Origin of the sequence: Paenibacillus tyrphae, from assembly GCF_027925525.1 — a bacterium.
In the GTDB taxonomy this organism is placed as follows: Bacteria; Bacillota; Bacilli; order Paenibacillales; family NBRC-103111; genus Paenibacillus_G; species Paenibacillus_G tyrfis_B.
This window is the reverse complement of the sequence record NZ_BSDJ01000011.1, coordinates 170,050-227,720: the sequence shown is the minus strand read 5'-3', so window position 1 is coordinate 227,720 and position 57,671 is coordinate 170,050. Positions and strand designations below refer to the sequence as shown.

The 57,671-nt window shown below is 52.6% G+C and carries 54 protein-coding genes (2 of these 54 only partly in view); all 54 read right to left on the bottom strand.

Annotated features, from left to right (window positions below; translation table 11 throughout):
- On the bottom strand, positions 1-225 hold the 5' portion of the coding sequence (locus QMG93_RS15865) for a 2-oxoacid:acceptor oxidoreductase subunit alpha (protein WP_281938070.1). 1,527 nt of this gene lie to the left of the window's left edge; 225 of the gene's 1,752 nt are visible here — the first part of the coding sequence; its start codon is at positions 223-225; the stop codon falls past the left edge of the window.
- Between the two features lie 221 nt (positions 226-446).
- Positions 447-1,391, bottom strand: a complete 945-nt coding sequence (locus QMG93_RS15860) for a dipeptidase (protein ID WP_281938068.1) — start codon at positions 1,389-1,391, stop codon at positions 447-449.
- A 115-nt stretch (positions 1,392-1,506) separates the two neighbouring features.
- Entirely contained in the window at positions 1,507-1,767 is a 261-nt protein-coding gene (locus QMG93_RS15855) for a stage V sporulation protein S (RefSeq protein ID WP_006286829.1), read from the bottom strand.
- 119 nt (positions 1,768-1,886) lie between these two features.
- On the bottom strand, positions 1,887-2,681 hold the full coding sequence (locus tag QMG93_RS15850) for a TIGR00282 family metallophosphoesterase (protein ID WP_281938029.1): 795 nt from the start codon (positions 2,679-2,681) through the stop codon (positions 1,887-1,889).
- A 98-nt stretch (positions 2,682-2,779) separates the two neighbouring features.
- Positions 2,780-4,324: a ribonuclease Y gene (gene rny / locus QMG93_RS15845; RefSeq protein WP_063178580.1), complete on the bottom strand. Its 1,545-nt coding sequence runs from the start codon at positions 4,322-4,324 to the stop codon at positions 2,780-2,782.
- 250 nt (positions 4,325-4,574) lie between these two features.
- The gene (locus QMG93_RS15840) at positions 4,575-5,282 is read right to left on the bottom strand and encodes a RecX family transcriptional regulator (RefSeq protein ID WP_281938026.1); all 708 of its coding nucleotides are present in this window, start codon (positions 5,280-5,282) and stop codon (positions 4,575-4,577) included.
- 66 nt (positions 5,283-5,348) lie between these two features.
- Positions 5,349-6,404, bottom strand: coding sequence for a recombinase RecA (gene recA, locus QMG93_RS15835; RefSeq protein ID WP_281938024.1), 1,056 nt, complete (start codon positions 6,402-6,404; stop codon positions 5,349-5,351).
- A gap of 185 nt (positions 6,405-6,589) precedes the next feature.
- On the bottom strand, positions 6,590-7,837 hold the full coding sequence (locus QMG93_RS15830; protein ID WP_281938023.1) for a competence/damage-inducible protein A: 1,248 nt from the start codon (positions 7,835-7,837) through the stop codon (positions 6,590-6,592).
- A 38-nt stretch (positions 7,838-7,875) separates the two neighbouring features.
- Complete coding sequence (pgsA, locus tag QMG93_RS15825) at positions 7,876-8,463, bottom strand: CDP-diacylglycerol--glycerol-3-phosphate 3-phosphatidyltransferase (RefSeq protein ID WP_010491195.1); 588 nt, start codon at positions 8,461-8,463, stop codon at positions 7,876-7,878.
- Entirely contained in the window at positions 8,460-9,788 is a 1,329-nt protein-coding gene (gene rimO, locus QMG93_RS15820) for a 30S ribosomal protein S12 methylthiotransferase RimO (RefSeq protein WP_063178587.1), read from the bottom strand. Before rimO ends, pgsA begins: the two co-directional genes overlap by 4 nt.
- Positions 9,789-9,930: 142 nt before the next feature.
- Positions 9,931-10,422, bottom strand: coding sequence for a YajQ family cyclic di-GMP-binding protein (locus tag QMG93_RS15815; RefSeq protein WP_108534256.1), 492 nt, complete (start codon positions 10,420-10,422; stop codon positions 9,931-9,933).
- Between the two features lie 167 nt (positions 10,423-10,589).
- Positions 10,590-11,471 (bottom strand): helix-turn-helix domain-containing protein, encoded by an 882-nt coding sequence (locus tag QMG93_RS15810; protein ID WP_281938018.1) that lies wholly within the window; start codon positions 11,469-11,471, stop codon positions 10,590-10,592.
- Between the two features lie 40 nt (positions 11,472-11,511).
- Positions 11,512-12,294 (bottom strand): DUF3388 domain-containing protein, encoded by a 783-nt coding sequence (locus tag QMG93_RS15805; protein WP_281938016.1) that lies wholly within the window; start codon positions 12,292-12,294, stop codon positions 11,512-11,514.
- A gap of 87 nt (positions 12,295-12,381) precedes the next feature.
- On the bottom strand, positions 12,382-13,218 hold the full coding sequence (locus QMG93_RS15800) for a hypothetical protein (protein WP_281938014.1): 837 nt from the start codon (positions 13,216-13,218) through the stop codon (positions 12,382-12,384).
- Positions 13,219-13,358: 140 nt separating this feature from the next.
- Positions 13,359-13,613: a DUF3243 domain-containing protein gene (locus QMG93_RS15795; RefSeq protein WP_216794019.1), complete on the bottom strand. Its 255-nt coding sequence runs from the start codon at positions 13,611-13,613 to the stop codon at positions 13,359-13,361.
- Positions 13,614-13,689: 76 nt separating this feature from the next.
- Positions 13,690-14,451 (bottom strand): elongation factor P 5-aminopentanone reductase, encoded by a 762-nt coding sequence (ymfI, locus tag QMG93_RS15790; RefSeq protein WP_281938012.1) that lies wholly within the window; start codon positions 14,449-14,451, stop codon positions 13,690-13,692.
- Positions 14,441-15,733, bottom strand: a complete 1,293-nt coding sequence (gene yfmH, locus QMG93_RS15785) for an EF-P 5-aminopentanol modification-associated protein YfmH (RefSeq protein ID WP_281938010.1) — start codon at positions 15,731-15,733, stop codon at positions 14,441-14,443. Before yfmH ends, ymfI begins: the two co-directional genes overlap by 11 nt.
- Positions 15,734-17,038, bottom strand: a complete 1,305-nt coding sequence (gene yfmF / locus QMG93_RS15780) for an EF-P 5-aminopentanol modification-associated protein YfmF (protein ID WP_281938116.1) — start codon at positions 17,036-17,038, stop codon at positions 15,734-15,736. It lies immediately after the preceding gene.
- Between the two features lie 97 nt (positions 17,039-17,135).
- Positions 17,136-17,945, bottom strand: a complete 810-nt coding sequence (gene sleB, locus QMG93_RS15775; RefSeq protein ID WP_281938008.1) for a spore cortex-lytic enzyme — start codon at positions 17,943-17,945, stop codon at positions 17,136-17,138.
- A gap of 128 nt (positions 17,946-18,073) precedes the next feature.
- Positions 18,074-20,647, bottom strand: coding sequence for an FtsK/SpoIIIE family DNA translocase (locus tag QMG93_RS15770; RefSeq protein WP_281938006.1), 2,574 nt, complete (start codon positions 20,645-20,647; stop codon positions 18,074-18,076).
- A gap of 115 nt (positions 20,648-20,762) precedes the next feature.
- Positions 20,763-20,999 (bottom strand): YlzJ-like family protein, encoded by a 237-nt coding sequence (locus QMG93_RS15765; protein ID WP_281938004.1) that lies wholly within the window; start codon positions 20,997-20,999, stop codon positions 20,763-20,765.
- The gene (locus QMG93_RS15760; protein ID WP_281938002.1) at positions 20,996-21,745 is read right to left on the bottom strand and encodes a ClpP family protease; all 750 of its coding nucleotides are present in this window, start codon (positions 21,743-21,745) and stop codon (positions 20,996-20,998) included. The genes QMG93_RS15765 and QMG93_RS15760 overlap by 4 nt, the downstream gene beginning before the upstream one ends.
- Before the next feature lie 200 nt (positions 21,746-21,945).
- Complete coding sequence (locus QMG93_RS15755) at positions 21,946-23,622, bottom strand: ribonuclease J (protein WP_281938000.1); 1,677 nt, start codon at positions 23,620-23,622, stop codon at positions 21,946-21,948.
- 209 nt (positions 23,623-23,831) lie between these two features.
- Positions 23,832-24,707: a 4-hydroxy-tetrahydrodipicolinate synthase gene (gene dapA, locus QMG93_RS15750; RefSeq protein WP_281937998.1), complete on the bottom strand. Its 876-nt coding sequence runs from the start codon at positions 24,705-24,707 to the stop codon at positions 23,832-23,834.
- Positions 24,708-24,735: 28 nt separating this feature from the next.
- Positions 24,736-25,953 carry an aspartate kinase gene (dapG, locus tag QMG93_RS15745; protein WP_281937996.1) on the bottom strand — a complete coding sequence of 406 codons (1,218 nt, stop codon included), beginning with the start codon at positions 25,951-25,953 and terminating at the stop codon, positions 24,736-24,738.
- Positions 25,954-26,037: 84 nt separating this feature from the next.
- Positions 26,038-27,078, bottom strand: coding sequence for an aspartate-semialdehyde dehydrogenase (locus tag QMG93_RS15740; RefSeq protein WP_281937994.1), 1,041 nt, complete (start codon positions 27,076-27,078; stop codon positions 26,038-26,040).
- A gap of 43 nt (positions 27,079-27,121) precedes the next feature.
- Complete coding sequence (locus QMG93_RS15735; RefSeq protein ID WP_063187831.1) at positions 27,122-27,715, bottom strand: dipicolinate synthase subunit B; 594 nt, start codon at positions 27,713-27,715, stop codon at positions 27,122-27,124.
- Entirely contained in the window at positions 27,712-28,611 is a 900-nt protein-coding gene (gene dpsA / locus QMG93_RS15730) for a dipicolinate synthase subunit DpsA (RefSeq protein WP_281937993.1), read from the bottom strand. Before dpsA ends, QMG93_RS15735 begins: the two co-directional genes overlap by 4 nt.
- 182 nt (positions 28,612-28,793) lie before the next feature.
- Positions 28,794-29,282, bottom strand: a complete 489-nt coding sequence (dut, locus tag QMG93_RS15725) for a dUTP diphosphatase (RefSeq protein WP_281937992.1) — start codon at positions 29,280-29,282, stop codon at positions 28,794-28,796.
- On the bottom strand, positions 29,242-30,492 hold the full coding sequence (locus QMG93_RS15720; protein WP_216794007.1) for a M16 family metallopeptidase: 1,251 nt from the start codon (positions 30,490-30,492) through the stop codon (positions 29,242-29,244). Before QMG93_RS15720 ends, dut begins: the two co-directional genes overlap by 41 nt.
- Before the next feature lie 69 nt (positions 30,493-30,561).
- Complete coding sequence (locus QMG93_RS15715; protein WP_281937989.1) at positions 30,562-31,602, bottom strand: polysaccharide deacetylase family protein; 1,041 nt, start codon at positions 31,600-31,602, stop codon at positions 30,562-30,564.
- A 170-nt stretch (positions 31,603-31,772) separates the two neighbouring features.
- Entirely contained in the window at positions 31,773-33,875 is a 2,103-nt protein-coding gene (pnp, locus tag QMG93_RS15710; protein ID WP_281937987.1) for a polyribonucleotide nucleotidyltransferase, read from the bottom strand.
- Between the two features lie 385 nt (positions 33,876-34,260).
- Positions 34,261-34,530 carry a 30S ribosomal protein S15 gene (gene rpsO / locus QMG93_RS15705; RefSeq protein ID WP_010491237.1) on the bottom strand — a complete coding sequence of 90 codons (270 nt, stop codon included), beginning with the start codon at positions 34,528-34,530 and terminating at the stop codon, positions 34,261-34,263.
- A 173-nt stretch (positions 34,531-34,703) separates the two neighbouring features.
- Entirely contained in the window at positions 34,704-35,663 is a 960-nt protein-coding gene (locus tag QMG93_RS15700) for a bifunctional riboflavin kinase/FAD synthetase (RefSeq protein WP_281937983.1), read from the bottom strand.
- Positions 35,664-35,709: 46 nt separating this feature from the next.
- Entirely contained in the window at positions 35,710-36,651 is a 942-nt protein-coding gene (truB, locus tag QMG93_RS15695) for a tRNA pseudouridine(55) synthase TruB (protein WP_281937982.1), read from the bottom strand.
- Positions 36,648-37,634 carry a DHH family phosphoesterase gene (locus QMG93_RS15690; protein WP_281937980.1) on the bottom strand — a complete coding sequence of 329 codons (987 nt, stop codon included), beginning with the start codon at positions 37,632-37,634 and terminating at the stop codon, positions 36,648-36,650. Before QMG93_RS15690 ends, truB begins: the two co-directional genes overlap by 4 nt.
- The gene (gene rbfA / locus QMG93_RS15685; RefSeq protein ID WP_036676353.1) at positions 37,631-37,987 is read right to left on the bottom strand and encodes a 30S ribosome-binding factor RbfA; all 357 of its coding nucleotides are present in this window, start codon (positions 37,985-37,987) and stop codon (positions 37,631-37,633) included. The genes QMG93_RS15690 and rbfA overlap by 4 nt, the downstream gene beginning before the upstream one ends.
- A gap of 6 nt (positions 37,988-37,993) precedes the next feature.
- On the bottom strand, positions 37,994-40,693 hold the full coding sequence (gene infB, locus QMG93_RS15680; RefSeq protein WP_281937978.1) for a translation initiation factor IF-2: 2,700 nt from the start codon (positions 40,691-40,693) through the stop codon (positions 37,994-37,996).
- Positions 40,671-41,018, bottom strand: a complete 348-nt coding sequence (locus QMG93_RS15675; RefSeq protein WP_281938115.1) for a YlxQ family RNA-binding protein — start codon at positions 41,016-41,018, stop codon at positions 40,671-40,673. Before QMG93_RS15675 ends, infB begins: the two co-directional genes overlap by 23 nt.
- The gene (rnpM, locus tag QMG93_RS15670) at positions 41,005-41,319 is read right to left on the bottom strand and encodes an RNase P modulator RnpM (protein WP_010491249.1); all 315 of its coding nucleotides are present in this window, start codon (positions 41,317-41,319) and stop codon (positions 41,005-41,007) included. Before rnpM ends, QMG93_RS15675 begins: the two co-directional genes overlap by 14 nt.
- A 45-nt stretch (positions 41,320-41,364) precedes the next feature.
- Positions 41,365-42,462 carry a transcription termination factor NusA gene (gene nusA, locus QMG93_RS15665; protein WP_281937974.1) on the bottom strand — a complete coding sequence of 366 codons (1,098 nt, stop codon included), beginning with the start codon at positions 42,460-42,462 and terminating at the stop codon, positions 41,365-41,367.
- 59 nt (positions 42,463-42,521) lie between these two features.
- Positions 42,522-42,980, bottom strand: a complete 459-nt coding sequence (rimP, locus tag QMG93_RS15660) for a ribosome maturation factor RimP (RefSeq protein ID WP_281937972.1) — start codon at positions 42,978-42,980, stop codon at positions 42,522-42,524.
- A 514-nt stretch (positions 42,981-43,494) separates the two neighbouring features.
- Entirely contained in the window at positions 43,495-47,808 is a 4,314-nt protein-coding gene (locus QMG93_RS15655; protein WP_281937970.1) for a PolC-type DNA polymerase III, read from the bottom strand.
- Positions 47,809-48,128: 320 nt separating this feature from the next.
- Positions 48,129-49,586: a proline--tRNA ligase gene (gene proS, locus QMG93_RS15650; protein WP_281937969.1), complete on the bottom strand. Its 1,458-nt coding sequence runs from the start codon at positions 49,584-49,586 to the stop codon at positions 48,129-48,131.
- A gap of 32 nt (positions 49,587-49,618) precedes the next feature.
- Positions 49,619-50,878 carry an RIP metalloprotease RseP gene (gene rseP, locus QMG93_RS15645; RefSeq protein WP_281937968.1) on the bottom strand — a complete coding sequence of 420 codons (1,260 nt, stop codon included), beginning with the start codon at positions 50,876-50,878 and terminating at the stop codon, positions 49,619-49,621.
- Positions 50,879-51,078: 200 nt separating this feature from the next.
- Positions 51,079-52,221: a 1-deoxy-D-xylulose-5-phosphate reductoisomerase gene (locus tag QMG93_RS15640; protein WP_281937967.1), complete on the bottom strand. Its 1,143-nt coding sequence runs from the start codon at positions 52,219-52,221 to the stop codon at positions 51,079-51,081.
- 23 nt (positions 52,222-52,244) lie between these two features.
- Positions 52,245-53,033 carry a phosphatidate cytidylyltransferase gene (locus QMG93_RS15635; protein WP_281937965.1) on the bottom strand — a complete coding sequence of 263 codons (789 nt, stop codon included), beginning with the start codon at positions 53,031-53,033 and terminating at the stop codon, positions 52,245-52,247.
- A 71-nt stretch (positions 53,034-53,104) separates the two neighbouring features.
- Positions 53,105-53,872 carry an isoprenyl transferase gene (locus QMG93_RS15630; RefSeq protein ID WP_281937963.1) on the bottom strand — a complete coding sequence of 256 codons (768 nt, stop codon included), beginning with the start codon at positions 53,870-53,872 and terminating at the stop codon, positions 53,105-53,107.
- Positions 53,873-53,931: 59 nt separating this feature from the next.
- Positions 53,932-54,486 (bottom strand): ribosome recycling factor, encoded by a 555-nt coding sequence (frr, locus tag QMG93_RS15625; protein WP_281937961.1) that lies wholly within the window; start codon positions 54,484-54,486, stop codon positions 53,932-53,934.
- Between the two features lie 3 nt (positions 54,487-54,489).
- Complete coding sequence (pyrH, locus tag QMG93_RS15620; protein WP_010491262.1) at positions 54,490-55,215, bottom strand: UMP kinase; 726 nt, start codon at positions 55,213-55,215, stop codon at positions 54,490-54,492.
- Positions 55,216-55,312: 97 nt separating this feature from the next.
- Positions 55,313-55,963 (bottom strand): translation elongation factor Ts, encoded by a 651-nt coding sequence (gene tsf / locus QMG93_RS15615; protein WP_054972308.1) that lies wholly within the window; start codon positions 55,961-55,963, stop codon positions 55,313-55,315.
- Positions 55,964-56,057: 94 nt separating this feature from the next.
- The gene (rpsB, locus tag QMG93_RS15610) at positions 56,058-56,756 is read right to left on the bottom strand and encodes a 30S ribosomal protein S2 (RefSeq protein WP_025850723.1); all 699 of its coding nucleotides are present in this window, start codon (positions 56,754-56,756) and stop codon (positions 56,058-56,060) included.
- Between the two features lie 251 nt (positions 56,757-57,007).
- The gene (locus QMG93_RS15605) at positions 57,008-57,517 is read right to left on the bottom strand and encodes a hypothetical protein (protein WP_281937958.1); all 510 of its coding nucleotides are present in this window, start codon (positions 57,515-57,517) and stop codon (positions 57,008-57,010) included.
- Positions 57,510-57,671 carry the 3' end of a hypothetical protein gene (locus tag QMG93_RS15600; protein ID WP_281937956.1) on the bottom strand. 438 nt of this gene lie beyond the right edge of the window, so only the last 162 of its 600 coding nucleotides appear in the window; its start codon lies off the right edge, out of view — the gene reads right to left on this strand; it ends in the stop codon at positions 57,510-57,512. Before QMG93_RS15600 ends, QMG93_RS15605 begins: the two co-directional genes overlap by 8 nt.

Genomic DNA, 57,671 nt, shown 5'->3' with positions numbered 1-57,671 from the left:
GTCAAAGGCCACGAGAATGTCCAAATCGTCGGAAATGGAGCGAATCGGTTTCGTACTGATTCTGATTTTATTGTTTGTGTGGCCGCCTTTGATCCGCGAGGAAAAATGGCGGTACCCGTACAAGTAGTACCCCAGTCTGGTCAATGCCGTGGAAAAGATTTTGTCGGTACTTTCCACGCCTTCCCCCTGTTGTCCTCCGACCTTCCAAGATAATTGGCTAATCAACGTTGTCCACTCCTTTTAAATTCGCTGACATGCAGCTAAACCATGAACTGTAAAGATTATTTTATAAAAAAAATCTTTCAGTTGTCTCATCAAATTCTATGACTAATACACATAAAAAGCAAGGGTTTTCGACAAAATGCATAGATAGCTTTTTTAGATCAAATCCATATCGATTAGAGAATAATTTAGTTGTCTTATATCTAGAAATCAGATGTTAATTTTTAATGAATCGGCAAATGACGCTGCAGGAAGGTAAACCAGTTGCGGTACATGAACCCTCTCACCAGTTCCTCCGGAAACCGTCGAAGCAAAGCTTCCGTCAGACACGGGATTTTCCCCGCATGCTCCAGTCCCGGAATCCATTGATCGATGCCGTCAAAATCCGATCCGAACACAAGCTGGCCGCCGCCCCCGAGCGAGCAAATATGCTCGACATGCTGCAGGACGCCATCAACGGACGCTTGGCGGCCTTGCTGCACGAACCAGGGCACGAACGTAACGCCGATACGTCCGTCCCGCCGGACAATTTCCCGGATTTGCCCGTTGCTCAGGTTTCTCGGATGTCCGCACACGGCTCTTGCATTGGAATGCGTCGCCACGAACGGCTTGGGCGAAGCCGCCGCCAAGTCCCAGAACGCAGCCTCGGACAAATGGGATGCATCCAATAGCATACCCAAATCGTTGCAGTCTTTAATAAACGTTTTGCCGCGCCGCGTAAATCCGCCCTGCCTTGGCTCAAGCACTCCATCCGCCGCCCAATTGGCGTAATTCCATGTCGTTCCGATCATTCGGACACCCAGATGGTATAACGTCTGAAGATACAAGGGGTTTCCCTGCAGCGCATCCGCGCCTTCAAGCGTCAGCATCGCTCCAGTCTGATTGCCTGTCAGGACCGCTTCCAAATCGGCGCGGTTTTTCACCTGCCGCATACGCGGGTCCCGCATCACTTTCTGATAAAAAATATTTATATATTCCAAGTAATGGTCAAATTGCGGCTGAGTTATACGTTCAGGCAAATAAATCGCAAAAAATTGCAGTTTTACGCCCCCTTGCGTCATTTTCGCATAAGATACGTCCAATCCGCTTACATGAGGATCGAAAAAATCAATGACCGGGTTCTCAACCATTTTGAGCAAAGCATCACAGTGCCCGTCGATCACATGCATCGGCTATCCCCTCCCTGGGAGCAAGCTTGGCTGAGCAAAATGAAATAAAACCAAAAAAACCTGTCTACAGAAGTAAACAGGTGCTTTGGTCGTTCGGTTATAAGCAGCAAAGCCATTATCTCGGTTCTACAATCAGCTTAATGGCTGTTCGGTCCTCGCCGTCGATGACAATATCGGTAAATGCTGGTATGCAGATCAAATCAACCCCGCTGGGAGCCACAAATCCTCGCGCGATGGCTACGGCTTTTATCGCTTGGTTGAGGGCCCCTGCCCCGATGGCCTGGAGCTCAGCAGCCCCGCGTTCACGCAATACTCCAGCCAACGCGCCTGCGACGGAATTTGGGTTGGATTTTGCTGACACTTTTAATACTTCCATGAAAAGTACCTCCTCGGGAATGATGATTGCTTCCAGTACTAATCATATTCTAGGAATTTGCAGTTAATTCCTTCTACCCGAAGATGGTATTTTCGAAAATATTTGAATTGTTCGTCAATTCAATCAAACAAGATCGTATCTTCATCCATGCGAATCAATTGAATCTTTTTTCCGAGCCCTGTAGCCGGGTCCAGCTCAATGCTGACAGCATGAAAATGCCATTTGCCTTCGTCCACGACAAAGCGGACGGGAAGCTGAGTTTTAAATTTTTGCAGCACGGCGTTCCGTTCCATCCCGAGAATGCCGTCTCGCGGGCCGACCATGCCTACATCCGTCACATAAACCGTGCCTTGGGGCAGCAGCCGTTCATCGTTTGTCTGCACATGCGTATGCGTCCCGACGACGGCGGATACTTTACCGTCCAAATGCCAGCCCATCGCCAGTTTTTCCGAAGTCGCCTCGGCATGAAAATCCACGAATACGTATTTCGTTTTCTTCTTGGCCTGCTCTACCAGCTCATTCGCCTTCTCAAACGGACAGTCGAGCGGAGGCAAAAAAGTGCGTCCCTGCAAATTGATGAGCGCCAGCTCGATGTCTTTCACTTTGATGAACGTCATCCCTTTTCCGGGCGTTCCCTGCGGGAAATTGGCCGGCCGGACCATCCGGTCTTCCTTGTCGATGAAATCGAAAATTTCTTTCTGGTCCCACGTATGATTGCCCATCGTGATCCCATGCACGCCAAGATCGAAGAAGTCTTTGGCGATAGCGGCCGTAATGCCCCGCCCTGCCGCCGCGTTCTCTCCGTTCGCGATAATCCAATGCGGGTTATACTTATTTTTGAGGGTCGGTAAGCACGTTTTCAACGCTTTGCGGCCCACCGAACCGACAATATCTCCAATGAACAGTATTTTCATCGGGACTCTCCCCCTACCTCTCTTTAATTTCCTGTAACTTTCCGCTGAATTAGAGAGGGAAGTGGCATAATCGCCACTTCCCCCTGTAGTGTATGCAATTATTTGGCGTATTCTACAGCGCGCGTTTCCCGAATGACCGTAACCTTGATGTGGCCCGGATAATCGAGCTCGCCTTCGATTTTCTTCGTAATGTCCCTTGCCAAGCGGAATGCCTCGGTATCGTCCACCTTTTCAGGTTGAACCATTACGCGCACTTCGCGTCCGGCTTGGATCGCATACGATTTCTCGACGCCTTCGAACGATTCAGAGATCTCTTCGAGCTTCTCGAGCCTTTTGATGTAGGTCTCGAGCGTTTCCCGGCGCGCGCCTGGTCTTGCTGCGGACAGCGCATCAGCCGCGCCGACCAGCATAGCGATGACCGAAGTCGCTTCACAGTCGCCGTGATGCGAAGCGATACTGTTAATGACCACCGGATGCTCCTTGTACTTCTTGGCGATCTCAACGCCGATCTCGACGTGAGAGCCTTCCACTTCGTGATCCAATGCTTTCCCGATGTCATGAAGGAGACCGGCACGTTTCGCCAATGTCACGTCTTCTCCGAGTTCTCCTGCCATCAGTCCGGCAAGGTAAGCCACTTCCATGGAATGCTTGAGCACGTTTTGTCCGTAGCTTGTACGGAATTTGAGTCGGCCCAAAATTTTGATCAAGTCAGGGTGAAGACCGTGTACGCCAGTTTCGAACGTTGCTTGCTCCCCGTATTCGCGGATCCGCTCGTCGACTTCCTTGCGGGACTTCTCGACCATTTCTTCAATGCGGGCCGGATGGATTCGTCCGTCCGCTACAAGCTTCTCAAGGGAAGTTCGGGCGATCTCCCGACGAATCGGGTCAAACCCGGACAAAATGACGGCTTCCGGCGTGTCGTCGATGATCAAATCGATACCGGTGAGCGTCTCAAGCGCCCGGATATTGCGGCCTTCCCGGCCGATAATCCGGCCTTTCATCTCTTCATTCGGAAGCGCTACGACCGATACGGTCGTTTCAGCCACATGGTCGGCCGCACAGCGTTGAATAGCAAGAGTGATGATTTCTCTGGCCTTTTTGTCGCCTTCTTCTTTCGCTTGCTGTTCGATTTCCTTGATCAATTGAGCGGTTTCATGGCGAACTTCCTGCTCTACGTTGGTCAAAATGATTTGTTTGGCATCGTCCATCGTCAACGCAGAAATTCGCTCCAGCTCGGCAACTTGATCTTTATAAATCTGATCAATTTGCGTTTGGGTTTCTTCGATTCGTTTCTCCTTGTTGGCGACCTGCTCCTCTTTTTTCTCAAGAGATTCTAATTTTTTATCCAGCGATTCCTCTTTTTGCAACAATCGTCTCTCTTGTCGTTGAGTTTCATTTCGACGGTCACGAATGTCTTTTTCAGCTTCGGTTCTGAGTTTGTGGATCTCGTCTTTCGCCTCCAGAACCGCTTCTTTCTTCAGTGCTTCTGCCTCTTTACGGGCATTTTCCTTGATCTGCTCGGCAGCATGTTCAGCACTGGAAATCTTCGCCTCTGCAAGGGACTTGCGGATAAAATAACCGATCCCGAAGCATAGAGCACCAACAACGAGAACGACTATGATCCAGATGACTGTCGTAGGCATCCAGTTCACCTCCTCGTTGTTTCTCCAAGGGGTAAGCTTGGGATAATCAGGTTGTTTGATCCATTCTACAAGCACTAGTAAAAAGTAAAAATTGGCGATTTTACTTTGTTCGAATCTCCCTCAGGCTGCTCAGGAAGATTCTGTGTATCGCGTTTACATGATTATTTTATCTTTTGATAAAGAAGCTTGTCAAGGTGTTCGGTCCGAATGAATCGATATTCCGTGCGTGCATGATTACGTTTTCCATATTCTAGAATTGCTCGTCCTCCGGGAACATCTCTTCATCCCAATCCCCTTCCGGTCCTTTTCGAGGCAAACGCGCCAGCACTTTGCTAACGACCATCCCCGGATAACCCCGGCGCTGCAGGAAGCCGGCAATTTTCCGCCTTGCCTTCACCGGATCTTTCTCCAGCTCCGAACGATACCGTTTCGACGCAAGACTGTAGGCCATCGCAAATTCCGTTTCTTCGTCCACCTGCTCCATCGCCGCTTGAATATGATCTTTGCGAATCCCTTTTTGCTGCAGCTCCTGCTTGATCCAGTGCCGTCCTTTTTTTTGCGATTCGAGGCGCTGTTTGGCCAACTGCTCGGCAAATTGTTCGTCGTTCAAGTAGCCTTCCTTCGCCAGACGCTCGACCGTCGAAGCCGTGATTTCCGGCGTATACCCTTTTTGCTTCAGCCGGGCCTTCATCTCGTGTTCGGACCGGAGCCGGCTGGACAGCAGACGGATCGCATCCAAGTAAGCTTTATGCGCTTCGTCCTCGGCCAAAATCTGCTCAAGCTGCGCCGCTTCGACGGCTTCACCTTTGAGCAGCCTGTACTTGATCATCAAGTCCTCATGGACCGAAAACGCAAAGGTCTCGTCGATATAAATGTTATAACGGTGCGGCCCCCTGCGCTGTCGTTCCACCTTCGTAATCTGCCCCGATTGAAGCGGCGGCCTTTCCTGTTCGGTCATGAATCCAAGTACCTCCCTTGAAAATGGCAAAGGCACCTTTAATCGGGATTAAAGGTGCCGGAACGTTTATTCTTTCTCTTCAAACAGCGCCAATTCTTCCTCTTCTTCGTGGTCATCCGTATTCGGCCCCACTACCGGAATCAGGTTGCTGTTCTCACGAATTTTCTTCTCGATGGTATCGGCGATATGCGGATTTTCCTTCAGGAACTGCTTCGCATTTTCACGTCCTTGGCCGAGGCGGTCGTTATTGTAAGAATACCATGCGCCGCTCTTCTGGATGACATCCATCTCGGTGGCGATATCGACGATACTGCCTTCCCTGGAGATGCCTTCACCGTACATAATATCGATATCCGCTTGCTTGAACGGAGGCGCTACTTTGTTCTTGACGACTTTGATCCGGGTCCGGTTACCGACCATATCATTGCCCTGCTTAATCGTCTCTACGCGGCGTACGTCAAGCCGAACGGACGAATAAAACTTGAGCGCGCGGCCCCCTGGAGTCGTTTCCGGGTTTCCGAACATGACGCCGACTTTCTCGCGCAATTGGTTGATAAAGATAGCAATCGTTTTCGACTTGTTGATCGCCCCAGATAACTTCCGCAGCGCCTGCGACATAAGGCGGGCTTGCAAGCCGACGTGGGAGTCCCCCATCTCGCCTTCGATTTCGGCCTTCGGTACGAGAGCCGCAACCGAGTCGATGACGATGATGTCAACCGCGCCGCTACGTACCAGCGCTTCCGCAATTTCAAGCGCCTGCTCACCCGTATCGGGCTGGGAGAGCAACAGCTCGTCGATATTAATGCCGAGCTTGCTCGCATACAACGGGTCCAGCGCGTGCTCCGCATCGATGAACGCCGCGGTACCGCCGGCTTTCTGAACCTCGGAGATGGCATGAAGCGCTACCGTCGTTTTACCGGACGATTCCGGTCCGTATACCTCTATAATTCTACCTCGCGGAAATCCGCCGATGCCCAGGGCAATATCCAAGGCCAGCGAACCGCTCGGGATCGTCTCTACCTGCATATGGGTCGATTCGCCCAATTTCATGATCGAACCTTTCCCGAATTGCTTTTCAATTTGACGAAGGGCATTTTCCAAGGCTGCGCGCCGATCTGACAAAAGAATCACGTCCTTTTTGATTTATCTGCTGATACCATATTACCGTGTTTTGAATCGGCTGACAAGCATTTTTCCGAACATACATTCGCTTGCTTGGCAAAAGAAAAACCGTAACACGTTTGGTTCAAAAATGTTACGGTTCTTCCGCTAACATCTATTATACTTTATTCTGGGTATTCTGGCAACTACGATTTTATCGTTATCCACAAATGATAGAGTGCGCTTTTCGCTGCCCGCAGCTTGATCGTTTCGCGGTTGCCGGACAGCTGGAGCTTGACGGCGAAGGCTTGGCCGTTCCGGTGCGCGAGACCTACGTAGACCAAACCTACCGGCTTGCCTTCCGACTCGCCCGGCCCAGCGACGCCGGTAATCGACACGGCAACGTCCGCTTCAAGCAGACGAAGCGTGTTCCGCGCAAGTTCCGCCGCGGTCTCCTCGCTAACGGCACCGGGTGCGCCCAGTCCTTCCAACATCTCCATCGGCACGCCGAGCAGCTTATGCTTTAATGCCGAGGAGTAACAAATGACGCCGCCCAAAAACGATTGCGAGCTCCCCGGAACGGCTGTCAGCAGATCGCTGAGCAAGCCCCCCGTGCAGCTCTCGGCTACGGCAAGCTTTTGCCCGCTCTCCGCAAGCATACGCAGCACCTGCTGCTCGAGGGTGATGTCCTCCGCCGCGTAAATATGCTCGTCCAGCCGGCCCCGGATTTCCGCTTCCAGCGGACGCAGTCTGGTCATCGCTTCGTCAGGCGAAGAAGCGCGCGTCGTAAGCCGGATCGCCACCTCGCCCTCTTTGGCATAAGGAGCGATGGTCGGGTCCGTCTGGGCTTCGATCAAATCGATCAAGGCATGCTCCAGCGCCGACTCTCCGATCCCCGCGAACTTCAGCATGATCGAGTAAAGCGGCTGTACGTGGTCCAGCTTGGATTCAATCCAAGGCTTGGCATACCGGTCGAACATCGGCTTCATTTCTTTGGGCGGGCCGGGAAGCAAAATATAGTGCGTGCCCTCGTGCGTCACCGCCACGCCTACAGCAAGCCCTGTGTCGTTCGGCAGCGGATCGCTTAGCTCCGGCATCAGCGCCTGCCGCGCATTGCTTTCCACCATCGGGATGCTCCGCCGCTGGAACATCTCGGTCATTGTGTTCATCGAAGGCTCATGAATGACAAGCTTTTGTCCGAGCACCTCGCTCAGCACGTCCTTCGTCAAATCGTCCTGCGTCGGTCCGAGTCCGCCCGTGCAAATGATGAGATCCGCACGGCCTTTGGCGATATGCAGCGACTCTTTGATCCGCGAGACGTTGTCGCCGACGACCGTCTGGAAATAAACGCCCACGCCGATATCCGCAAGGCCTTTGGCTAAGTACTGCGCATTCGTATTTACGATTTGTCCCATCAGCAGCTCGGTGCCGACGGCTATGATCTCAGCTCTCACGGTACGCCTCCAAACAGCACAAAAACAATAGGCTGTCCCTACTGTTTTTGATCGCTAAAATTAATCACATGCTTGTTTTTGATAAAATAGTCGAAGCCCGAATAAATCGTGATGATAGCCGCAATCCAACTGGCCACGATATCGAAGCGGAAGTTGATGAACGCAAACGGAAAATTGTTGATGAGCAGTGCGATAATTGCCGTAATCTGCGCCGCCGTCTTCCATTTCCCCCATTTGCTGGCCGCTATGACGGACCCTTCGAGCAAAGCGATTTGCCGCAAGCCGGTGACGGCGAACTCGCGGCTGATGATCACAATGACGATCCAGGCGTCAACCTTGTTCATTTCAACGAGCGAGATCAATACGGCAGACACCAAAAGCTTGTCGGCCAGCGGATCGAGAAGCTTGCCCAGATTGGTGACAAGCTTCCGTTTTCTGGCGATATATCCGTCCAAACTGTCGGTGCTGGCGGCGATGATAAAGATCAGCGCCGCAATGATCTGGTTGTACGTAATGCTGAACTGCTCGATGCGAATGTGCGGAAACTTCACGTTGACGAGCAGAAATAACATGATGATCGGAACCAGAAATATTCTCGCCAGAGTGATCCGGTTGGCCAGATTCATGCCACGACCTCCCCGGACAAATCAAACTCGAAGGAGTGGGTGATGCGGACCTTGGCAATTTCGCCGATTTTAAGCTGCCCGCCGCCGACAAACACTTCCCCGTCGATCTCAGGAGCATCGTACTGCGAACGGCCGACATAAACGTCGTTGCGTCCGTCGTATTTTTCGATCAGAACGTCAAGCACTTGACCGATGCGCTCGCCGTTGCGTTCATTTGCAATCTCGCGCTGCAGCTCCATGAGCACGTTCGAGCGGTATTCTTTGACTTCGTCCGGCACCTGGTCCGGCAGACGGGAAGCCGGCGTATCTTCCTCCTTGGAATAAGTGAACACGCCTAGACGGTCGAACTTCACGTCGCGGATAAACGATTTCAGATTCTCGAAATCTTCTTCCGTTTCTCCCGGGAAACCGACAATAAGCGACGTGCGAAGCGATACGCCCGGAATGCGGTCGCGGATTTTGCGAATCAGCTCCCGTGCGTCCCGCTGACGTCCCGGACGACGCATCCGCTTCAAGATGCTGTCTTCGCTGTGCTGCAAAGGCATATCGATGTATTTGCACACTTTAGGGTTGTTCGCGATGACGTCGATCAGCTCGTCCGTAAAGAAGCCGGGATAGGCATAATGCAGACGCACCCATTCGATGCCCGGCACGGCGCTTACCCGGTTCATCAGCTCCGGCAGCATGAACGTATCGTACAGATCCGTCCCGTAGTTGGTCGAATCCTGCGCGATCAGGCTGATCTCCCGAACACCTTGCGATGCCAGCTGAGCCACTTCATCCAAAATCGATTCGACGGAACGGCTGCGGAACTTGCCCCGCATGATCGGAATACTACAAAACGTACAGGCGTTGTCGCAGCCCTCTGCAATTTTCACATAAGCCGTATAGCGCGGAGTCGCCATTCGTCTCGGCAGCTTCTGCTCGTAGTTGAACACCGGATTGCCGACCATTACAGGCTTGCGGCCAACCAGCGCTTGATCGATAATGTCGTTGATATTATGGAAATCCCCGGTACCGACGATTCCGTCGATCTCCGGCATCTCCTTCATCAATTCTTCCTTATATCGCTGGGTCAAGCAGCCCGATACGATCAGCGCCTTGAGATTGGCCGTCTGCTTCAGCTCCGCCAGATCGAGAATCGTATTGACCGATTCCTCTTTGGCCGCGTCGATAAAGCCGCATGTATTTACAATAATGATGGTCGCTTCTTCTTTTTCGTTAACCAAGGAATACCCGCGCTCATGCACGAGCCCGGACATGATCTCCGAATCGACCAGGTTTTTCTCACATCCTAAGGTAACCACTTTCACTTTCTCTGTCATGTCTAAAATCCTCCACCATGGTTAGTACCTTTTACTACTAAACGGTTTGGTTCAAGTATAATATACCGCGTGAAAAGGTGTCAAAAGCAGCAAAATACCTTACGGACCCGTTTCCGCAAGGCAGCCGACCCGTTCTTTGGCCTTACCTGAAATTGATAAACTGAAGGTCAAGCGAAAGATCCGCTTTTCGGAGCAGCGCCATCACCTGCTGCAGGTCGTCTTTGCTTTTTCCGGTTACGCGAATTTGATCCCCTTGAATCTGGCTTTTTACCTTTAGCTTGGAATCGCGGATCAACACGTTGATTTTTTTGGCGTTGTCCTGATCAACCCCCTGCTTGAGTTTAATGCGCTGACGCACCGTACTGCCTGCAGCAGGCTCGACCTTGCCATATTCCAGATTTTTAAGCGATATGCCGCGCTTCGCCATCTTGGACTGCAAAATGTCCAACACGTTTTGAAGCTTGAAATCGTCGTCGGAGACGACTACCAGTTCTTCTTTCTCTAACGAGATGCTGCTCTTGCTTCCTTTGAAATCAAAGCGTGTCGCGATCTCCTTTTCTGCCTGGTTAATGGCATTGTTCATCTCTTGAAGATCCAGCTTCGATACGATATCAAACGAGTTTTCACTGCTCACAAAATCCGCTCCCCTTTCATTTCTAAATTCCACGCCCTCTATTGTAACAAAAAAGACACCCTCAGCACAAAGCTTTCGCGTGTCTTGAAGCCGTATTGTTCAAATGCGCCGGAAACTTAAGCGTTATCGCTGTCAGCCGACCGGCGAAACATGTCAAGAAGTTCCAACTATGACTTTTGAATATCGACTTGAATTTTTTTCACGTTCGGCTGATCGCCTACGACAACCGGCGAGCCGTTAACACTCAACTCAACCGCATTGGCTTTTCCGAAAATCAAGAAAGCCGTATCGGTCAATTCCCACGTTTTCGTTTCCCCATTATTGAACGTCATGGAGTCGATCACCTTTTTGTTCCCGCCAGGCGGCGAATCGACTTCGATCCAGCAGGAATCACCGGTCACTTTCATTTCGATTTTCAGTTTATCTGTACCCGTAACCGCGTAATAATCGGTTCCCCGCTCGCTTTTGACCAGCTTAACCTCCGTTGTCGGAGGCGGTGTCGGGGGCGGCGTAGGCACCTGCACCGGCTTGTTATCCGCAAGCGCTCCATTCGTTCCGTTAGCTCCATTCGCTCCGGCATTTCCGGGATTGGGCGTCTGGGTCGCGGGTTCGACCTTTTCGGTAATTTTCTTCGGCAAATCTTTGGTCGCATCATCTGTGTTGCCGGTATAGCTTTGGCTCATGTAGTAGTAGATAACCCCAAGAATAAGCACGACGAAGGAAATGACCATCACATTAGATGCCCACTTCCCGAGCCATTCCGTATTGCGGGTAGTCCGCTTGGTGCGGATCGGTTCGATTTGCTCCGGCTCCGGTTGCGGGATGACATTCTGATACATGTTCAACACTTCGTTCGGGTCTAGCCCGACCGCTTCGGCATAGCTCTTTATAAATGCTCGGACGTAAAAGTTCCCGGGCAGCACTTTATAGTTGCCGTCCTCAATCGCTTCCAGATACCGCTTGCGAATCTTGGTTGTTTCCTGCAGGTCTTCGAGAGATATTTTCTTTTCGACTCTGGCTTTTCTTAGCAATTGACCCAGATCGGACACGTGGTCACCCCTTTCCGACGCTCAGAACCTGGACAGGGCATTAATATTCGTCAAATCCGGCCGTGAACGTCTCGTATGTAATTTCTTCGTCCGGTGTATTTCTAAGCTCCACGATGCAGTCAAAATGATCGTAGGTATACTGCGATTCCCGGATGAAAATATCCGGATGCTCGATCACCTTGGTGGAAGGCATCGCCATAATTTCCTGCAGCAGCATATGATGCTTTTCGTTGGAACGGAGCGTCGAGACGATCCCGTCGATAATAAATACGTTATTCGGATTCATTTCATCCTCGGACAGCTGGCTGCGCACGGTCTGGCGGAGCAGGGTCGAGGAGACGAACGTCCACCGCTTGTTGGAGCAGACGCTCCCGGCGATAATCGATTCGGTTTTGCCGACGCGCGGCATCCCGCGCAGCCCGACGACATGGTTGCCGTCACGTTTGAACAGCTCCCCCAGAAAATCAACCAAAAGTCCCAGTTCGTCCCTGGTGAAGCGAAACGTTTTCCGGTCGTCGGAGTCCCGTTCGATATAACGGCCATGACGAACGGCAAGAATATCGACCAGCTTGGGCGGACGCAATGCCGTTATAGTTATATTATCCACTTTTTTCAACATTTTACCCATTAATTCAATTTTTTCTTCATCGTTCGTCTGCAAAAGCATGCCGCGGGTACGGTTATCTACCCCATTAATGGTGACGATATTGATGTCGAGCATCCCCATCAGGGAGGCGATGTCCCCGAGAAGCCCCGGACGGTTTTTGTGGATTCGGTATTCCATGTACCACTGCTTGATTTCGTTGTTTGTTTCCGCTATCATCCGTCGTTCTCCGATCCTATGTTTGTGATTGATTACAGAAGAATTCTACAATATTCGATAAAATCCTCCCTGTTTCAGGGCATAAAGTCACAAATTTTTATTGATCTTCGCTTCGGCGTTCGAATACGGCTGAATCCCCGGCGTCCATGCTTTCCTAGCCATCATGTCTTCGATGGATGCAAATATGCCTGCCCATTGCAGCTCAATGCCGGTGGACGCCATATTGATCACTGGGACCTGCATGTTCTTCAGTCTTTGCAATTGTGCCGCTTCCAGCGGGGCGAATACCCCGATCCACGACGGTCCGTGACTGTTTACCTGGAATTGAAATTGCGTGTACCAGCCTTCGGCGTCGGTCAGATTGATATAATCCGCTTCTTCGGAAGGCGCCCATTCGGACGGAATCGGGTAAGCTGATGTCGTTACCCATTCGATCGCCCGGCCATTGTCAAGCTGCTGCGCCACCCAATCGTTCCACTCCTGACGGAATCGGTCCTCCGGGACCAGTTTCACCATGATGTTGCTGCCGCTGACAACAGGAGATTGACGCGCCAGCTGGTCGTCCAGCATCACCCATTTGCGCTCCGGAATGTTCGCTGCGGCAGGAAGCGTGGTTTGTACTAAATTATGTCCGGCAACAAGGATATAGTCATAAGATCTGGTTTTAATTTTGGTCAGTTGTTCTTCGGTCAGCGCGGTTGTGTTGTCCATCCATTCGAAGGCCGTCTGCTTTTTATCGCGCCAATTGACGAGTGTCGTTTGCAGGGCGGCTTTTACATTGTCCGGCATTTCCTGTCCCGTTACGACGAGAATCGACGATTTGGCTTGAAGCAAGACAGGATCAATCTCCGGGATGTTTTTGCCGCAGCCGCTAAGCAAACCCAGAATGCCAATTCCTACAAACAAACGTTTCAGCTTCTTCACTTGCGGTTCAACCTCTTTCTCCCGTTCGTCTATACCAGTATATAAGAAAACCGGCCGCGAAGCCAATTCGGCAAGCAGCCGCTCCGGGAAACAAGAGAAAAGCCTCCCTGGACAGGAGGCTGACGTACAATGCCGGATAATTAATGATGTGCTTTAGCCAATTTGACCATGGCCCGCGCCATGACCTTGCGTTCCTCTTCGTCGCATACGTCCCACAGGTCCTTCAGGACGCGTTCTTCTTTATTTTCCGGATCGACTTTGTCAGACAAAAATTCACCGATTTGAAAAGCGAGCTGCGAGATGGTCTCTTCCGTCATCCCCGCCCGTTCCGCTTGCTCCACACGCTCTCCCAAAAATTCTTTCCAACGATCGAACACTTTAAGCATCGTAGCCATGTATGCATCCTCCTTATCGAAATGAATGTCGTTACTACGTTAATGTTTGCATTTCGATAAGGATTTATACGAGCCGTCAGGTCAGCCAGCCTCCGTTGGGACTGATGATTTGACCTGTAATGTAGCCGGATTCGGGCAGCGCAAGGAAATAAACGAGCGACGCGATCTCATCGGGCTTGCCGAAGCGCCCGATAGGAATATCGTTCTCGATCATCTCTTTCTCCCGCTCGTCAAAGCCTGCCATCATCAAAGTATCGACCGCGCCGGGAGCGACCGCGTTAACAGTGACCCCAGACGGTGCAAGCTCCTTCGCCAACGCCTTCGTAAAAGCATTGATGCCGCCCTTGGCGGTCGAATAGGCGACCTCACAGGAAGCGCCGGAGATGCCCCAAATCGAGGACACATTGATGATTCTGCCGTACTTCTGACGGATCATCGCCGGCATAAATTGACGCGTCATCAGAAACGCGCCCTTCAAGTTAATGTCCATGATTTCGTCCCATTGAGCCTCTTCCAGATCGGAGAATAGGCCGTAATGCGAAATGCCCGCATTGTTGACCAAAATATCCGGAACGAGACTGTGCTGCGCCAGCTTCTCCTGCATCCGTTCGATCTGCTCCCTTGACCGCAGGTCTGCCGTTACCGTTAATACACGACTTCCCAGCTTCATGCAGCTGCGGGCCGTCTCATTCGCCCCTTCGTGTGAATTCAAATAATGGATGACCACATTCATGCCCACCGAAGCGAAACGGCAGGCGATCGCGGCGCCAATCCCGCGGCTCGCCCCCGTAACGAGCACCGTTTGCTCCGGAAACGGCTTGCAAGGACTAGGCTCCATTCGCTTCACTTGTCACAATCGAAGCCGCTAGTCGGCTCCAATCGAAATGCTCGCGCAGCCGCTCGTTGACATCCTCCAAGGTTAGCTCTTCATACACCGGCAGGATATCGAATAAATCAATGCCCTTAAACCGGTACTTCGTAAATTCATTGGCGATCGCTTCAGGCGAGTTAAGCTGACGCAGGAAGGCGCCGATTTTTTTCTTTTTGCTGCGCTCGAAATCGGCGGAGGCAATGCCGTCCGCTTTGATTTGGTCGATTTCTTCCTGTACACGGCCGATCAAGCGTTCGGGATCCTTCGTATCTCCGCCGATCACGGTAAATGCATAATTTTCGGCAATATTGTACTCGGAACCGAAGCTGTCGGAAATCAGCTGTTCGTCGTACAGCTTCTGGTAAATGGCCGAGCTGGGGCTTACCAGTACGTCAAGCAGTACTTTCATGGTCAGCTCCCGCTTCAGCAGCTCCCGTCCCCGCAAAGGCTGACCCGGCTCCTTGCAGCCGAACAGGCACTTAGGCAGCGAGACCGGCAGCACGGTCACTTTGCGCGCAGCCTTCACCTGGTGCGGCTCGTCTTCAAAATAACGGTTGATCGTTCCCTGCGGCTTGAACGTTTTCCCCGCTTGGTTTTGTTTGATGAGTTCCATAATTTCCTGTGGATTGACCCCGCCTACGACAAACAAGCTCATATTGCTCGGATGATAAAACGTATGGTAGCACTCATACAGCATTTCTTTCGTAATTTCAGCGATGGATTCGATCGTTCCGGCGATATCGATATGTACCGGATGCTTATGGTACATCGTTTCGATCAGTCCGAAGTACGCCCGCCAGTCCGGATTGTCCCGGTACATGTTGATTTCCTGGCCTATAATGCCCTTTTCCTTCTCGACGTTCGCATCCGTAAAATACGGATTTTGCACAAAGTTAAGCAGCGTCGACAAGTTCTCCTGGATGTGCTCGGTTGCGGAAAATAAGTAAGCCGTGCGATCAAAGCTTGTGAACGCATTGGCGGAAGCCCCTTGGGCAGCGAACAAGGAGAAGATGTCTCCAGTCGGCTCCTCGAACATTTTGTGCTCCAAAAAGTGCGCGATGCCGTCAGGCACTTTGCGCCGCGTTTCGCCTTCGACCTGAAAATCGTTATCGATGGAACCGTATTTTGTCGTAAAGGTGGCATACGTTTTCTGGAAGCCTTCCTTCGGTAAAACAAAGACACTCAGTCCGTTTGGAAGCTCTTCGGCGTACAGCGTTTCCTTCACATGCGGATAAGGGATCGTGCGCATTTATTGCCCCCCTTTATTGTCGCGTAAAAAATAAATCGTATCCAGCTGCACCTGGCGGGCCATCCGGCGAATCAGTTCTTTATTCGTTTGCTCCACCGCTTCGATCAGCGCCGGAACCGTACGGTCGGCGCCCGACAGACGGTTGTTGAAATCGAAAGCGATCAGCTCGAAGGCCGAGTCCTGCAGCTCGCGCAAATGCCCCGTAATCATCGCTTTCGTCTGCTGTAATTCCGTATCGCTGATTTGTCCCTCTTCCATCGCTTTCAGCTGTTCCTTAATGATCGAGACGGCTTTTTCGTAGTTTGCGATTTCAATACCCGATTGAATTGTTAGAATGCCCTTGTGTCCGTCCAAACGGGAGGAAGCGTAATAGGCCAAGCTTGCCTTTTCGCGGACGTTGGTGAACAACTTGGAATGCGGATATCCGCCTAAAATTCCGTTATAGAGCAGTGCCGACGGGTACGAATCGTCCGAGTACGAGGTACGCACGCGAAGCCCCATATTCAGCTTCCCTTGGTTGACATCCAGACGCTCGACGACTTCCTTCACTTGACCGACGCTGCGGTGCTCGGCTCTGAGCGAGTAGTCCGAAGTACGCTCTCCTCTGGCGGCAAAATAGCGTTCGATCAAGGGCAGCACCTGTTCCAGATTCGTATTGCCCACCACATAAATATCAATCGGCGACTGCCGCAGCAAGGCTTCATACCGCTCGGTCAAACCTTCCGCCTCAATCGAAGGGATACGGTCGATCGCGCCGAGCGGATGGAGCCGGTAAGGCTCGTTGCTGCACATTTCGGCGATGCAACGTTCCGCAGCGTAGCGGATTTTGTCGTTAACGATGGATTCCAACCGCTTCTGCAGCGTCGTTTTCTCGGAATCGATATATTTGCGGACCAAGGTTCCGCCTTCCATCGCAGGCTGCGTAATCGCTTCGCCCAAAAATTGAATGGCTTGATCAAGCAGCGGCTGCGGACTGGAAACGAAATCGTCCTGAATGACATCCATACGGAATTGAAGCATCTGGTAATCCCCGCGCTTGTACACGTCGAACCCGAATCCGGCCCCGTACAAATCGTCCAGCTTCTCGCGAAACTGCTTCGTTTCCGGGTAGGCCTTACTGCCGCGCCGCAGCACAAAAGGAATAAGCGCGTTAGGCGTAACCGTATCCTCTTGAAGCGGACTGCCCACATAGACGGACAATGCATACGTTTTGAACTGCTCCGTCGGCAGCACATGCACACGCACGCCCTGCACTGTTCCCCGTTCGAATTGTATTTGCTTCAAAGACGAAACAACTCCTCTCATCATCATGGCTTCACTTCCGCCTTCCCGGGTATATTCCATTATATTCCTCTATAAACAGAAGAAGCAACCGTGAAGATGGTTACTTCTACTACATGCGCTATTTGCAGAAAATATGTTTGCCGATTTGTTTGACTTGCGGACGGGACCAAATCCACTTGGACGTGGCCGTTACCGGATTGAAATAATATGTGCATCCGCCGGATGGGTCCGACCCGTTCAGCGCGTCTTGCACCGCCTTGCGGGACGTTTCGTTCGGCGTCAGCCATATTTGTCCGTCCGCTACGGCCGTAAACGCTCCAGGCTGGAAAATGACGCCCGAGACCGTATTCGGAAAGCTTGGCGATTTGACCCGATTGAGAATCACCGCGGCAACGGCGATTTGACCGATATACGGTTCCCCGCGCGCTTCGCCGTGGACCGCATTCGCCATCAAGTTCAGGTCCTCTTCGGAAAGACCGAGCCGGTTGGATCGCGGTATACCTGCGTTCGCCGGCGGCGCAGTGCTTTCGGGCGCTGGTGTGCCTGGGGCGGCGGCTTGCCCTTGTCCGGCGCCGGTTACCCAAGGAGGTAGCTCTTCAGCTTTAGCCTTCCATCCTTTCGTTGCTTCCCACAGCTTCAGCTTCGTTTTGTCTCCGGCGATGCCGTCCACACTCAACCCGAATTCGGACTGGAACCATTTAAGCGACTTTAAGGTTTGATAGCCGAAATCGCCGTCCACCTTGCCGTAATAAAACCCGAGATGCTTCAAACGGCCTTGGAGCTCGTATACGTCGGCCGTGCCGGACGCTCCATAGCGGATTTCGTTCTTGCTGAACGTCTGCTGTACCTTCATATACTGCTTGAACTGAAGTCCGGCGAACAGAATAAACACCAGGCAAAGCGTGATGATGATCAATCGTTTATTCATTCTGGTAACCTCACCTTTCCCGCCTTCGTTGTGGCAACCTTTTTAAGGTTATTATGAGAAAGGGAGTCAGCTTCTATTCAGCCTAAACTGGGAATCGCTGGGGCTCGGGTAACGCGCTCGGAAGCCGTTCAGGAGCTCATTCGGTTCATTTGATACTGCTCAAGTGACATCAATACTTCACGCGGCTTGCTGCCCTCGTACGGACCTACGATGCCGCGCGCTTCCATCGTATCGATCAACCGGGCGGCACGCGTATAACCGACACGCATGCGGCGCTGAAGCAGGGATACGGACGCTTGCTTCGCTTCAAGAATAATTTGGACCGCCTGATCGTACAATTCGTCCTCAAACGTTTCTGTTTCCTCTTGCTTATCCTCGACATGCGGAACCATGTCTTCCACGTATTCCGCCTGCCTTTGCGTCCGGACGAAGCCAACGACCGATTCGACCTCCTGATCGGAAAGGAAGGCTCCCTGAACCCGGACAGGCTTCGAAGCGCCCATCGGCAAGTACAGCATATCTCCGCGGCCAAGCAGCTTCTCCGCGCCCGCAGAATCAAGAATGGTCCGCGAGTCTACTTGCGAGGAGACGCCGAAAGCGATCCGCGAAGGAATGTTCGCTTTGATGACGCCGGTAATAACGTCGACCGACGGCCGCTGCGTAGCGATGATGAGGTGGATGCCTGCAGCACGCGCCATCTGGGCGAGGCGACAGATCGCATCCTCCACGTCGTTGGCCGCAACCATCATCAGGTCGGCCAGCTCGTCCACGATGACGACGATGTAAGGCAGCGGCGCTCCCGTTTGCGTCTCCACCAGCATCGAGTTGTAGCCTTCAATATTGCGCGTGCCGCTTTTGGAGAAAAGTTCGTACCGCTTCTCCATTTCGACGACGACTTTTTTGAGTGCAAGCGAAGCCCGTTTCGGATCGGTAACAACCGGAGCCAGCAGGTGCGGAATCCCGTTGTAAACGTTCAGCTCGACCATCTTCGGGTCGATCATAAGAAATTTGACTTCGTCGGGCTTTGCTTTATAAAGAACGCTTGTGATGATCCCGTTAATACAAACGGATTTCCCCGAGCCGGTCGCCCCTGCGACAAGCATGTGCGGCATTCGTGCGAGATTGCCGACGATCGGCTGCCCGGAAATATCGCGTCCCAGCGTGATCGACAATTTGGACGCCGCATCCTGAAAGGCAGGGCTTTCCATCACTTCGCGCATTGTAACGACGGATACCTCGGTATTCGGCACCTCGATCCCGATGGCGGACTTGCCCGGAATCGGCGCTTCCATACGGATATCCTTCGCCGCCAGAGCCAGTGCGATATCATCCGTCAAGCTGACGATGCGGCTCACCTTTACGCCAACGTCAGGCTGGATTTCGTAACGGGTAACCGCAGGGCCGCGGACGACCTCCAGCACTTTGGCGCGCACGCCGAAGCTTTCGAGTGTCGCTTCCAGCTTGCGGGCAACCGCCTTGTAATCCAGCGAGTCGCTTCCTTTGCCCGAAGCGGGCTTGGCCAGCAGTTGCAAAGAAGGCAGTTCGTACGGGACAGCGAGCGGTTTATTTTTGATGTCAAAATCGTCCGCTCCTTCCGCACTTTCCTGCTCATTAGCCGCAGAATCAGGTTTGCGTTCTGCGGCATTTTCAGTCGAAGCGGAACTTTCGGACGTTCGCGTCGCCTCCTGATGAACCTGCTCTTGAAAATCACGGATCACCGGGATTGCCGGTTCGTGTTGTTCTTCGTAAGAGGTATGCTGTTCCGGGAAGCCGGGATCGCTGCCGTACGAATCCTGAGCTGCCGAATAGACCGTGACCGCTTCTTCCTCCTCTTCCGGTTGAACGCGGTCCTTCTTCTTCTTGCCCTCCGCCTTGCTCTTCCCCGTCGTTTCGGACGGATTCAGCAGTTCGAAGAACAGGCTGCGCATTTTTCCTGGTTTCCGTTCCTTGCGCTCCGGCTTCAACGTCTCTTCGTCGAATTCGTCCTCCGGCGGCGGTACATAGACCGCTGCAACCGACGGCTTTTTCTTGCGTTGTTCACTCGCGGCCGCCGCCTTCGCACGGCTTCTCTCCAGCAGCTTGCGCTTTATGTATTGGCCAAGCAGCGTCTCGGCAAACGGCTTGCGCCCGCTGATTTTGTTCATGATATCGCCGACCGACAATCCCGTAATGAGAATGAACCCTACGACGAACAGCGTGTATTGAATCAGTCGGGCGCCCAGGTTGCTGAACAAAAAGTGCAGCACCGCGTAAAGCACCGCCCCGATCATTCCCCCGCCGACGCCGTCGGTCAGGATCGCCAGTCCTTTTTCCGTCGGATCCAGTCCGTCTACCATACTCGCCCAAGTTTGGGAAAGCACTTGGCCTTCCGTGAAATTCCCTTTCGGGTAAAGCTGCGAGAACAGGCTGATATGGCTCATCAGCAGCAGCGACAGGATGATCAGAAGCACCCCGAGCTTGCGGTGTGTCCGCCAAACCGGCCATTCCCTTTTCATCATCGCGTACAATCCGGCGTATATAAACACGAGCGGAATGAGAAAATCCCAAGTTCCGATCACAAACCGAAACAGATAGGTCAACGAACGGGCTACCGAACCTTCACGGGATAAAGCGATGATCGAAAAAATCAAAATAACGATGCCGTACAGTTCAAATTTGAGATTTGATTTGATTCCCTTGCCCTTTTTCCTTTTCCTGGCCAAGGCCGCTCACCCCCGAGCATTCATTATACCATAAACTGGGGTGAAGCTAAACGAAGAATGCGAAAATATATTCCCCTCTGGCAAACCAGGAGCGGGAAAAAGCGTCAGTTCCCCTTTATTCTCCGGATTCCCGGACCATCGGCTGAAACTCGATCATTCGCCCTGGAGCGTATCGGGGGTCCAAAAAATCCTGCGGGTTGCAGCTGATCAGCCGGACGATCTTCGCTTGCTGCGCGTTGACCGGCTCAACCTGCATCCTGACCCCATTCATCACAATATCGACGGTGGACGATTTCATCGCTTCGATTCCTTCGTAGACGGTTTCCAGCGGCAGTATCGAATAATGAATCATTGGATCATTCCTCCCGCATTTCCGGCGCGGCGCTCGTCAATGAGAGCGTTGAGCTTCCGAATGGCTTCCCCAATGCCGCCCAGCGAGTCGATGAGTCCATAGCGTACGGCATCCGTTCCGATGACCGTCGTGCCGATGTCGCGCGTGAGCTCGCCCGTTTTAAACATCAGTTCCTTGAATTTGTTCTCGTCCACCCGGGAATGCCTGGTGACGAACCGGATGACCCTTTCCTGCATTTTGTCCAAATATTCGAAGGTTTGGGGAACCCCGATCACCAGACCGTTCAGACGGATCGGATGAATCGTCATCGTTGCGGTTTCGGCGATAATCGAATGGTTGGCCGAGACGGCAATCGGTACACCGATGCTGTGTCCGCCACCGAGTACAAGCGTTACCGTCGGCTTGGACAATGTCGAGATCATTTCGGCGATCGCCAGCCCGGCTTCCACGTCTCCGCCCACCGTATTCAAAATAATAAGCACGCCTTCGATTTTCGCGTTCTGCTCCGCGGCTACAAGCTGCGGAATCAAATGCTCGTATTTGGTCGTTTTGTTTTGCGGCGGCAGAACGATATGACCCTCCACCTGCCCGATAATGGTCATGCAAAAAATGTTGGATTCGGTCGTAGGCGCGCCTGTCTGCCCCAACTGCTGAATCGTATCGACCGTTGTGCTTTTGCGTCCTTCTTCCGTTGGCGTTTGCGGCGGCTGCACGGGCTGCTGCTCTTGTTTATCGTTGGATTGCATGAAGAACATCCCTCCGTTAGCTGAAATGTCCTTGTTAGTATGGTGCAGTTGGGCAAAACTATGCGGGGTACCGGGTAAAGGATATATGAAAAAAGACCGCGTAACCTTGGGAAATTTCCCCGCCGTTAACGTGGTCTTTATACAAGCTGCTTCTTATACAACTCTATCCTCAAGTGAGTTCGTATGACTGGTGGGAAGTTTTACACTTCCATGATGATTGGCAAAATCATCGGTCTTCTTCGGGTTTGCTCATACAAAAATCGGCCGAGTGCGTCTTTGACATGGGTTTTGAGCGAAGCCCATTCATTGACATTTTCGTTCATTAAGCGATGGAGCGTGCTCGTCACGATCCGGTTCGCTTCTTCCAGCAATCCTTCCGACTCCCGTACGTATACGAAGCCGCGGGAGATGATGTCCGGACCGGACAGAATCGTCCCATCCTGCTTGCTGAGCGTTACGACGACGACCAGAATGCCGTCTTGGGACAACAGCTTGCGGTCGCGCAGTACGATGTTGCCGACATCGCCGACGCCGAGGCCATCGATGAGAACGTTGCCTGCCGGCACTTTGGAGCCTTTGCGGGCAGCGCCGTCCTGAATTTCCACCGTATCGCCGTTATCCACGATAAAAATATCTTCACGCGCGATGCCGACCGATTCGGCAAGCATCCCGTGCTGGCGAAGCATCCGGTACTCCCCGTGAATCGGGATAAAATATTTCGGACGCATGATATTCAGCATCAGCTTCAATTCTTCCTGGCTGCCATGTCCGGATACGTGTACTCCTGTGATCGAGCCAGGCCCGTAAATGACATGCGCGCCAATGCGCATCAGTTCGTCCACCGTACGACCTACATACCGTTCATTCCCGGGAATCGGCGTAGCGGCGATGATGACGGTATCTCCGGGTAAAATGTCCATCTTGCGATGCGTGGAGCGGGCCATCCGGGTCAGCGCCGACATCGGCTCGCCCTGGGACCCTGTAGATAAAATGGCTACACGGTCGGCCGCGAGTTTGTTCACTTCCTCCGGTTCGATCAACATGCCATCCGGAACGCGCAGGTAGCCCAGTTCGCTGGCGATACTCACGACATTCACCATACTGCGCCCGATCACGGTCAGCTTGCGGCGGGTCGATTCACACGCGTCAATGACCTGCTGAATCCGGTGAATATTGGAGGCGAAGGTTGCGATAACGACACGCTGCTTCGCTTTCCGGAATACGTCTTCGATTTCCGCGCCTACGCTGCGCTCCGAACCGGTATAGCCCGGACGTTCTGCATTGGTACTATCCGATAACAGCGCAATAACGCCTCTGCGGCCAATCGCTGCCATCTGGTGAAGATCCGCGTACTGCTCGTTGACCGGCGTCTGATCGAACTTAAAGTCACCGGTATGAACCACGTTGCCTTCCGGTGTCTCCAGGCATACCCCTACCGAGTCGGGAATACTGTGGTTCGTCTTAAAGAACGTTGCGGTCATGCAGCCGAGCTTCAATTCCGATTCGGCCGTAATGACGATCCGTTTCGTTTCACCGAGCAGATTCGCTTCCTTCAGCTTCATCTCGATCAGACCCATGGTCAGCCTTGTTCCATACACCGGAACGTTCAGGTGTTTAAGAACGTAAGGCAAGCCGCCGATATGATCCTCGTGGCCGTGTGTAATGACGATTCCGCGCACCTTATCGCGATTTTCCGTCAAGTAAGAAATATCGGGAATGACGATATCGATCCCGAGCATATCTTCCTCCGGAAATTTCAATCCGCAGTCTACGACTACAATATCGTTCGCATATTGAACGACATACATGTTTTTCCCGATTTCACCCACGCCGCCCAGGGCAAAAATCGTTAATTTGTCTATATTTTTCTTGGACAAGTAACTAAACCTCCTCAATGTAATTGACGACGATTTCCATATGATTATTCAAAACCAAATTTTAACCGCACCAGTCACTTGACATCATTATACATGAAAAAAATGACTCTTTACAAGTGAGCCGGTCTACTCGGCTATCCACCTTGCGTAAAGCGTATTATTCCCAAAACAAAAAAACCGATGCCGAAGGGCACCGGTTGTCGTAAAGCTTAGGCAAAAAGCGAAGCGATAAATTGTTTTTCTTGCTCTGTGACGTCCACGAGCGGCAGTCGAACCCCGCCCACGCGCAATCCTTTCAGGCTAAGCGCATGCTTGACCGGAGCCGGGCTCGGTACGCGATGGGGGCACAAGAACAGCCCGCGGAATACCGGAAGCAACTGACCATGAAGCCTCGCCGCCTCTTTTACTTCGCCCTGCAAGTAGCGATCGATCATCGTTCTCATTTCTTTGCCGATCACATGGCTCGCAACGCTGACGATCCCCCGCGCACCGACCGCCAAAGCGGGGAGCGTGGCGCTGTCGTCGCCGCTGTAGACTAGAAAGCCCGGGGCGGCGCCGGTAATGATCTGCGTCAGCTGGTCCGTATCCGTGCAATCCTTCGTCGCAACGATGTTCGGGATGTGGGACAAACGAATCGTCGTCTCCGGCTCGATATTGACACCGGTCCGCCCGGGCACATTATAAAGGATGATCGGGATGTTAACCGACTCGGCAATGGCTTTGTAATGCTGATAAAGTCCTTCTTGCGAAGGCCGATTGTAGTACGGCGCCACCAGAAGCAGCGCATCGACACCAAGCTTTTCGGCCGCTTGCGACAAATGAATGGAATGAGCGGTATCGTAGCTGCCGGTCCCTGCAATAATTTTGCAGCGGCCGCGCGCATACTTTACGGCCCTTCGAAAACTTTCGAGCTTCTCTTCTTCCGTTAGTGTAGGAGATTCGCCGGTTGTGCCGCAGATAACGAGACTGTCGCTTTGCTGCTCCTCGATCAAGTAGTCCATCACGTTCTCAAATTGCGTCCAGTCGATGTTAAGATTGTCATCGAACGGTGTAACCATGGCGGTTATCATTGTGCCAAAATCCACGTGTTGTCTCCCCCTAAAACATTATGCGTTATCTATGGAGCTCGAATTTGCGATGCAGCGCACGAACGGCTTTGACCATGTCGTCGCCTTGCACCAATACCCAGATGGTCGTATTCGAATCGGCAGACTGCAGAATCTGGATGTCTTCTTCCGTAAGCGCTTCGACAATGTGGGCCATAATGCCGGGGACGCCGTTCATTCCGGCCCCAATGATCGAAACTTTCGCGCAGTTCGGCGTGATGTGCGGCGTATAACCCATTCCCTGAAGCGTTTCGGCCGCCCGCTCCGCCTCATGATCAAAGACCGTGTACACGACGCCGGATGGGTTGACGTTAATAAAATCGACGCTGATTCGCTGCCGCGCCATCGCTTTAAACACGTTAAGCTGAAGATCGTAGCTGCCTTCCTGTGGCGCTACCCGGATTTGCGAGATATTCGGCACGTGAGCGATACCCGTGACAAACCGGTCCTGCACAGCGCCGGATTCGTTCCGAAGCGCGTCGGCATGCGTAACAAGCGTTCCTTTATCCTTGGAAAACGTGGAGCGTACCCTTACCGGAATTCCGGCATTCATAGCGACTTCTACCGCTCTGGGATGAATGACCTTCGCGCCTAAATGCGCCATGTTGCAGATTTCCATATAAGAGACGACCGAAAGCGCTCTTGCTTCTTCCACGATCCGCGGATCTGCTGTCAAAATACCGCTCACATCGGTGAAAATTTCGACGAGCTCCGCATTTAAAGCCGCTCCAAGTGCGGTAGCCGACGTGTCACTTCCGCCCCGGCCGAGCGTCGTGAAATCGCCTGTCGCCGTCTCGCCTTGAAAGCCGGCGACGATGACGACGTTCCCCTGCTCCAGCAGTTCAAGCATCCGCCCCGGTCGAATCGTCACGATTTGAGCATTGCCGTGTTCGTCATTCGTTAAAATTCCCGCTTGCGCGCCGGTTAAAGCAACAGCAGGTATCCCCTCGGCGTTCAGTAGACTACAAAGCGTAGCGGCCGAGATAAATTCGCCGCAGCATAACAGCATATCCCGCTCGCGTGCAGGCAGGTTATTTCCATTTTGCCCAATCCAATCCAGTAGCGTGTCCGTTGCGTAAGGTTCCCCTCTGCGACCCATAGCCGAAACAACAACAACCGTTTTGTATTCTTGGTTCAAAGCATCTTGGATGTGTTCAATAACGTGTGTTCTAGCCTCGGCTGTGGAAAGAGAAGTGCCTCCGAATTTTTGCACCAAGATCCTCATGTGATCTCTCCCCTTGTCCATGTGCCATAGTTAATAGCAAAATTCTGGCTTCCTGAGTGTCTCAGAAAGCCAGTTTAGTTCCATTTATTGCTGCTCGATTGCGATGTATTCGGCAATTTGGACGGCATTCCAAGCCGCTCCCTTGAGCAGGTTGTCGGATACGATCCACAGATTGAGGGCTCTTGGGTTGCTAAGATCGCGGCGAATACGTCCGACGAACGTTTCAAGCTTACCTGTCGCTTCCGTAGCCAGCGGATACAGCTGCTCGGCAGCGTTATCCTGTACCACGATTCCCGGCGAATCAGCCAGCAGGCGTTTCACCTCTTCGATATCAAAATCTTGCTTAAGCTCGACATAAACCGATTCGGAATGGCCGTAAACGACCGGAATCCGCACGCAAGTCGCGGTTACTTCCAGCGATTCGTCGCCCATAATTTTTTTCGTTTCATTGATCATTTTCATTTCTTCGTAAGTAAAGCCATTGTCCACAAATTTGTCGATTTGCGGAATAGCGTTGAATGCGATTTGATGTTTGACCGGCAAAGAACCTACCGGTAAAATTTGCGGCTCTACAGCGTTTCCTTCCAGTACTTCGCGGGACTGGCGAAGCATCTCGTTAATCGCGCTGGCGCCTGCGCCGGATACGGCTTGGTAAGTGGATACGATGATGCGGGAAATGCCGTAGCGGTCGTAAAGCGGCTTCAGCGTTTGCACCATTTGAATCGTAGAGCAGTTCGGGTTGGCAATCACGCCTTTGTGGTCGCTGACTTTGTCGATATTTACCTCAGGCACGACAAGCGGCGTTTCCGGGTCCATCCGGAACGCGCTGGTGTTGTCGATACATACGGTTCCATGCTTGATCGCTTCCGGAACCAGTGTCCGGCTGACGTCGCCTCCTGCGCTGAACAGGGCAATGTCTACGCCTTTGAAGCTGTCCGGCGTTGCTTCTTCAATCGTCACTTCACGGCCTTTGAACTGAAGTTTCTTGCCTGCGGACCGGGCCGAGGACAAGAGCTTCAGCTCTTGGATGGGGAAATTCCGTTCAGCCAGCAAACGGAGGATCTGTTCTCCTACGGCACCTGTCGCGCCTACTACTGCGACGTTAAACAACTTTTGATTCGACATGTATTGTCCTCTCCCCTAAAGATGAATGATAAAAAATGCAGGATCAGTAATTAAACCGTTCAATCAGCATCGGCTGCAGCTGCTTGCCTTGAAGGGCCGCCTCGCAAGCTTCCATGATCAAATCCATGCGCGCCACAAGCGAATTCGGTTTGACCGTCGGCGCATCCTGTCCGAACGGGACGAAATAAATGTTTTTGGTAATCAGAAGCTTACCGATATTCGTGGCGTTCAGTCCCAATCCGTCATTTGTCGAAATCGCCAGTACGAGCGGTCTCCCGTTGCGCATCTGCGCTTTGGCCGCCATCAGTACGGGACTTTCCGTCATGGCGTTAGCAAGCTTGCTGGTCGTATTCCCGGTACAAGGAGCAATCACCATTATGTCTAGGAGTTTCGAAGGACCGAGCGGTTCTGCATCTACAATTGAAGAAATAATATCATTTCCTGTGATCTCTTTCAACTCTTTTTGCCAATTTGCCGATGTGCCGAAACGCGTGTCCGTGGTCATGATCGTATTGGATACGATGGGCACGACTTTAGCACCGGCGTTGACAAAACGACGGATTTGCGGCATCGTTTCTTCGAACGTGCAGTGAGAGCCGGTTAAGGCGAAGCCCACCGTCAATTGATCCCAATTCATTCCCCGTTCCTCCTTCGTCTTGCGTCCTCCATGATGATGCGGGTCAGCGTATCGCCAATGATGCGCCCGGCCGTCTTCGGGGCGACAATTCCGGGCAGCCCCGGCGCAAGCATCGCCTTCACCCCGCGTTTTTCGGCATAGCGGAAATCGGTTCCGCCCGGCTTGGAGGCAAGATCAATAATAATCGCGCGATGCGGAATATTGGCGATGACTTGAGCGGTGACCACCATGGCCGGGATGGTGTTGAACAGCAAATCCACTTGGGATACGTGGGAAATCAGCTCTTGCGTATAAAAGGGATTCATTCCCATCTCGATCGCGCGGGCGTAATATTCGGGCTTGTTGACGCCCACCCTGACCTTCGCGCCCATGCCTTGCAGTGTGCGGGCAAGCGTCGCTCCGGTTCTTCCGAAGCCAAGCACCATAGATTCCGAACCGTGAATGGTGATATCCGTGTTCTGAATTGCCATCATCACCGCGCCTTCGGCTGTCGGAATAGAGTTGTAAATCGCCACATCGTCGCGGTCGAACAATTCGATCAGCGTGATGCCTTCGTTCGAGCACAAGTCGCGTAAGTAAGGTTTGGCCATGCCCGTAAAGACGATGGCATGCTTCGGCAGGGCAGCTATATGTTCATGGTTGAGTCGTAACTCTTTGGATGAAAACAGACTGTCCACATTTCCTTGATCGTCCGTCCCAACAGCAGGCAAAATGACGGCATCCAAAGCCACAAGCGCTTCGGGCGTCAATTCTGCCTTGGTGATCCCGCTTGAACCGTTCTGCAAATTATCAAAGCCGAACAAGACGACGGATGCGTCGAGTTCGGAGCATCTATGAATCACCTCGAGCTGCCTGGCATCGCCGCCGATCAACGCTACTTGAATCCCGGTCAGCATTCATTCTCACCTCTTTCCATGTCGCTCTCGATAAATCATGATATGCGACAGCCCAGAGATGGGTTCCGGCAGAGCAAGCCCCCAAACGCCGACGGCCGGCATCGTTCGTCGGCAAACAAAAAGCGCTCTCCCGTCAGGCCGAATTGCCGGTCTGCGGAAAAGCGCTTGGATCGCCCGTCTTTCTATTTTGTTCCCGTGTGCCCGAAGCCGCCCGATCCGCGTTCCGTCTCGTCCAGCTCGCTTACCTCGGTCAGCGTAATGAGCGGCACCGTTTGAAACACCATTTGCGCGATACGCTCGTTACGGTTGATGGTGAACGTTTCTTTGCCGTGATTGATCAGCAGCACCTTGACTTCGCCGCGGTAATCGGCATCGATCGTGCCCGGTGTGTTCAAGGATGTGATCCCGTGTTTAAAAGCAAGCCCGCTTCGCGGACGGATCTGGGCTTCCAGCCCTGCCGGCATGGCAAGCGAAAATCCGGTCGGAATGAGCGTCCGTTCCCCTGGCCCGAGATCGACCGGCTCGCTTACAGCGGCATACAGATCGAAGCCGCTGGCCAGCTCGGACATCTTTTGCGGCAGCGCGATATCCTCGTTGCCCGGCAGCCGTTTAATTAACACTTCGATTCGTTCAGACAAGCTGATCCCTCCTAAATCCGGCAATGGCCTCATTCGTCTGCCCGACCATAGCCAATGCAAACGGCACGGACAGCATCTCCGCCGTCAGCGCTTGAACTTGCTCCATCTCCACGCTTTCGATACGCTGTATCATTTCATCCAGATTGTAATGTCTGCCCAGCATCAACTCGTTTTTCCCGATCCGGTTCATCCGGCTGCTGGTGCTCTCCAGGCTCAAAATCAAGCTGCCCTTCATCTGTTCCTTGCCCTTCTTCAGCTCGGTCGGCGTCAATCCCTTTTCCTTGATGTCGGCCAACAGCTCCAGCGTCACCTTAAGCACTTCTTCGGTCTGCTTAGGCGCCGTACCGGTATAGACGGTAAACAGACCGCCGTCCTGGTAGGAAGAATGATAGGAATATACCGAGTAAGCCAGACCGCGTTTCTCGCGGATTTCCTGGAATAACCGGGAGCTCATGCCGCCGCCGATCGCATTGTTCAGCAGGATCATCGCATACAGCCGGTCGTCCTTCGCGGCCAGTCCGGGCAGCGATAAACAGATATGATTTTGTTCAGTCTTCTTCTGGTGATACTCGGAATCGCTCCGAAACGCCAAAGGATCAAGCGGGGCCTGTGAACCCGCATTCGCGAAGCTCCCGAAATGTTTCTCGATCAAGCCGACGACATCGTCGTTAATGTTGCCGGCGATGCTGATAACCGTATTGGCAATCGTATACTGCGACTTCATATACTCCTTAAGCGTATCAGAGGTCATCGCCGCCAGATTGCTTTGCGTGCCGATGATGGTACGTCCGAGTGAATGCCCGCCGAAAGCGGCCCGGGCAATCAAATCATGCACCATATCGTCCGGAGTATCTTCGTACATCGCGATTTCTTCGTAGATGACATTTTTTTCTTTTTCCAATTCCGTCTCATCGAAGACCGAACCGAAAAACATATCGGAGAGCACTTCCACCGCGAGCGGCAGATGCTCGTCCAGCACCTTGCAATAATAGCATGTGTACTCCTTCGAAGTGAAGGCATTCACGTTGCCTCCGATGCCGTCGAAAATTTCGGCGATATCTTTGGCGGAATATTTTTCCGTGCCCTTAAAGAGCATATGCTCGATAAAATGCGAAATGCCGTTGTTTGTCTCGTTTTCGCTGCGCGATCCGGTTTTGACCCAGATGCCGAAAGCAACGGAGCGGCACGTCGGAATTTTCTCGATGACGAGCCGCAGTCCGTTGGTAAGTGTGTATTTGTCCAAACGCTTTAAGCCTCCTCGGTACGGCGAAGTCTTGATTCCCTGCAAAGGTATAACATTCTGATATTACCATTATTGTCCGGCGGACTCAACCTTCGGAATCCGCGCGGGCGAGATGACCTCGCTGACGGTGCCCAAAGAAAGCCCTTTGGCCCGGATTGCGCGAATGATGCCCTGCAGCGCGGCGCTGCTCGAAGATGTTGGATGCATCAGGATCAGAGAGCCGGGTTCGATCCGCGTGGCTACTTTTTGCACGATGGAAGAGGGCTCCGGCTTTTTCCAATCTACCGTATCTATCGTCCACAGAATGGTACGCAGGCTCATCTCATGCGCAACGTCTACGGTCATTTGATTGTAATCGCCCGAGGGCGGGGCAAACAGACGGTTCTGCACTCCCAACTCCTGCTTCAGCATCGTCTCGGTCTTGCTGATTTCGGCAGCGGCTTGCGTCCGGCTGAGCTTGCTCATGTCCCGGTGAGAGTAGGCATGATTGGAGACTTCGTGTCCTTCCTCCATAATTTTGCGGGCGGACGGAATATTTTTTTTCAGCCACATCCCATCGAAGAAAAAGGTCGCATGCACCTGCTCCTTACGAAGAATATCCAGCATTCGCGGCAAATACTCGTCGCCCCACGCCACGTTGATCATGAGCGCTGCCATTGGCTTCGCCGGGTTGCCCTTGTAGATCGGATTCGGTCCGAGTTGATCCAGATCGACTTGAGGCGGCACTTCGCGGAACACGAGCTGCGGCGTTTCCGGAAACGACTGTCGCTCCGCCAGCTCCAACGATTTCTCGACATCGACCTCGAGCCCGTTATAGCCCGGTATCGCTTTCCAGACACGATCGATTTTGGCGTCCACCGGCGGTATATTTCGCTTCGCCGCCTCGGCCTTAATTCTTTCAAGCACTCTGGCCCGCCTCTCATTCCCTGCGTCGCTCCATACCCTAAGCGACAGCAGAGAAGACAGCGTCCGTGCATCGTCTGCAGCCCGCTCATGACCGTTCTTCTCTCTGGCATGCTGTACGAATCGGTCGACCGCCGGAGAGAACTGCAGGCCGAGCAGCAGCGCTACAAAGCATAATGACGCAGCTAACCATCGTTTGCGTTTCATGCCCATTCTCCTGTCCACACCTGTTTGTCCCCATCTTATGCCCGGCAGGACAGGTTTAGACCAACATCTAGAGAGTGCCGCTAGCTGAAATCCGGATTTTCGGACAAACAAAAAAGAGACAGACTGCTCTGGCTCTTTCTGCATGCTCGCTTGAAATCTCAAGCGTTAAATTAGGTTTGGGCTGGAACTTGCGCCGTCAATACCGCTTTACGCGATAAATTGACACGGCCTTGGTTGTCGATCTCCGTTACTTTCACCGTAATCGTATCGCCGATCTTGACGACATCTTCCACCTTGCCTACCCGCTCGGTCGACAACTGGGAAATATGCACCAAGCCTTCTTTGCCCGGTAAAATTTCGACGAAGGCGCCGAACTTTTCGATCCGCTTCACAGTACCGAGATACGTTTCCCCGACGATGACTTCGCGGACGATGCCTTCGATGATTTGACGCGCTTTTTCGTTCATCTCACTGTTGGACGAAGCGATGAAGACGCGGCCATCCTGCTCGATGTCGATTTTTACGCCGGTTTCTTCGATGATCTTGTTGATGATTTTGCCGCCTGCTCCGATGACATCGCGGATCTTGTCCGGGTTGATCTGCATCGTGACGATTTTCGGCGCATAAGGCGACAGGTCCGATTTTGGCTGTGAAATACGATCCAACATTTTGTTCAAAATATGCATGCGGCCTTTTTTCGCCTGCTCCAGCGCATCCGTCAAAATGGCCCGGTCGATGCCGTCGATTTTGATATCCATCTGCAGCGCAGTAACCCCTTTGGCGGTACCTGCCACTTTAAAGTCCATATCGCCGAGGTGGTCCTCCATCCCCTGGATGTCCGTCAAGATCGAGTAATGCTCTCCGTCTTTGATCAGACCCATGGCTACGCCTGCTACCGGAGCTTTGATCGGAACGCCCGCATCCATCATCGCCAGTGTACTCGCGCAAATGCTTGCCTGCGAAGTCGAACCGTTCGATTCCAGCACCTCGGAAACCAGCCGGATCGTATACGGGAAGTCGACTTCAGAAGGAATAACTGGCTCCAGCGCACGTTCGCCGAGCGCCCCGTGTCCGATTTCGCGCCGACCCGGCGCACGCAGCGGACGAGCTTCGCCTACGCTGAACGGCGGGAAATTGTAATGATGCATAAACCGCTTCGATTCTTCCAGGTCGAGACCGTCGAGAATTTGCACGTCGCCGAGCGCTCCGAGCGTACATACGCTGAGTGCCTGCGTTTGGCCGCGGGTAAACAAGCCGGAGCCGTGCGTACGCGGCAGCAGGTTGATGTCGCATTCGATCGGTCTGATTTCATCAAGCCCGCGTCCGTCCGGACGAACTTTATCGTGCGTAATCAAGCGGCGCACTTCTTCTTTCACAATATCGTACAGCGTTTCTTTGACATCGGCCATGTTCTCCGGCGTTTCGGCGTAAACCGCAGCAAAATGCTCTTTCGCTTCGTTGTTAATCGCGTCGATCGCATCTTGTCTCGCATGCTTCTCCGGAATTTTGACCGCTTCCACCAGACGGGCTTGAGCGAACTCGCGAACCGCTTTGTTTACATCGCTATCTACACTGTGAAGCTTGACTTCCATTTTTGGCTTGCCGACTTCCTGCACGAATTGTTCCTGAACGGCAACGATTTTGCGGATTTCGTCATGACCGAACATGATCGCTTCCAGCATTACTTCCTCCGGCACTTCTTCCGCACCGGCTTCAACCATCATGATGGCATCCTTCGTGCCTGCCACGACAAGGTGGATATCGCTTTTTTCCGACTGCTCGAGAGTCGGGTTAATGACGAACTGCCCGTCCACCCGGCCGACAATGACGCCACCCACTGGACCGTTAAACGGCACGTCAGAAATGCTGAGCGCTGCGGAGGTTCCGATCATGGCCGCAATTTCCGGCGCGCATTCCTGATCCACACTCATAACGATCGCAACGATCTGCACGTCATTACGGAACCCTTCCGGAAACAACGGACGAATCGGACGGTCCGTCAAACGGCTGGACAAAATCGCTTTCTCGCTGGGACGTCCTTCCCTTTTAATAAAGCCTCCGGGGATTTTACCGACCGAATAAAGACGCTCCTCGTAGTTCACGGTTAGAGGGAAAAAATCCAAATCTTTCGGCTCGGCGGAAGCCGTTACCGTACAAAGTACGACGGTTTCGCCGTAGCGCGCAACGACAGCGCCATTCGCCTGCTTCGCCAGACGTCCGGTTTCCAGAATCAACGGACGTCCGCCGAGATCCATCTGCACTTGTTTCTCCATATTCAACCTCCTCAATTTTCGTTTAAAACTTTTGAAATTTCACACCCGGAATTCGTTATGTAGGATCACTAGATCGAAGCCGGGGTCCCCGCACTACCGCCATTGCCTAGCGACCGATCAGGGCAAACTTGCCTCCGGATCGCCAAAACGCCGGTCTTCCTTAACCATTCTGCATATTAGTCAGTATTTCCTGCTTTTTATGAAAATAGTAACTTAAAAGTGCAGCTTGTGGATGAGCAGCAACGATATTTCTTTCCGAACACATTGCCGAGCTAAGGGGTATCCCGATATTTTAAAAAAGCAACCCCGCAGCCCGTGCATCCGTACGCCAGGCGTTCCGGCGTGCACAAAGGACAAACGTGGTTGCTTTAGTTGTAAGGCTGAATTAACGGCGCAGACCGAGTTTTTCGATCAAAGCGCTGTAGCGTTTGACGTCCTTGTTTTTCAAGTACGTCAGAAGCTTACGGCGTTGGCCGACCATTTTGAGCAGACCGCGACGAGAATGATGATCTTTCTTGTGCGTCTTCAAGTGGCTGGTCAGGTTCACGATGTTTTCCGTAAGAATTGCAACTTGCACTTCAGGAGATCCTGTGTCGCTTTCGTGCGTTTTGTGCGTTTGGATCAGTTCCTGCTTGCGTTCTTGTGTCAATGCCATGATTGAGTCACCTCCGAAAATAATAAGTATATCCCCTGTGGCCCAGAGACCGATGGAGTACTCGATTCTCCATGCCAAGGTTCATGCGATGTCCTGTATTCCTCATGCGATAGCATGTTGAATCGACAACGTTTCATAGTATACCATAGTTTGTTTATAAAAGTAAAATAAAATTACGAGTTTTGAATCGTTTTTCGAGCCGCAAGGATCGAGCGCGCTTGATCTGCATCTTGGCCGATCTGGGAAATCAGCTCTTGAACCGACGCGAATCTCCGTTCTTCCCGAATAAACGCGAGCAGTTCCACCTGTACGTCCTCTCCATAGATCGTTTCGTGGAAATCGAACAAATGCGCCTCCAGCGCGGGCTGGGTCAAGCCGGTGACGAAGGTAGGCTTCACCCCGACATTCATGACCCCGCCTACTTTGCGGCCCCCGACAGTGACCTGTACGGCATAGACGCCATTGGCCGGGATAACGTAAGGCTGGCTCACCTCAAGATTCGCGGTCGGAAAACCGATGGTACGGCCCCGCCCGTCTCCGTGCACGACTGTTCCTTCCAGCCGGTAAGGCCGGGCAAGCAGTGCATTCGCTTCGGCAATATCGCCGCGCAGCAGGCATTCGCGAATCAACGTGCTGCTGACTTTCTCACCGTTCCTGTGAAACGGACGAACCACCTCGACCGTAAATCTCCCCTTGGCCAAATCACAGAGCGTATCCGGCGTCCCTGCGCCCTTGTAGCCGAAGGTGAAGTCAAATCCGACGAAAACCGTACTGACCTTCATCGGCACTAGCATGTGCTCGACAAACTGTTCGGGCGTTACGCGCATAAACGATTCGCTGAAATCCACGACATAAGTCGTGTCGACCTGAAGCTGCCGCAGCAATTCCTGCTTTGCCGCGAGCGGCGTTAGCAGCTTGGTGTATTTGTCCATCCCGAGCACTTGTCTGGGATGCGGATGAAACGTCATGATGGCAGCCGGCAGTTGAAGCTCGGCCCCGCGTTCGACCGCCCTCCGAATCACTTCCCGGTGACCGAGGTGAACGCCGTCGAAATCCCCGATCGCCAGCACCTTGGCGGAATCGTCCGGACGGCCGTCCTGCGGCAGCGGATACGATAGCTGTACCGTTTCCATGGATGTCTTTCACCTACATTTCTTTGGTGCGTTTGACCGCTCAAGCTCAAGAAAATATTTTGACCGGCAGCAGCAATCCCGGTTCCGAATCCCATTCAAAAAGCCCGATTAACGCACCGGTTTCTTCCGCGAAGCAGGCGACCGCCCGCTCGCCGGTAGACGAAAAGGCGTTTAATGCGGTCTTCTGCACTTCACTGACGCGAATCTTCTGACCCTGCAGCGCCTTCTGTGCTTGAACGGAAGAAAGCCGGACGGACGGCAAATGGGCAACCGCCTGCTCCATCGGAATCAACCGCCCGGCAAGCTCTCCGTTTTTGTGGAGAGCTTCAATCTGTTCAAGCGTCAAGCATCGTTCCGGCCCGATATGTCCGGTTGAGGTTCGCACCAGCTCCGCCATCACGGCCGGAACGCCGAGAGCTTGTCCGATATCCGCACACAACGTGCGAATATACGTTCCCTTGGAGCAGTCAACGCGAAACTTGACCTGCGGGTAATCTCCCGACCAGTCCGTCTCCAGCACTTCGATGCCGTAAATGGTGACCGTCCGGGATTTCCGCTCCACTTGAACGCCCTGCCGCGCCAGCTCGTACAATCGTTTACCGTCCACCTTGACCGCAGAATACATCGGCGGCACCTGTTCGATGTCGCCGATAAAGCTTAAGACCGCCGCAGTCACTTGTTCCGGCGTCAACCGTTCTCCAAGACCCTCCACCCGCTCCAGCACTTCCCCCGACAAGTCTTCCGTATCGGTAGCAAGTCCCAAAAGCAGAGTCGCTTCGTACGCTTTCGGCAGCTCTTGGATGTACTCGACAAGCCGGGTCGCCCTACCGATGCAAAGCGGCAAGACGCCTGTCACTTGCGGATCAAGCGTCCCCGTATGGCCGATCCGCTTAATTCTAACGATGCGGCGCACTTTAGCCACCACATCGTGGGAAGTAAAGCCTTTCGGCTTCCATACGGGCAAAATACCTTCCAATTCCGTTGTCATGCGAGCGCCATCCCTACTTCCCGAACGACTCGCTCAACCGCTTCGGACATCGAACCGCGAATCGTACAGCCGGCCGCTTTGACATGCCCGCCGCCGCCGAATTTTTGGGCAAGTGCCGCGACATCGGCCAAGCCTCCGGAGCGGAAGCTGACTTTAACGATACCGGGCTCTTTTTCCTTAAACAGCATGCCGACTTCAACCCCTTCGACATTGCGGGCATAGTTGACGAGTCCGTCCATATCTTCGCTGGATGCATCGGTAGCGGACAAATCGTCCAAAGTGACGGACAGCCAAGCCACCTTATTGCTATGGGCAAAGGACAATGTATTGAGGCTTCGCTTCAGCAAGGATACTTGACCAAGCGTCATCGTTTCGAGCAGCCTTTCGGCAAGCTCATGCCCCTTCACGCCACGCGCCAGCATATCTGCCGCTATCTGCATCACTTTCGGCGTCGTATTGGAATAACGGAAGCCTCCCGTATCGGTCAGCAAACCGGTGTAAATACAATCGTTCAGTTCCGGCGTGAACTCCAGGTTCAGCTCCAGCGCCAGATCGTACAGTACTTCCACGGTAGCCGCGGCATCGGAACGCACCAGATTAACGGTTCCGAAACCATCATTGGTGGCATGATGATCGATGTTCAGCAGCTTCCGTTCCGGCTCGAAGCATTCGCTCACTGAGCCGATTCGTTCGAAATCCGCGCAATCGACCGAGATCACCGCCGCGAACTTGCGTTCGGGCGGAGCTTTCTCGTATTCGATGACCGCATGAGGCCCGGCCATGTACATGAACTTATCCGGGATACGGCCTTCGTTGATCAACGTGAATCGTTTGTTTAACGACTGCAGCATCCAAGCGACCGCAAACGTGGACCCGGCAGCATCGCCGTCGGGCTGCACGTGGGCTACGACCAGAAAATCATCCTGCTCGCGGATAAACTCGGCCGCCGCTTGAAGCTGAACGGCATATTCCGCTGTGGTCATGCTTCCGCATTCCCGTCGTTAATTTGGTGAATGAGCGTTTCGATCTTGCTGCCGTAATCGATCGAGGCGTCGAACTTAAACAGCAGTTCCGGAATTTTACGCATCCGAATTCGTTTGCCGAGCTCGGAACGGATAAAGCCGGTGCCGCGGGCGAGTGCCTTCAGCGTTTCTTCCTTCTGTTCGTCGCTGCCAAGCACGCTCAAGTATACTTTGGCCTGGGAAAAATCATTCGTCACATCGACGCCGGTCACGGTAATGAAACCGATGCGCGGGTCTTTCAGTTCGGATTGAATGATCTGGCTTAATTCCTTCTTGATTTGTTCCCCGACTCTGCCCACGCGAATTTTTGCCATAGCGGATCACCTCTCTACAGTTTCCATAACGAAGGCTTCAATCGTGTCTCCCTCTTTAAGATCATTAAAACGCTCCAAAGATATACCGCATTCGTAACCTTGCGCTACTTCTTTCGCATCATCCTTGAATCGTTTCAGCGAGTCGATCTTACCTTCGAAAACGACGATTCCGCTGCGGACAATCCGTACTTCGGCAGAGCGGACGATTTTGCCGTCCGTCACCATGCAGCCCGCAATCGTGCCGACCTTGGACACTTTAAAGATGTTGCGGACTTCGGCATGCCCGATAACGACTTCCTTATATTCCGGATCGAGAAGCCCCTTCATCGCTTGCTCGATTTCTTCCATGACTTTGTAAATGATGCTATGCAGACGAATATCGACTTTCTCCTGCTCGGCGGTGTTTTTCGCTTGCGGCTCCGGACGGACGTTAAAGCCGATGACGATCGCATTGGAAGCCGATGCCAGAATAACGTCGGACTCGGTGATAGCCCCTACGCCGCTATGCAAAATTTTAACGCGCGCGCCTTCGACGTCGATTTTCTCCAAGGAGCCTTTGAGCGCCTCGGCAGAACCTTGAACGTCCGCTTTAATGATAACGTTAAGGTCCTTAACTTCGCCTTCTTTAATCTGTTTGTACAGATCGTCCAGCGTTACGCGGGCGTTCGCGCCCATCTCGGATTGACGTAGCGTGATAGCACGCTTCTCAGCGATATCTCTCGCTTTGCGCTCATCCTCGAAGACCAGGAATGGATCGCCGGCTTGAGGCACTTCGGTCAAACCGGTAATTTCCACCGGCGTCGAAGGCCCGGCTTCTTTCAGCTTGCGTCCTTTATCGTTCATCATGGCCCGCACACGTCCGAAGCAGACGCCTGCGACGAAGCTGTCGCCCACTTTAAGCGTACCGTGTTGGATCAAGATGCGCGCCACCGGTCCTTTGCCTTTGTCCAGCTCGGCCTCGATGACCGTTCCTCTGGCACGCTTGTTCGGATTGGCTTTAAGCTCCTGCACTTCAGCGACAAGCAAAATCATATCGAGCAGATTTTCCAGCCCGATCCCTTGCTTCGCGGAAATGTTGCAGAAAATCGTATCGCCGCCCCACTCTTCAGGAACAAGCTCGTATTCGGTCAACTCTTGCTTGACCCGATCCGGGTTCGCATCCGGCTTATCGATTTTGTTCACCGCAACGATAATCGGCACTTTCGCCGCTTTGGCGTGACTGATCGCTTCTACCGTTTGCGGCATGACGCCGTCATCGGCTGCGACCACGATAATGGTGATATCCGTCACCTGTGCGCCGCGGGCACGCATAGACGTAAACGCTTCGTGACCCGGCGTATCAAGGAACGTGATCTTTTTGTTGTGAGTTTCTACCTGGTAAGCGCCGATATGCTGTGTGATACCGCCCGCTTCGCCTTCGGTTACGCTTGTCTTGCGGATCGCATCGAGCAGAGTCGTTTTTCCGTGGTCGACGTGACCCATGATGGTCACCACCGGAGGACGCTCCATCAGATCCGCTTCTTCGTCTTGCTCTTCGAATTGTTCGAATTTGTCTTCCTCGACCGGAATTTTCAGCTCGACTTCCACACCGTAATCGGATGCAAGTAGTTGGATCGCATCCAAATCAAGCTCCTGATTGATGGTTGCCATGACGCCGAGGAACAGAAGCTTCTTAATGACTTCGGAAGCGTCCTTATGCAGCGCTTTGGCCATCTCGCCTACAGTCATCGTTCCACGCACGATAATTTTCTTCGGCGTATTATCGATCTTCGGTTTCGGAGGCTCCTGATTCCTACCGCCACGGCCTTGGGCTCTGCCGCGGTTGTGCGGACCCTTGCCGCCCCGGTTATCTTCAAAGCGTTTATTATTATTATTCGGTTTCGATTTCTTCGCGCCTCTGTTCGCTGCCGAATCGTCTACATCCATACCGATAGTAGCTGCCGTCGGCTTTGGAGGAATGGACGCCTGGCGGTTTCCGCTGTTATTGCGCTGCTCGAAGCCGCCTCTGCGTTGATCTGGGCGCTGGCCCTGTTGACCTCCGCCTTGACCTCCACGATTGCCGCCGCCTTGGCCTCCTTGACCTTGACCTTGGCCGCCGCGATAGCCGCCGCCTTGGCCTCCTTGACCTTGACCTTGGCCGCCGCGATAGCCGCCGCCTTGGCCTCCTTGACCCTGGCCTTGACCGCCGCGATAGCCGCCGCCTTGGCCTCCTTGACCCTGGCCTTGACCGCCGCGATAGCCGCCGCCTTGGCCTCCTTGGCCGCCGCGATTACGATCATTTCCTTGGCGATCGCCCTGACGGGACTGGCCTTGGCCTTGACGGCTTTCGCCACCTTGACCTTGCGGTCTGTTTTGTCCCTCACTGTTGTTTTGCTTAGGTGTAGCCGATTGTACTTGCGCCGTTTGCGGGCGCTGTTCCGGTTTCGGCTGCGCCGCTACGGTTTGTTGTTTGGATTCCGGACGATTGGACGGCTTATCCCCTGTTTTGGCTCCGCCTTCGCTCCGTTTTGCTGCTGCATTGGCTTTAACGTCTCTGAAAAATTTCTCTACACTCGACACCGCATCATTCTCCATTACGCTCATATGATTGTTGACCGGAATATCCAGTCTTTTTAAAATTGTGATGATCTCTTTACTGCTCATATTTAAAGATTTGGCATATTCGTACACTCTGAGTTTGTCTTTATTGTTGTCTTGTTTGGTCAATACCGTCCACCTCCGTACGATCTAACTGCTTCAACAACATCCGCGCAAATCCCGCATCGTTTACCCCAACGACGACTCGCGCTTCTTTACCGATACTGGCTCCAAGCTGATCCCGACGGCCGTACTGATGGATAGGAACTTGATAATAAATGCACTTATCGTTCACTTTCTTGAAGGTGCCTGCGGAAGCGTCCTCGGCCACGATCACAAGTTTCGTTTCGCCGCTTCGGACCGATTCGATCACCATGTCTTCACCGGTAACCAGCTTTCCCGCCCGCATGGCGAGCCCCAGATTCGAGAAAAATTTGTCACTATTCTTGTTCATCATCCACCGCGTCTTTTCCGGCAATAAATTCGTCTTCCACTTTAATAAAATCCTGCTCGAGAGCGTCGTAAATATCCGGACTGACCGACGATTTCAGTGCGCGATCCAGCGCACGCGATTTCTTGGCCAGCTTGAAGCAGGATAGTTTACCGCACAAATAGGCGCCGCGGCCGGCTTTTTTTCCCGTCAAATCGATGAGCAATTCATCATTCGGCGTTTTCACCACGCGGATTAGTTCTTTCTTAGGCATCATCTGCTGGCAGGCTACGCATTTACGCAGAGGTATTTTTCTTTGTTTCATCGGATCATCCCCCTCCCGCATGGCCGTCAGACCGATGTCTGCGAATTAATCGATACTGACGGAATCCTGGTGCATTTCTTCAGCATATGTCTTCGGTCGGCCGTACTCCTGCTCGGCTTGTGTCTCGCTCTTAATGTCGATTTTCCAGCCGGTCAGTTTGGCGGCCAGCCGCGCATTCTGCCCTTTAATGCCGATGGCAAGCGACAGCTGATAGTCTGGCACGATGACCCGGGCCATTTTCTCGGCTTCGAACACTTGCACCTCCAGCACCTTGGACGGGCTGAGCGCGTTGGCGACATACTCCTCCACACTTTCCATCCAACGGACGATGTCGATCTTCTCGCCCTTCAGCTCGCCGACGATCGTTTGCACGCGCATGCCCTTCGGCCCGACGCAAGAACCGACCGGATCAACTTCCGAATTGCGGGAGTACACGGCAATCTTGGAACGGAAGCCGGCTTCGCGGGCGACGGAACGAATCTCGACGACCCCTTGGAAAATTTCCGGAACTTCCAGCTCGAACAACCGTTTCAACAGCCCCGGGTGCGTACGGGACAAAATGATCTGCGGCCCCTTGGTCGTATTCTCAACCTTGGTGATATACGCTTTAATGCGGTCTCCGTGCTTGAATTTGTCGGTCGGCATCAGCTCGTTCAACGGCATGACCGCTTCGATTTTGCCCAAATCGATATACAGGTTGCGCGTGTCTTGACGCTGCACGATGCCGTTGACGATGTCTTCTTCTTTATCGACATAGGCATTGTAGATCAGCCCGCGCTCCGCTTCGCGGATCCGCTGCGTGACAACCTGCTTCGCCGTCTGAGCCGCGATACGGCCGAAATCACGAGGAGTAACCTCAATCTCGACGATGTCGTTCAGCTGATAGTTTTGGTTCATTTCTCTTGCAGCGAAGAGCGAAATTTCCATCCGCGGATCAAGCACGTCGTCGACAACCGTTTTGCGGGCGTATACTTTGATGAGACCCGTATGGCGGTTGATGTCCACGCGCACGTTTTGCGCGGTATTAAAATTGCGCTTATAGCTCGAAATCAGCGCTGCTTCAATCGCGTCGATCAGCACGTCTTTGGCGATGCCTTTCTCCTTTTCGATTTCGTTTAGCGCTTCGATAAAATCCATGTTCATTTGAATGGAGTTCCCCCTCTCATAAAATACGAGCCGCCCGACGCATTGGCAGATCGAGCCTAGAATTTGATGGCGAGCCTGGCGCCGGCCACTTTGTCACACGGGATTTCGTGCTTTTTCTTGCCGACTTCGACGACAACCGTTTGTTCGTCGTACGACACAAGCGTGCCTTCGAATTCCTTCAAAGCGTTTATCGGTTCGTACGTCGTCACGAAGACGTGCTCGCCAATCGCTTTACGGTAGTCCTGAGGCTTCTTGAGCGGACGTTCCGCCCCGGGCGAAGACACTTCCAGGAAGTAAGCCGATTCGATGGGGTCCTTCTCGTCCAGCTTGGCGCTGAGGTATTCGCTGATGCGGCCGCAGTCATCAATATCGATGCCGCCGTCTTTATCCACATATACCCGCAAAAACCAGTTGCCGCCTTCTTTTACATATTCGATGTCGACCAGCTCAAATCCGTTTTCGTCCAAAAAGGGGCGAACCAGCTCTTCCACAGTGGATTTGATGTTTGTGCTCAAACGTGCGTTCCTCCTTAATCTGGTAAAAGCGATTGACAGTAGTTGGTTGTTAAAGCTCATTTGGTGCGGGCTACCGGAAAATCGCGATTGGCTAATGCTCAGACACGTTTTGCCCCGATCCTTCGATTTTGATTCGTAGAGGAAAGGATCGGGGCAAAAAACTCGCCGCCAATCGCGATTTCCCTCTCGCCTGCTCATCTACGAGCAACTCCGGCTTCAAGCAAGGGCAAAAAACTTACAATCATATACCCCTAAAATCCAAAGGTCGTTCAACCCAACGTCTTCACTCCACGTCCGTGCCAGCTTAACCCGCTGACCGCTTAGCGCACATCTGTGCCGAACCAACGCTTCACTCGCTTCGGGGCCTTATACAAAATGTAAAGAGTGGGTTTCCCCACTCTTTGGTCACGAGATATTACATTGCTACCGAAGAAGATTATACCATAAGTGCAGAGATCATGCAATAAGGCGTAAAAAGGCGCCTGAGGAAGCAAGGAAGACTTCTTTGGGAGTCCTAAAACAGCGAAAGCTGATTCGTCTCCGGAAGGCCTCGGAAACAGCCCATGCCGTTAAGAATTTCGACGATCGTCTTCGATGCCTTGCTACGGGTCTGAAAGTCCTCAATCGATAAGAACGGTCCGTCGTTTTTGGCGGCCGCGATGTTCTTCGCCGCGTTCTCCCCGATTCCCGCAATGGCGGAAAACGGCGGAATAAGCGAGTCTTCTTCGATAAGAAACTTTGTCGCGTCTGATTTATACAAATCGATCGGCTTAAACGAAAAGCCGCGGGCCGTCATCTCCAGCGCCATTTCGAGAATGGAGATCATGCTCTTCTCTTTCGGCGTCGCCTGGAACCCTTTTTCCTCAATTTCGATCAACTTGCGCAAAATCGCGTCGTAGCCTTGGCACAGCAGCTCAATCTCGAAATCCTGCGCACGGACGGAAAAATAAGTCGCATAGTAAGCAATAGGGTAATAAAGCTTAAAGTAGGCGGTGCGCACCGCGGAAATAACGTAAGCGGAAGCATGCGCCTTCGGGAACATGTACTCGATCTTTTCGCACGAATCGATATACCACAGAGGAACGTTGTGCTTCTTCATATCTTCTTTCCATTCGTCAGTGAGCCCTTTCCCCTTCCGCACGCTCTCGGTGATTTTAAACGCCAGCCCCGCGTCCATACCCGCTTTATAGATCAAATACAGCATGATGTCGTCGCGGCACCCGATCACCGTCTTAATCGTGCAGATGCCTTTCCGGATCAGCTCCTGCGCATTACCTAGCCAAACGCCGGTTCCGTGGGATAGACCCGAAATTTGCAGCAAGTCCGCAAAGCTGGACGGCTTCGCTTCCTCAAGCATCTGACGCACGAACTTCGTCCCCATCTCCGGCACCCCGTAGGTCGCCACAGGCGTCCGGATCTTCTCCGGCGTTACGCCAAGCGCGTCCACGGAGTTGAACATGCTCATAACTTTCGGATCATTCATCGGAATGGTCGTCGGGTCGACGCCGGTCAAATCCTGCAGCATCCGCATCATCGTCGGATCATCGTGTCCCAGAATATCGAGCTTCAGCAGGTTGGCGTCGAAGGCGTGATAATCGAAATGCGTCGTTTTCCACTCGGCGCTCGTATCGTCGGCCGGATACTGCACCGGAGTGATATCGTCGACCTCAATGTAATCCGGTACGACTACGATCCCGCCGGGATGCTGGCCGGTGCTTCGCTTTACGCCCGTGCAGCCGGAAGCCAGCCGGTTTAACTCCGCTCCGCGCCACTTTTTGCCATGCTCTTCTTCATATTTCTTCACGAAGCCAAATGCCGTTTTTTCTGCAACCGTACCGATCGTGCCCGCCCGGAACACGCTTTTCTCGCCAAACAGCACTTTGGTGTAGTTGTGCGCTTGCGGCTGGTATTCACCGGAAAAGTTCAAGTCGATATCGGGAACCTTGTCGCCCTTGAAACCGAGGAACGTTTCGAACGGAATGTCCTGGCCTTCGCCTTTCAGCTTTTCCCCGCAGTTCGGGCAGTTTTTATCCGGCAGGTCGAAGCCGCTGGGGATCGATCCGTCGAGAATCCATTCGCTATGCTTGCACGATTTGCAAATGTAATGCGGCGGCAGAGGGTTAACCTCGGAAATGCCGAGGAACGTCGCTACGACCGAGGAACCGACCGAGCCCCGCGAACCGACGAGATAGCCGTCGGCGTTCGACTTCTTTACGAGCCGCTCGGAGATGAGATAGTTCGCCGAGAAACCGTACTTGATAATCGGCACAAGCTCCTTCTCCAGTCGAGCTACAATTACCTCCGGTAGCGGGTCTCCGTAAATCTGCTTTGCCGTATCGTAGCAGGTATTGCGGATCTCGTCGTCCGCTCCTTCGATGATCGGCGTAAACAGCTTGGTCGGAAACAGCTCCAACTCCTCGAACCGGTCGGCAAGCTCCGACGTGTTTTTCACGACGACCTCGTAAGCCGTTTCTTTCCCCAAATATTCAAACTCCGCAAGCATTTCTTTCGTTGTGCGAAGGTGCACGTCCGGTTTGCGGATATCCTTAAGCGGGCTGAACCCGGTAATCCCGTGAATGGTGATGTCACGATATATTTTTTCCCGCGGATGCAAATAATGTACGTTGCCCGTCGCAATAACAGGCTTGCCGAGCTTGCGGCCGATTTGGACAATTTTGCGATTGGCATCCTCCAGCAGCGCCGGGCTGCCGACTAAGCCTTTGTCCACCAAATGCATGTTTACGCCAATCGGCTGAATTTCGAGCACGTCGTAAAATTCCGCAACCATTTCCGCTTCTTCGACCGATTTGTTCAGTACCGTTTCGTAAAACTCGCCCTTTTCGCAGCCCGAAGCGATGATCAGGCCTTCTCGCATCTTCTTCAGCTTGCTCTTGGGAATGCAGGCAACCCGATGAAAATACTCCGTGTGTGAAAGAGATACGAGACTGAACAGATTTTTTTTGCCGACCATATCTTTGGCGTAAATGCAGCAATGGAACGGCCGCTGCGTTTTAAGGTTTTTGCCGACCTCGTCGTTCAAACGCGCCAGCTGTTTATAGCCGCGGTCCCCCGCTTCTTTCAACAGATGAAAAAGCACATGTCCGAGCGCAATCGAGTCGTCAATCGCCCGGTGATGGTTGTCCAAGCTGACCTTGAATTTATCGGAGAGCGTGTTCAGCCGGTGGTTTTTAAGCGTCGGGAACAGCAGCCGGGCAAGCTCAAGCGTATCCAGCACGGGATTGGTCACTTCGGGCAAACCGAGCCGTTTGCAGTTCGCTTGAATGAACCCGATATCGAATCGCGCATTGTGCGCTACCAGAACGCTGTCTCCCACGAACTCGATAAACTTGGGCAGCATCTCCTCAAGCTCGGGCGCACCTTTGACCATGTCGTCCGTAATGTTGGTGAGCTGCTGAATGTTATATGGAATCCGCTCATGCGGATCGATGAACGTGGCAAAACGATCGATTTCTTTACCTTCCTTCATCCGGACGCCGGCAAGCTCGATAATTTTGTTGCTGGTAACAGACAACCCTGTGGTCTCGATGTCGAAAATAACATATTCCGCATCGGTGAGGTCAATCTCTGTCGGATTCATAACGACCTGTACGGAATCGTCCACAACGTTGGCTTCCAAACCGTAGATGACCTTGATCCCGTTTTTCTTCGCGGCCTTATACGCCTCCGGGAAGCATTGAATACCGCTGTGGTCGGTCACCGCAATCGCTTTATGACCCCATTTGGCAGCCATTTTGATGTATTGGTCGACCGGTGTGATCCCGTCCATGGTAGACATGGAAGTATGAAGGTGAAACTCTACCCGCTTCTCTTCCGCATCATCTTTCCGGTCCGGCGGGGCCACGATTTCATTGACATCGGATGGAATCATCACAAGCTCGGGGATTTGCATAAACCGGTCGTATTCGACCCGACCGCGCAGCTTCAACCACTTGCCGTTCGTGATCAGGCTGTAAATTTTAACGTCTTCTTTCGTTTTGGCAAAAGCCTTGACCATGATCGAATCCGAAAAGTCGGTAACGTTGAACATGAACAGCGTGCTGCCATTTTTAAGCTCTTTCGTGTCCAGGCCGAAGACCGTACCTTGTACCGTAACTTTCTTCTCTTCGTCCCTGACGTCCTGCAGCGGAACGGCTGGATCTTTAATGTCATAACCGACCATCAGCTTCAGCTCCGCATCCTGCTGCGCATCCGCTTCGTTCTCCGCCTCAACAGCCGTCAAGATATTGATCGTCACTTCTTTCTCTTCCTTCTCAATCTGCTTCGAGAACCTCTCCAGCTCTTCTTGCCGGGAATCGCTGACCGCGTACTTCACATGAAAATCGACGCCAAAAAATCCGCTGAAATACCGCTGAATCAGCCCGCCGATATTTTTTTTCTTAGCCAACTCCAAACCGATCGTGTCGAGCAAATAAAGCGTAAGCACGTTCCCGTTCGTTTCAATTTTGGCCTTGGTCATCCAGCCGTTAATCGATGCCGCTTCCCGCTGTACCCACTCGAGAAACATGCTCCAGTATTCGTGCGCCACTTCTTCCGGCTTCACATCCGGCGTATATTGGAGCACGAAACGAATGGCAGCGATGTGCGAAAATTTGTCTCGTATCATTTTGCAGAAGGAACGGTAAATATCTTGCGGCACCACTTGAGTTTTGACGATATGAAACGTCCATTCCCTATTTTTGCGGCTCGTTTCCACTTTATCGATATACCCGTCCGAAAAAAAAGACCGAACCACGTCCGCCGGTACACTGGCCTGCTGCATCAGCATTTCAAAGCGGTCCCGTTTCAGCGCCGTACTGTCATTGCTCATGGTGCTCCTCCCCCGTAAAACGATGAAAGGGGCAAAAGGAGTGTTGCTTTCCCGTTGCCCCTTATGTAAAAGGTTAGGCGTTTGTTCAGCTAAGTGGAAAAGTTTGTTTCTACTGGCCGAGTCGGAAAAGTATTACCACTCCACCGCTCTTGAAATCAAGTTGCCGTATCCTATAAAAACCTGCAAGGTAGCAACTTGATTTCAAAGGCGGCCGTTTCACTCTCCGTGGCAACACTTTTCCTAGGGCTATCAAAACAATACTTTAAAGTCAAAAGCAAAACCAAACTCCTAATTACATGGCGTTAGTAGAAAAGATGATGTTAATACGATTTGCCGAAGACGACCGTGTGCTTGGCGTCTTCGCCGCAGACGAGACATTTCGGCTTGGATACGCCCGGCTCGAACGGAATGTTGCGGCTCGTTGCGCCGGCCTCTTCTTTGACCTGCGCTTCGCAAGCTGCGGAGCCGCACCAGCCCGACAACGCGAAACCGCGCTTTTGCTCGAGGAACGATTTCAGCTCGTCCACCGTATCCGCTTCAGTCATGCTTTCGTCGCGGAACCGCTTGGCTCGATCATACATTTCCTGCTGCGTTTCCGTCAACAATTTTTGCACTTCTTCCACAAATTGGTCCTGCTGGACGACACGTTTCTCCCCGGTAATCCGGGATACCAAGACCACTTGCCCGTTTTCCATGTCCCGCGGTCCCAGTTCGACGCGAACCGGTACGCCACGCATTTCGTATTCGTTAAACTTCCAGCCCGGGCTTTGGTCCGGACGATCGTCCACTTTCGCGCGTACGCCAGCCTGCTTCAACTGGGCATACAGCTCGTCGACACGGCCAACAACCTGCTCTCTCGTCTTCGGAGGACCGATTGGAATCATGATGACCTGAGTCGGCGCGATCTTCGGTGGCAAAGCCAAACCGCGGTCGTCGCCGTGAACCATGATCAAAGCTCCGATGAGACGGGTACTTACGCCCCAGGAAGTCGTATGGCAGAACTGATGCTGGTTCTCGCGGTCCAAATATTTAATATCGAACGCCACAGCGAAGTTCGTGCCCAAATAGTGGGAAGTCCCCGCTTGCACCGCTTTGCCGTCTTTCATCATCGCTTCGATCGAATACGTATCGACAGCCCCCGCGAACTTCTCGGAAGGCGTCTTTTGGCCCATAATGACCGGAATCGCTAAGAACTCTTCGGCGAAAGAACGGTAAATTTCCAGCATCTGCATCGTTTCTTTGCGTGCATCGACTTCGTCCTCATGAGCCGTATGGCCTTCCTGCCATAAAAATTCGCTCGTGCGCAAGAACGGCAGCGTCCGTTTTTCCCAACGGACCACGTTGGCCCACTGGTTGATCAAGAGCGGCAGATCACGGTAGGAATTAATCCATTCCGCGTACATATGGCCGATCATCGTCTCGGACGTTGGGCGAATCGCCAGCCGCTCCTCGAGCTTCTCTCCTCCTGCTTCCGTTACCCACGGCAGCTCAGGATTGAACCCTTCCACGTGCTCTTTTTCTTTTTGGAAAAAGCTCTCGGGAATAAACAGTGGGAAATAAGCGTTGCGGTGTCCCGTTTCCTTAAAGCGGCGATCCAGTTCCCGCTGAATATTTTCCCAAAGCTCGTACCCGTCCGGTTTAAATACGATACATCCCCGGACCGGCGAGTAGCTCATGAGATCGGCCTTTTTAATGACATCAATATACCAGCGGGAGAAATCCTCGCCCTGCGGCGTAATCTCTTTCACAAACTGTTTGTCTTGCTTTTGGTTCGACATCGTTCTGTTTTCCCCCTACGGACGGCAATTCGTTATCCTTTAATCAAACGTAATATATCGTTATAAGTGACGGCGATCATAAGCAGCATCAGCATTGCAAAGCCGACAAAATGCACCATGCTTTCCCGGCTCGGATCGACAGGTTTGCCGCGGAGCGCCTCCAGCAGCAAAAACACAAGCCGGCTTCCGTCCAGCGCCGGGATCGGCAGCAGATTGAACAGCCCCAAATAAAGACTCATAATGGCCATCCACGAGATGTATTGGGCAAACCCTGCACTAGCCTGCTCGCTTGTAAATTCGACGATCCTCACCGGACCGCCCAAATCGTCCATTTTAACTTGCAACGTTGCCAGCTTGCCAAAACCGTCCATGATGATGGTGGTTGCGGAAACAAGGCTGTGCCAGCCTCCTGTAAATCCTTCCAGAACTGTGGCAGGCCGCGTTTCGGTCAGCAGCGAGACGCCGACGCGAATCACGCCGTCCTTGTCCATGAGCGGAGTCACTTCTTTACGGATCTGCTCCTTATTGCGCTCAACGATCCAGACCATCGGTTTATTCGGAGATTGTTGAATTAGGTTCGTCAGCTTGCTACGGTCGGAGCCGATTTGCACATGATCCACCTGAAGGATAATGTCCCCCGACTGCAATCCCGCTTTCTCCGCTGCGGATGACGGAACGGTTTCCTGAATTTTCACCCGGTTGGGCACTCCTGCGACGAACACGAAGGTTACAAAAAGCGCTAACGCAAGAATAAAATTCATCAGCGGTCCGGCAAAGATAGCCATCGCCCGCTGACCTACCGTCTTGCTTCCGAACTGACGGTCCCACGGGGCAATCTGGGTCTCTTTTTCCTTGGCCACCATCATCGCCTGAGGATGAATCGAATAACGTTCGATTTCCCCGTCGACATCCAGGCGGACGAACAAATCTTTTTCCAGATCGATCTGCTCGACGACGCCTTCAATCGCATCCCGGCGGCTTTCGAACTCGTCCAAGTAAATGTGCGTAACCTGATTGTCCTCCAACTGCACGGCGATCCGTTGGCCCTGGTTGATCTGAACGATTTCCGGATCTTCTCCAGCCATTCGAACGAAGCCGCCGATCGGAAGAAGTCTGAGCGTATACCGGGTTTCTCCGCGCTTGAAAGAGAGCAGCTTGGGACCGAAGCCGATCGCGAACTCGCGAACGAGAATGCCCGCTCGCTTGGCAAAGTAAAAATGTCCCCACTCGTGAATCGTGACTAGAACAAAAAACAAAAGAACAATTTGAAATACGTTCTGGATGTTAGCCAATGGGTGTACGGCCTCCTTAAGTCGCAAATGTTCATATCCAAGTTATGGGCAAATGTTATTGGCTGCATGAAAAATCGTCCGAAGCCTTCCTTTAAGATTAACATTAATCCCAAAGGGAATACAAGCCGGAACTCATGATATGAACATATGAGCGGCTTCGCCGAAAGATGCCCTGGCGTCGCATCTTTAAACGGCCCATTTTAGCCCAAGCTCCGCGCCTGTTCCCGGGCCCATCGATCGATTTCCAGAATGGCGGTTAAATCCGGGGCAGGGACCGGGGAATGCTTGTCCATGACCTTGGCAATCACCTCTTCGATGGCCAGGAATGAAATTTCCCCTTTCAAGAACCGTTCAACCGCAACTTCGTTGGCCGCATTGTACACGGTAGGCATGGAGCCGCCCGTCCGTCCGCTTTCGTACGCCATCCGCAGACACGGATACCGTTCAAAATCCATCTCGCGAAACTGCAGCTTTCCGACATCGGATAACCGCAAACGTTCCGAAGGCGTCACCATCCGGTCCGGATAAGTCAGCGCGTATTGAATCGGCACCCGCATATCCGGCATCCCCAATTGGGCGATGATGCTGTAGTCTACATACTCGACGAATGAATGGATAATACTTTCGGGATGAATCAGCACCTCAATTTGGTCGTACGCCACACCGAACAGCCAGTGGGCTTCGATCACTTCCAGCCCTTTGTTCGCCATCGTCGCCGAGTCGATCGTGATTTTCGCGCCCATCGACCAATTCGGATGCTTGAGCGCATCTTCAACCGTTACATCAGCAAGCTCTTCCCGGGTGCGGTCGCGAAACGATCCCCCGGAAGCGGTTAGCGTAATTTTATGTATACGGTCCCGTGATTCTCCGTTCAAGCATTGGAATATGGCGGAATGCTCGCTATCGACCGGAAGCAAAGCGACGCCGCGCCGCTGCGCCAATCCCGTCACGAGATGGCCTGCGCTAACCAACGTCTCCTTGTTGGCAAGACCGATATGCTTGCCTGCGTCGATGGCGGCCAGCGTCGGCTTAAGTCCTTGGCTGCCGACAATCGCGGTGACGACCAACTCGGCATCGGTGCCTGCCGCAATTTCGTGCAACCCCTCTTCACCGTATAGCACCTGAACGTCCGATTTTGTTGCCGCACGCAGCTGCTCCGCCGCTTCCTTCGTCGCAACGGATACCTTGTGGGGACGAAAGCGCTCGATTTGCTCCAGTAGGAGCGGGATATTATAACCGCCGGCGAGCCCTTCCACCTCGAAACGTTCCGGGTAATGCGATATGACATCCAAGGTCTGGGTTCCGACGGAACCGGTTGACCCCAGAATACTGACTTTTTTCACCAACGTTCACCTCGGGGCAATAGTTATACGTGCGGGATCAAAGCCGCCAAATGAAGGAACGGAAACACGATCAGCCAGCTGTCAGTCCGATCAAGCACGCCGCCATGTCCCGGCAGAATCGTTCCCGTATCCTTGATGCCCTTCACCCGCTTGTAAGCGGATTGAATCAAGTCGCCCATCTGACCGACAATCGCAATAACGAGCCCGATCCAAATCGCTTGTGCAAAGCTAAGCAGGTCCGGACGGTACCAAGCAAAGCCGAGTGCGACGACAACGGACAACGCCGTGCCGCCGATAGCTCCCTCGACGGACTTCTTTGGACTAATGGTAGGCCAGAGCGGTGTTTTTCCGATCATCGATCCGGTAAAATACGCCCCGGAATCCGTTGACCAAATGCACAAAAATACGAGCAGCGTCCAATAAAGCCCGTCTTCGGCCAACCAGCGCGTCTCCACCATGTAATGAAAGCCGATACCAACGTACACCATGCCCAAAAATGCCGTTGTCACATGATCAATCGTAATTTTGTTCTTCGAAATAACGGTAACGGCTAGCAATACAAACATAAACAACCAAATCAAGCGCTCTATCGAAATCCCTGCCTCCTGCCACGGTACGACAAGGCCAATCACTCCTAGAGAGCCTAAAATCGAGATCGTTTTGTTCTTGTTAAGACCGTTCATCCGTAAAAACTCGTCGTATCCGATCAGCGACAACACCAGGATTAACCCGGCAAACCAATAGCCTCCCAAATACAACAGGATGAAAAAGGCGAGCCCTGCCACGACTCCTGTGACAATTCGCTGCTTCAAATCGATTCCTCCATCGTTTATGCTGGCAGACGGACGTAAGCCCAGCTGCCCCTACCTGTTGTCAACTGCCGCTATAAACCGCCGTATCTTCTGGCGCGGCGTTGGTATTCCCCGACAGCCTCGTAGAAATGCGGCTCTGTAAATTCAGGCCAGCACAAATCCGTAAAATAAAGCTCCGAATAAGCCAACTGCCAGAGCATAAAGTTGCTGATCCGAAGCTCTCCGCTGGTGCGTATCAGAAGATCGGGATCCGGGAGCGGATCGGTTAACAAATATTTGGAGAAAAGTGCCTCGTCCACTTCGTCCGCGGCCACTTTATTTTCTTTCATATCCTGTGCGAGCCGCTGAATGCCCTTGAGCATTTCTTTGCGGCTTCCGTAATTTAGCGCAAAGTTCAAAATAAGGCCGGTATTATGTTTCGTTTGATCGATCGCGTCCTGAACCGCTTTCAGCGTGTAACCAGGCAGTCCTTCCGGCCAGCCCGTCATACGGATCTGGACGTTATTGGCAATCAGTTCGTCGATTTCTTTCGGAAAAAATTCCATCGGCAGCTTCATCAAGTAGTCGACTTCTTCCTTCGGTCTTTTCCAATTTTCCGTAGAAAAAGCATACATCGTCAGCACTTTCACACCGATGCTGTTTGCGGCCATCGTAATTTTTTTTACGTTTTTCATACCTGAATGGTGGCCTGCCACCCGCGGCAGTCCCCGCTTTTGTGCCCATCGGCCATTACCGTCCATGATGACGGCCACATGGTTCGGAATGTTGTCCGCATCCAGCTTGAGAGCAGCTTGCTCTCCTTCCGGTTTGCTTCCAAACCATTTTTTGAATGACATCATGTCTGAATCCCCCATCAGGAAAGACTAAAAGCCCCCTCGAATAAGGGGGTCTTTACCGGTTACACTTCCATGATTTCTTTTTCTTTGGCAGCTAATACTTTGTCGACTTCCGCAATATGCTTGTCCGTGAACTTCTGGATATCGTCCTGATGACGACGGGACTCGTCTTCCGATATCCCCGTCTTCTCCAGTTTTTTGATATCGTCGTTCGCGTCGCGGCGGATGTTGCGGATTGCCACTTTCGCTTCTTCGCCGAACTTGCGCGTCATTTTGACGAGCTCGGAACGGCGCTCTTCCGTCAAAGCCGGAATGACGATACGAATCGCGCTGCCGTCGTTGGAAGGCGTCAGTCCGAGATCGGATTTCATAATCGCTTTTTCGATAGCGGCAACCGAGCTTTTGTCCCACGGCTGAATCATCAACGTACGGGAATCCGGCGTATTGATGTTCGCCAGCTGGTTTACCGGTGTCATAGAACCGTAATATTCGACTTGAACGCGATCCAGCAGAGCAGGGGTCGCCCGCCCCGCACGAAGCGAAGCCAGCTCCTTCTTCAGCGCGACGATCGCTTTCTCCATGCGTTCTTCCGCACTTTTTTTAATGGATTGCGGCATAGATTACACACTCCCTTTTACGATCGTGCCGATCTTCTCCCCAACTACGACGCGCTTGATATTGCCGCTTTCCGTAATCGAGAAGACGACCAGCGGAATATTGTTGTCCATGCATAAGGAGGATGCGGTCGAGTCCATAACGCCAAGGTTTTTGTTCAGCACTTCGAGGTAAGTCAGCGTTTCGAATTTTTGCGCGGTAGCGTCTTTGAACGGATCGGCCGTGTAGACGCCGTCCACTTTGTTTTTCGCCATCAAGATCACTTCCGCTTCGATTTCGGCTGCTCTAAGCGCTGCGGTCGTATCCGTAGAGAAATACGGATTGCCCGTTCCTGCCGCAAAAATGACAACCCTGCCCTTTTCCAAGTGCCGGATCGCTCTTCTGCGGATGTACGGTTCTGCAACCTGCTGCATCGTGATGGACGTTTGTACTCGTGTCGGTACGCCGATCGTTTCCAGCGCATCCTGCAGCGCCAGCGAGTTCATCACCGTAGCCAGCATACCCATGTAGTCTGCGGTTGCCCGGTCAATGCCTTTTGCGCTTCCGGCAATACCGCGCCAGATGTTGCCGCCGCCAACGACGATGGCGACCTCCACCTGAAGATCCACTACTTCCTTCACCTGCTGGGCGATGGACGAAATCATCTCGGAGTCGATGCCGTAACCTTGCTGTCCGGCTAACGCTTCTCCGCTTAATTTCAAAATGACTCTTTTATAAATCGGACGTTCCAAGCTCCAACCCCTCCATTTCGATCAGACCGCTAAAGCTTTCTTTTAAAAAACAAGGAACACAGCGTGTTCCTCGTTACCTTGCATTTATGTTGTTGAATTACAGTTTAACTTGGGACATAACTTCTTCAGCGAAGTTTTCTTGTTTCTTCTCCAAGCCTTCTCCAAGCTCGAAACGCACGAAGCGGCGGATCGACAAGTTTTCGCCGATCGTTGCAATGTTTTCTTTCAGCACTTCTTCTACGGTTTTGTCCGGGTCTTTTACGAAAGGCTGCTCAAGCAGGCAGTATTCCTCGTAGTATTTCGCCAGACGGCCTTCGACGATTTTCTCGACGATTTTTTCCGGCTTGCCTTCGTTCAACGCTTGGTTCGTCAAGATTTCGCGCTCTTTGTCCAGCGCTTCTTGCGGAACTTCATCACGGCGAAGGAATTTCGGGTTGGAAGCTGCGATGTGCAGAGCAACGTCGCGCACAAACGTTCTGAACTGCTCGTTTTTCGCAACGAAGTCAGTTTCGCTGTTTACTTCAACCAATACGCCGATTTTGCCGCCAGCGTGAATGTAGGACTCGATCATGCCTTCCGTTGCAACGCGTCCTGCTTTGTTAGCTGCTGCGGAAAGACCTTTTTCACGCAAAATTTCGGCAGCTTTGGTCAAGTCGCCGTTTGCTTCTTCCAATGCTTTTTTACAATCGAGCATGCCTGCTCCTGTTTTTTCACGCAATTCTTTTACTGCTGCTGCACTAACTGCCATGATTTGGCCTCCTTGGAATGTGATATGTATTCCCAAAAAAAGGGCGGTGAAAGGATTTTGCACCTTTAAACCACCCTTTCTCGTATTCAATGCATTAAGCTGAAGTTTCTTCGCCTTGGTGAGCTTCGATAACTGCGTCAGCAATTTTAGCCGTCAGCAATTTCACGGCACGGATTGCGTCGTCGTTACCTGGAATCACGTAGTCGATTTCGTCCGGATCGCAGTTCGTGTCTACGATACCAACGATCGGAATACCAAGCTTGCGTGCTTCCGCAACCGCAATGCGCTCTTTGCGCGGGTCGATGACGAACAGTGCGCTTGGCAGACCTTTCATATGGGAGATACCGCCCAAGAACTTCTCAAGACGATCTTTTTCTTTGCGAAGAATGATAACTTCTTTTTTCGGCAGCACTTCGAACGTGCCGTCTTGCTCCCATTTTTCCAGCTCGTGCAAACGGTTGATCCGTTTTTGGATCGTTTGGAAGTTAGTCAGCGTACCGCCGAGCCAACGTTGGTTGATGTAGTACATTCCGCAACGTTCAGCTTCTTCTTTAACAGAATCCTGAGCTTGCTTTTTTGTACCTACGAACAAGATCGTGCCGTTCTCTGCGGCTACGGACTTGACGAAGTTATAAGCTTCCTCAACTTTTTTGACCGTTTTTTGCAGGTCAATGATGTAAATGCCGTTTCTTTCGGTGAAGATGTATCGATCCATTTTCGGGTTCCAACGACGGGTTTGGTGACCGAAGTGTACCCCAGCTTCGAGCAGCTGTTTCATGGAGATAACTGCCATCCTCACGCACCTCCTCTAAATTGGTTTTTTGTGGTTTCCTCCGCCGATCGCATCTCCCGGTAAAACTCCTTGACCAAGACGCTTAATAAAGCATCTGCCGAGGCCAGTGGGAGCACCGTTACCGGAATTAATCGACGTGTGGTTTTTAACACCGAAAATTACTATACCATAACTGACAACCGTATGCAACACCCGCGGCAGTCCGACGAAAAAAGACAAATTCAGACCCCAACTGCCCGAGTCTGACCTTTTTATTGTGTCGTTAAGTTGGCAATGACTTGCGTCAGCTCGAGAGGCCCCTTAAATACATGGAGGCCCGAGATGATTTTGTCGTTCAGCTGCTTTTGTTTCATCGTATCTACAAAAGCGGTACGGTCGGCAATAACGCCGCTCTGCTGCAGCAAATCGGCGACTTGAGCCGCAGTCATGCCTTTGGAGACATAAATGTACGTTTCCTTATCCGGTACGGTGGACTGCGGCTGTGCGGCTTGTTTGTCTTTCTCTTCTTTCAGCTTCTGGGCGATCATGGCATCGACCTGCGGCTGGTCGTACAGCTTTTGACTTTTGTCGTACACATTAAAATAGGTAGAAGCGACTTCCTTGAGCCGAACGCGGTCCATCTCTTCAGGCGCCTGTCCTGCCGCTGGCTGCTTGGAAGCGGCGCTGCCCGACGGAGCAACCGCATTCATCAGCTGAAGCAGAACGGCACCCAAAATCATCCCGGTGCCGAGCCCGTACAGAAGCGATTTGTTCTTAAGCATTCGACCGTTCCTCCTGTTTGGCAAGCTGCTGAATCAGACTGATTTCCCCCTTGTTCATGCCCAGCTTCTTGGCGATATAGTCCGTCGATTTGCCCGACTCGTACAATCCGAACAGCTCGCTGTAGCGTTCCTTCATATTCATCGGGGCTTTGTT

Excerpts from the sequence above, each read along its gene's own strand:
- QMG93_RS15630 (WP_281937963.1), bottom strand. The coding sequence starts at position 53,872 with ATGATGTCATTCAAAAAATGGTTTGGAAGCAAACCGGAAGGAGAGCAA.
- QMG93_RS15795 (WP_216794019.1), bottom strand. The coding sequence starts at position 13,613 with ATGGCTACGATGCTTAAAGTGTTCGATCGTTGGAAAGAATTTTTGGGA.
- QMG93_RS15740 (WP_281937994.1), bottom strand. The coding sequence starts at position 27,078 with ATGTCGAATCAAAAGTTGTTTAACGTCGCAGTAGTAGGCGCGACAGGT.
- rbfA (WP_036676353.1), bottom strand. The coding sequence starts at position 37,987 with ATGGCAAAAATTCGCGTGGGCAGAGTCGGGGAACAAATCAAGAAGGAA.
- QMG93_RS15860 (WP_281938068.1), bottom strand. The coding sequence starts at position 1,391 with ATGCATGTGATCGACGGGCACTGTGATGCTTTGCTCAAAATGGTTGAG.
- QMG93_RS15765 (WP_281938004.1), bottom strand. The coding sequence starts at position 20,999 with ATGATTCATTATTCGATACTGCCGCTGGAAACCGTCTACGAAGGAATC.
- QMG93_RS15700 (WP_281937983.1), bottom strand. The coding sequence starts at position 35,663 with ATGGAAACGGTACAGCTATCGTATCCGCTGCCGCAGGACGGCCGTCCG.
- ymfI (WP_281938012.1), bottom strand. The coding sequence starts at position 14,451 with ATGGAGCCTAGTCCTTGCAAGCCGTTTCCGGAGCAAACGGTGCTCGTT.
- rpsB (WP_025850723.1), bottom strand. The coding sequence starts at position 56,756 with ATGGCAGTTATCTCCATGAAACAGCTGCTCGAAGCTGGGGTACACTTC.
- QMG93_RS15805 (WP_281938016.1), bottom strand. The coding sequence starts at position 12,294 with ATGATAGCGGAAACAAACAACGAAATCAAGCAGTGGTACATGGAATAC.
- rny (WP_063178580.1), bottom strand. The coding sequence starts at position 4,324 with ATGCCTACGACAGTCATCTGGATCATAGTCGTTCTCGTTGTTGGTGCT.
- nusA (WP_281937974.1), bottom strand. The coding sequence starts at position 42,462 with ATGAACATGGATTTTATCGAAGCGCTAAACGAAATCGAAAAGGAGAAA.
- rpsO (WP_010491237.1), bottom strand. The coding sequence starts at position 34,530 with ATGGCATTGACACAAGAACGCAAGCAGGAACTGATCCAAACGCACAAA.
- QMG93_RS15655 (WP_281937970.1), bottom strand. The coding sequence starts at position 47,808 with ATGAGCAATGACAGTACGGCGCTGAAACGGGACCGCTTTGAAATGCTG.
- QMG93_RS15605 (WP_281937958.1), bottom strand. The coding sequence starts at position 57,517 with ATGCTTAAGAACAAATCGCTTCTGTACGGGCTCGGCACCGGGATGATT.
- truB (WP_281937982.1), bottom strand. The coding sequence starts at position 36,651 with ATGACAACGGAATTGGAAGGTATTTTGCCCGTATGGAAGCCGAAAGGC.
- QMG93_RS15840 (WP_281938026.1), bottom strand. The coding sequence starts at position 5,282 with ATGACCGAACAGGAAAGGCCGCCGCTTCAATCGGGGCAGATTACGAAG.
- yfmH (WP_281938010.1), bottom strand. The coding sequence starts at position 15,733 with ATGCGCACGATCCCTTATCCGCATGTGAAGGAAACGCTGTACGCCGAA.
- pgsA (WP_010491195.1), bottom strand. The coding sequence starts at position 8,463 with ATGAATCTGGCCAACCGGATCACTCTGGCGAGAATATTTCTGGTTCCG.
- rnpM (WP_010491249.1), bottom strand. The coding sequence starts at position 41,319 with ATGAAACAAAGAAAAATACCTCTGCGTAAATGCGTAGCCTGCCAGCAG.
- rimO (WP_063178587.1), bottom strand. The coding sequence starts at position 9,788 with ATGACAGAGAAAGTGAAAGTGGTTACCTTAGGATGTGAGAAAAACCTG.
- sleB (WP_281938008.1), bottom strand. The coding sequence starts at position 17,945 with ATGAATAAACGATTGATCATCATCACGCTTTGCCTGGTGTTTATTCTG.
- frr (WP_281937961.1), bottom strand. The coding sequence starts at position 54,486 with ATGCCGCAATCCATTAAAAAAAGTGCGGAAGAACGCATGGAGAAAGCG.
- QMG93_RS15675 (WP_281938115.1), bottom strand. The coding sequence starts at position 41,018 with ATGAACAAGAATAGTGACAAATTTTTCTCGAATCTGGGGCTCGCCATG.
- QMG93_RS15690 (WP_281937980.1), bottom strand. The coding sequence starts at position 37,634 with ATGACCACAGCGGAATATGCCGTTCAGCTTCAAGCGGCGGCCGAGTTT.
- proS (WP_281937969.1), bottom strand. The coding sequence starts at position 49,586 with ATGTCGAACCAAAAGCAAGACAAACAGTTTGTGAAAGAGATTACGCCG.
- dapG (WP_281937996.1), bottom strand. The coding sequence starts at position 25,953 with ATGAGGATCTTGGTGCAAAAATTCGGAGGCACTTCTCTTTCCACAGCC.
- QMG93_RS15850 (WP_281938029.1), bottom strand. The coding sequence starts at position 2,681 with ATGAAAATACTGTTCATTGGAGATATTGTCGGTTCGGTGGGCCGCAAA.
- dut (WP_281937992.1), bottom strand. The coding sequence starts at position 29,282 with ATGAGGCCATTGCCGGATTTAGGAGGGATCAGCTTGTCTGAACGAATC.
- QMG93_RS15735 (WP_063187831.1), bottom strand. The coding sequence starts at position 27,715 with ATGAATTGGGATCAATTGACGGTGGGCTTCGCCTTAACCGGCTCTCAC.
- tsf (WP_054972308.1), bottom strand. The coding sequence starts at position 55,963 with ATGGCAGTTAGTGCAGCAGCAGTAAAAGAATTGCGTGAAAAAACAGGA.
- QMG93_RS15715 (WP_281937989.1), bottom strand. The coding sequence starts at position 31,602 with ATGAAACGCAAACGATGGTTAGCTGCGTCATTATGCTTTGTAGCGCTG.
- QMG93_RS15855 (WP_006286829.1), bottom strand. The coding sequence starts at position 1,767 with ATGGAAGTATTAAAAGTGTCAGCAAAATCCAACCCAAATTCCGTCGCA.
- pnp (WP_281937987.1), bottom strand. The coding sequence starts at position 33,875 with ATGGAGAAACAAGTGCAGATGGATCTCGGCGGACGTCCGTTGATTCTG.
- dpsA (WP_281937993.1), bottom strand. The coding sequence starts at position 28,611 with ATGCTGACCGGGATTCAAGTAGCGTTGATCGGCGGCGATGCCAGGCAG.
- QMG93_RS15760 (WP_281938002.1), bottom strand. The coding sequence starts at position 21,745 with ATGCAATCCAACGATAAACAAGAGCAGCAGCCCGTGCAGCCGCCGCAA.
- yfmF (WP_281938116.1), bottom strand. The coding sequence starts at position 17,038 with ATGAGAGGAGTTGTTTCGTCTTTGAAGCAAATACAATTCGAACGGGGA.